This window comes from Cytophaga hutchinsonii ATCC 33406 (genome assembly GCF_000014145.1).
Lineage (GTDB): Bacteria > Bacteroidota > Bacteroidia > Cytophagales > Cytophagaceae > Cytophaga > Cytophaga hutchinsonii.
The window spans coordinates 3,211,103-3,268,773 of sequence record NC_008255.1 but is presented as its reverse complement, the minus strand read 5'-3'; the positions used below and the strand labels follow the sequence as shown (position 1 = coordinate 3,268,773).

47 protein-coding genes (2 of these 47 running past the window's edge) are annotated in these 57,671 nt (G+C 39.6%); 20 read left to right on the top strand and 27 right to left on the bottom strand.

Features of this window, described 5'->3' with window-relative positions; all coding sequences use genetic code 11:
- From CHU_RS13910 to CHU_RS13890, 5 genes are all read right to left on the bottom strand, one after another.
- On the bottom strand, positions 1 to 2,308 hold the 5' portion of the coding sequence (locus CHU_RS13910) for an efflux RND transporter permease subunit (protein WP_011586218.1). The gene continues 860 nt to the left of window position 1, outside the view; 2,308 of the gene's 3,168 nt are visible here — the first part of the coding sequence; the start codon lies at positions 2,306 to 2,308; the stop codon falls past the left edge of the window.
- A gap of 49 nt (positions 2,309 to 2,357) precedes the next feature.
- Entirely contained in the window at positions 2,358 to 3,479 is a 1,122-nt protein-coding gene (locus CHU_RS13905) for an efflux RND transporter periplasmic adaptor subunit (protein ID WP_011586217.1), read from the bottom strand.
- Between the two features lie 391 nt (positions 3,480 to 3,870).
- Complete coding sequence (locus CHU_RS13900) at positions 3,871 to 4,113, bottom strand: hypothetical protein (RefSeq protein ID WP_072355968.1); 243 nt, start codon at positions 4,111 to 4,113, stop codon at positions 3,871 to 3,873.
- Between the two features lies 1 nt (position 4,114).
- A complete protein-coding gene (locus CHU_RS13895) occupies positions 4,115 to 4,546 on the bottom strand; it encodes an META domain-containing protein (protein ID WP_011586215.1) in 432 nt (143 codons plus the stop codon).
- On the bottom strand, positions 4,527 to 5,156 hold the full coding sequence (locus CHU_RS13890; RefSeq protein ID WP_011586214.1) for a hypothetical protein: 630 nt from the start codon (positions 5,154 to 5,156) through the stop codon (positions 4,527 to 4,529). Before CHU_RS13890 ends, CHU_RS13895 begins: the two co-directional genes overlap by 20 nt.
- A 274-nt stretch (positions 5,157 to 5,430) precedes the next feature.
- Between CHU_RS13890 and CHU_RS13885 the strand changes: the two genes are divergently transcribed.
- Positions 5,431 to 8,199, top strand: coding sequence for a phosphoenolpyruvate carboxylase (locus CHU_RS13885; RefSeq protein WP_011586213.1), 2,769 nt, complete (start codon positions 5,431 to 5,433; stop codon positions 8,197 to 8,199).
- Between the two features lie 306 nt (positions 8,200 to 8,505).
- Positions 8,506 to 8,841, top strand: a complete 336-nt coding sequence (locus tag CHU_RS13880) for a translation initiation factor (protein WP_011586212.1) — start codon at positions 8,506 to 8,508, stop codon at positions 8,839 to 8,841.
- A gap of 117 nt (positions 8,842 to 8,958) precedes the next feature.
- Here CHU_RS13880 and CHU_RS13875 read toward each other — a convergent pair whose 3' ends face one another.
- The gene (locus CHU_RS13875) at positions 8,959 to 10,374 is read right to left on the bottom strand and encodes a GldM family protein (RefSeq protein WP_011586211.1); all 1,416 of its coding nucleotides are present in this window, start codon (positions 10,372 to 10,374) and stop codon (positions 8,959 to 8,961) included.
- A 221-nt stretch (positions 10,375 to 10,595) separates the two neighbouring features.
- The gene (locus tag CHU_RS19305) at positions 10,596 to 13,976 is read right to left on the bottom strand and encodes a glycosyl hydrolase family 8 (protein WP_081428666.1); all 3,381 of its coding nucleotides are present in this window, start codon (positions 13,974 to 13,976) and stop codon (positions 10,596 to 10,598) included.
- 426 nt (positions 13,977 to 14,402) lie between these two features.
- Between CHU_RS19305 and CHU_RS13865 the strand changes: the two genes are divergently transcribed.
- The gene (locus CHU_RS13865) at positions 14,403 to 15,080 is read left to right on the top strand and encodes a hypothetical protein (RefSeq protein ID WP_011586209.1); all 678 of its coding nucleotides are present in this window, start codon (positions 14,403 to 14,405) and stop codon (positions 15,078 to 15,080) included.
- A gap of 141 nt (positions 15,081 to 15,221) precedes the next feature.
- On the opposite strand, the gene CHU_RS13860 is transcribed toward CHU_RS13865, so the two are convergent.
- From CHU_RS13860 to CHU_RS13835, 7 genes are all read right to left on the bottom strand, one after another.
- Entirely contained in the window at positions 15,222 to 17,969 is a 2,748-nt protein-coding gene (locus CHU_RS13860; RefSeq protein ID WP_011586208.1) for a T9SS type A sorting domain-containing protein, read from the bottom strand.
- A 201-nt stretch (positions 17,970 to 18,170) separates the two neighbouring features.
- Positions 18,171 to 18,593 (bottom strand): hypothetical protein, encoded by a 423-nt coding sequence (locus CHU_RS13855; RefSeq protein WP_011586207.1) that lies wholly within the window; start codon positions 18,591 to 18,593, stop codon positions 18,171 to 18,173.
- Between the two features lie 16 nt (positions 18,594 to 18,609).
- A complete protein-coding gene (locus CHU_RS19450; RefSeq protein WP_143144010.1) occupies positions 18,610 to 18,819 on the bottom strand; it encodes a hypothetical protein in 210 nt (69 codons plus the stop codon).
- 54 nt (positions 18,820 to 18,873) lie between these two features.
- Positions 18,874 to 19,452, bottom strand: coding sequence for a hypothetical protein (locus CHU_RS13850; RefSeq protein ID WP_011586205.1), 579 nt, complete (start codon positions 19,450 to 19,452; stop codon positions 18,874 to 18,876).
- Between the two features lie 41 nt (positions 19,453 to 19,493).
- Complete coding sequence (locus CHU_RS13845) at positions 19,494 to 20,270, bottom strand: hypothetical protein (RefSeq protein ID WP_011586204.1); 777 nt, start codon at positions 20,268 to 20,270, stop codon at positions 19,494 to 19,496.
- 67 nt (positions 20,271 to 20,337) lie between these two features.
- Positions 20,338 to 21,090, bottom strand: a complete 753-nt coding sequence (gene kdsB / locus CHU_RS13840; RefSeq protein WP_011586203.1) for a 3-deoxy-manno-octulosonate cytidylyltransferase — start codon at positions 21,088 to 21,090, stop codon at positions 20,338 to 20,340.
- Positions 21,080 to 22,411, bottom strand: coding sequence for an NfeD family protein (locus CHU_RS13835; protein WP_041932404.1), 1,332 nt, complete (start codon positions 22,409 to 22,411; stop codon positions 21,080 to 21,082). The genes kdsB and CHU_RS13835 overlap by 11 nt, the downstream gene beginning before the upstream one ends.
- 117 nt (positions 22,412 to 22,528) lie before the next feature.
- On the opposite strand from CHU_RS13835, the gene CHU_RS13830 reads away from it, so the two are divergent.
- From CHU_RS13830 to ligD, 7 genes are all read left to right on the top strand, one after another.
- The gene (locus CHU_RS13830) at positions 22,529 to 23,338 is read left to right on the top strand and encodes a DUF4905 domain-containing protein (protein ID WP_011586201.1); all 810 of its coding nucleotides are present in this window, start codon (positions 22,529 to 22,531) and stop codon (positions 23,336 to 23,338) included.
- Positions 23,339 to 23,345: 7 nt separating this feature from the next.
- Positions 23,346 to 24,494, top strand: a complete 1,149-nt coding sequence (locus CHU_RS13825; RefSeq protein WP_238379290.1) for a muramidase family protein — start codon at positions 23,346 to 23,348, stop codon at positions 24,492 to 24,494.
- Positions 24,495 to 24,726: 232 nt separating this feature from the next.
- Positions 24,727 to 25,509, top strand: coding sequence for a TIGR02757 family protein (locus CHU_RS13820; protein ID WP_011586199.1), 783 nt, complete (start codon positions 24,727 to 24,729; stop codon positions 25,507 to 25,509).
- A 112-nt stretch (positions 25,510 to 25,621) separates the two neighbouring features.
- The gene (locus CHU_RS13815) at positions 25,622 to 27,070 is read left to right on the top strand and encodes a hypothetical protein (protein WP_011586198.1); all 1,449 of its coding nucleotides are present in this window, start codon (positions 25,622 to 25,624) and stop codon (positions 27,068 to 27,070) included.
- A gap of 181 nt (positions 27,071 to 27,251) precedes the next feature.
- Positions 27,252 to 27,980 (top strand): DUF72 domain-containing protein, encoded by a 729-nt coding sequence (locus tag CHU_RS13810; protein WP_011586197.1) that lies wholly within the window; start codon positions 27,252 to 27,254, stop codon positions 27,978 to 27,980.
- A gap of 2 nt (positions 27,981 to 27,982) precedes the next feature.
- Entirely contained in the window at positions 27,983 to 28,762 is a 780-nt protein-coding gene (locus CHU_RS13805) for a Ku protein (RefSeq protein ID WP_011586196.1), read from the top strand.
- 27 nt (positions 28,763 to 28,789) lie between these two features.
- Positions 28,790 to 31,480: a DNA ligase D gene (ligD, locus tag CHU_RS13800; protein ID WP_011586195.1), complete on the top strand. Its 2,691-nt coding sequence runs from the start codon at positions 28,790 to 28,792 to the stop codon at positions 31,478 to 31,480.
- A gap of 142 nt (positions 31,481 to 31,622) precedes the next feature.
- Here ligD and CHU_RS13795 read toward each other — a convergent pair whose 3' ends face one another.
- The gene (locus CHU_RS13795; protein ID WP_011586194.1) at positions 31,623 to 33,758 is read right to left on the bottom strand and encodes a catalase; all 2,136 of its coding nucleotides are present in this window, start codon (positions 33,756 to 33,758) and stop codon (positions 31,623 to 31,625) included.
- Positions 33,759 to 33,933: 175 nt separating this feature from the next.
- Between CHU_RS13795 and CHU_RS13790 the strand changes: the two genes are divergently transcribed.
- The 3 genes from CHU_RS13790 (at position 33,934) to CHU_RS13780 (ending at position 38,688) form a co-directional block, all read left to right on the top strand.
- On the top strand, positions 33,934 to 35,160 hold the full coding sequence (locus CHU_RS13790) for a DUF763 domain-containing protein (protein WP_011586193.1): 1,227 nt from the start codon (positions 33,934 to 33,936) through the stop codon (positions 35,158 to 35,160).
- A 158-nt stretch (positions 35,161 to 35,318) separates the two neighbouring features.
- Entirely contained in the window at positions 35,319 to 36,407 is a 1,089-nt protein-coding gene (locus tag CHU_RS18965; RefSeq protein WP_011586192.1) for a hypothetical protein, read from the top strand.
- Positions 36,367 to 38,688 carry a hypothetical protein gene (locus CHU_RS13780; RefSeq protein ID WP_011586191.1) on the top strand — a complete coding sequence of 774 codons (2,322 nt, stop codon included), beginning with the start codon at positions 36,367 to 36,369 and terminating at the stop codon, positions 38,686 to 38,688. Before CHU_RS18965 ends, CHU_RS13780 begins: the two co-directional genes overlap by 41 nt.
- A gap of 72 nt (positions 38,689 to 38,760) precedes the next feature.
- On the opposite strand, the gene prfB is transcribed toward CHU_RS13780, so the two are convergent.
- The 6 genes from prfB to CHU_RS13750 form a co-directional block, all read right to left on the bottom strand.
- Positions 38,761 to 39,837, bottom strand: coding sequence for a peptide chain release factor 2 (gene prfB, locus CHU_RS13775; RefSeq protein ID WP_011586190.1), 1,077 nt, complete (start codon positions 39,835 to 39,837; stop codon positions 38,761 to 38,763).
- 85 nt (positions 39,838 to 39,922) lie between these two features.
- Complete coding sequence (locus tag CHU_RS13770; RefSeq protein ID WP_011586189.1) at positions 39,923 to 40,477, bottom strand: cob(I)yrinic acid a,c-diamide adenosyltransferase; 555 nt, start codon at positions 40,475 to 40,477, stop codon at positions 39,923 to 39,925.
- Between the two features lie 19 nt (positions 40,478 to 40,496).
- Positions 40,497 to 43,496 carry a tetratricopeptide repeat protein gene (locus tag CHU_RS13765; protein WP_011586188.1) on the bottom strand — a complete coding sequence of 1,000 codons (3,000 nt, stop codon included), beginning with the start codon at positions 43,494 to 43,496 and terminating at the stop codon, positions 40,497 to 40,499.
- Positions 43,497 to 43,629: 133 nt separating this feature from the next.
- A complete protein-coding gene (gene gatC / locus CHU_RS13760; RefSeq protein ID WP_011586187.1) occupies positions 43,630 to 43,917 on the bottom strand; it encodes an Asp-tRNA(Asn)/Glu-tRNA(Gln) amidotransferase subunit GatC in 288 nt (95 codons plus the stop codon).
- Complete coding sequence (locus CHU_RS13755) at positions 43,914 to 44,675, bottom strand: lysophospholipid acyltransferase family protein (RefSeq protein ID WP_238379289.1); 762 nt, start codon at positions 44,673 to 44,675, stop codon at positions 43,914 to 43,916. The genes gatC and CHU_RS13755 overlap by 4 nt, the downstream gene beginning before the upstream one ends.
- A 114-nt stretch (positions 44,676 to 44,789) precedes the next feature.
- Positions 44,790 to 45,344: an NUDIX domain-containing protein gene (locus tag CHU_RS13750; protein ID WP_041932403.1), complete on the bottom strand. Its 555-nt coding sequence runs from the start codon at positions 45,342 to 45,344 to the stop codon at positions 44,790 to 44,792.
- Between the two features lie 181 nt (positions 45,345 to 45,525).
- Between CHU_RS13750 and CHU_RS13745 the strand changes: the two genes are divergently transcribed.
- The 4 genes from CHU_RS13745 (at position 45,526) to CHU_RS13730 (ending at position 49,385) form a co-directional block, all read left to right on the top strand.
- Positions 45,526 to 46,128, top strand: a complete 603-nt coding sequence (locus CHU_RS13745) for a ribonuclease HII (RefSeq protein ID WP_041932402.1) — start codon at positions 45,526 to 45,528, stop codon at positions 46,126 to 46,128.
- Positions 46,129 to 46,167: 39 nt separating this feature from the next.
- Positions 46,168 to 47,277: a glycine cleavage system aminomethyltransferase GcvT gene (gene gcvT / locus CHU_RS13740; RefSeq protein ID WP_011586182.1), complete on the top strand. Its 1,110-nt coding sequence runs from the start codon at positions 46,168 to 46,170 to the stop codon at positions 47,275 to 47,277.
- Positions 47,278 to 47,404: 127 nt separating this feature from the next.
- Positions 47,405 to 48,109 carry a 2-phosphosulfolactate phosphatase gene (locus tag CHU_RS13735; protein WP_011586181.1) on the top strand — a complete coding sequence of 235 codons (705 nt, stop codon included), beginning with the start codon at positions 47,405 to 47,407 and terminating at the stop codon, positions 48,107 to 48,109.
- A gap of 34 nt (positions 48,110 to 48,143) precedes the next feature.
- The gene (locus tag CHU_RS13730) at positions 48,144 to 49,385 is read left to right on the top strand and encodes an NAD(P)/FAD-dependent oxidoreductase (protein WP_011586180.1); all 1,242 of its coding nucleotides are present in this window, start codon (positions 48,144 to 48,146) and stop codon (positions 49,383 to 49,385) included.
- A gap of 73 nt (positions 49,386 to 49,458) precedes the next feature.
- Here CHU_RS13730 and CHU_RS13725 read toward each other — a convergent pair whose 3' ends face one another.
- Positions 49,459 to 51,231 (bottom strand): thioredoxin domain-containing protein, encoded by a 1,773-nt coding sequence (locus CHU_RS13725; RefSeq protein ID WP_072355970.1) that lies wholly within the window; start codon positions 51,229 to 51,231, stop codon positions 49,459 to 49,461.
- 208 nt (positions 51,232 to 51,439) lie between these two features.
- Positions 51,440 to 51,736, bottom strand: coding sequence for a hypothetical protein (locus tag CHU_RS13720; RefSeq protein ID WP_041932401.1), 297 nt, complete (start codon positions 51,734 to 51,736; stop codon positions 51,440 to 51,442).
- Positions 51,737 to 52,013: 277 nt separating this feature from the next.
- On the opposite strand from CHU_RS13720, the gene CHU_RS13715 reads away from it, so the two are divergent.
- Positions 52,014 to 52,235: a hypothetical protein gene (locus tag CHU_RS13715; RefSeq protein ID WP_011586177.1), complete on the top strand. Its 222-nt coding sequence runs from the start codon at positions 52,014 to 52,016 to the stop codon at positions 52,233 to 52,235.
- 94 nt (positions 52,236 to 52,329) lie between these two features.
- Here the strand turns inward: CHU_RS13715 and CHU_RS13710 are convergent, their stop codons facing one another.
- From CHU_RS13710 to dtd, 4 genes are all read right to left on the bottom strand, one after another.
- Positions 52,330 to 53,508: an SMP-30/gluconolactonase/LRE family protein gene (locus CHU_RS13710; RefSeq protein ID WP_011586176.1), complete on the bottom strand. Its 1,179-nt coding sequence runs from the start codon at positions 53,506 to 53,508 to the stop codon at positions 52,330 to 52,332.
- A 174-nt stretch (positions 53,509 to 53,682) separates the two neighbouring features.
- Positions 53,683 to 54,759, bottom strand: a complete 1,077-nt coding sequence (locus tag CHU_RS13705) for a branched-chain amino acid aminotransferase (RefSeq protein ID WP_011586175.1) — start codon at positions 54,757 to 54,759, stop codon at positions 53,683 to 53,685.
- An 80-nt stretch (positions 54,760 to 54,839) separates the two neighbouring features.
- Positions 54,840 to 55,178 carry a nucleotide pyrophosphohydrolase gene (locus tag CHU_RS13700; RefSeq protein ID WP_011586174.1) on the bottom strand — a complete coding sequence of 113 codons (339 nt, stop codon included), beginning with the start codon at positions 55,176 to 55,178 and terminating at the stop codon, positions 54,840 to 54,842.
- Position 55,179: 1 nt separating this feature from the next.
- Positions 55,180 to 55,632 carry a D-aminoacyl-tRNA deacylase gene (gene dtd / locus CHU_RS13695; RefSeq protein WP_011586173.1) on the bottom strand — a complete coding sequence of 151 codons (453 nt, stop codon included), beginning with the start codon at positions 55,630 to 55,632 and terminating at the stop codon, positions 55,180 to 55,182.
- Positions 55,633 to 55,857: 225 nt separating this feature from the next.
- Here dtd and CHU_RS13690 point away from each other — a divergent pair, with 225 nt between their 5' ends.
- Positions 55,858 to 56,283, top strand: a complete 426-nt coding sequence (locus tag CHU_RS13690) for a hypothetical protein (protein ID WP_238379288.1) — start codon at positions 55,858 to 55,860, stop codon at positions 56,281 to 56,283.
- A 44-nt stretch (positions 56,284 to 56,327) separates the two neighbouring features.
- Positions 56,328 to 57,671 carry the 5' portion of an MGH1-like glycoside hydrolase domain-containing protein gene (locus CHU_RS13685; protein ID WP_011586171.1) on the top strand. Its footprint extends 1,302 nt past the window's final position, so only the first 1,344 of its 2,646 coding nucleotides appear in the window; its start codon is at positions 56,328 to 56,330; the stop codon falls past the right edge of the window.

Below are 57,671 nucleotides of genomic sequence, written 5' to 3'. Positions count from 1 at the left end.
TAAAGAAACGGCCGAATTTGATGAAACCGATGTCGTATGTACTACCGATCATGATAGAGATATTATCCATTGCTGTCTTAATGGAAACACCTTTCTGCATGGCTAGTTTGTTATCAATTTCTAATTCGTATTGCGGGTAATCTGTTCTGTAGAATGTGAACAGGGCAGTTAATTCTTTTCGTTTTTCAAGGTCTTTCATGAACTGCTTGCTCACACCATCTAAACGTTCGTAATCAATATCTGTATTTTTATCCAGTAGTTGCAGACCGATACCACCGGCAGCACCATAACCCGGTACAGCTGGCGGACCGAAGAATTCGATCTTTGCACCCGGAATGTCTTTGGTAAGTTCTTCCAGTTCTTCGGTGATCTCTACAACCGTGTGGTGTCTTTCATTCCATGGCGTTAAGTTGATCAGCAAGGTACCGGAGTTAGAGCCTCTACCTTGTGTTAAGATCTCATAACCTGCAAGGGCAGAAACAGATTGTACGCCGTGCACTTTTTTACACGCTTCCTGTAACTGCCTGCTTACCTCATAGGTTCTTTCAAGTGTTGATCCCGGCGGGGTCTGAAGAACCGCGTAGATCATACCCTGATCTTCGGATGGCACGAAACCGGAAGGAAGAATACGGGTGATACCAAATGTTAACACAGAGAAAGTGATCAGCAAACCGAAGGTTACAGTTTTTCTGTTCGCAATGACGCGCAATAAGCCAACGTATTTGCCTGTCAGTTTTTCAAAGACCCTGTTGAAGCTGTCAATGAATCTGTTCAGCATTGTTTTCTTTCTTGGCTGGCCGTGGGTATTCTTTAAGATCATCGCACACAATACCGGTGTAAGCGTTAAGGCAACAACACCTGAGATAACGATAGAAGATGCCATGGTGATGGCGAACTGTCTGAAGAAGATCCCAACCGGACCGGTCATAAACGCTACCGGTACGAATACTGATGTCATCAATAAGGTAATGGCGATAATGGCGCCACTGATCTCACCCAATACTTCTTTTACAGCTATATAAGGAGAACAATGCTTTTCTTCCATTTTTGCGTGCACGGCTTCTACCACAACAATCGCATCATCCACCACAATACCGATAGCAAGTACAAGGGCAAAGAGCGTAATAAGGTTGATGTTCAGACCAAACAGCTGCATCATAAAGAAGGCACCGATCAACGATACGGGAACGGCCAATACCGGAATGATGGTAGATCTCCAGTCGCCCAGGAAGATGAAAACCACAATTGATACAAGAATAAAGGCATCCCGTAAGGTATGTACTACTTCTTCAGTTGAGGCATCCAGGAATGTTGAAACGTCATAGTTGATTTCGTATTCAATGCCCGGCGGGAAAGACTTTTTAAGTTCTTCCAGTTTTACTTTAAGGTTTTCAATTACCTCTGTTGCATTACTTCCGGCCGCCTGGTTAATTGTAATAGCGGCAGAAGGGAATTCATCTTTATTCGAATAAATATCATAATACTCACTACCCAACTCAACGGTCGCTACATCTTTCAGTCGTAAAACTTCACCTTCCGGTGTAGCCCGGATGATGACATCGTTGTATTGAGATTCTTTATCGTATCGGCCGGGATAGGTTAATACATATTCAATGGCTTCTGATGCTTTACTGTCTGCTCTGCCAATCCTTCCCGGAGAACCAATGATACTTTGTTCATCCAGGGCTTTCATAACTTCATCGGATGAAATATTGTAAGCACGCATCCGATCCGGATTCAGCCAGATACGCATGGAATACTGACGGCTACCAAGGATACGGGCAAGACCTACACCTTCCACACGTTGTAATTCCGAAAGCATGTTGATGTACGTATAGTTGAAGATATACTTCATATCGACTTTAGAAGTATCTCTGCCATACACGTTCACATACATAAGCATGTTTGGCATCAAACGCTGTACAACAATACCTTCAAGCTGTACAAGCGGCGGAAGACGCATCTTCATCTGCTCAATACGGTTCTGTACGTTTACAAGTGCCTGATTGGGATCGGTACCCAGGTTGAATACAATCTGTAAGTTGGCTTCACCTGAACTGGCACCGGTGGTGAACATGTATTTCATGCCCGGCACACCGTTGATGGCCTGTTCTAAAGGAATAAGTACAGAATTTGTAAGTACCGTTGAACTGGCTCCCGGATACGATGCATATACCACAATCATAGGTGGCGCAATATCCGGGAACTGTGATTTAGGGAGCGTTTTGATTGCCAGCAAACCCATGAACATAATCACAAGCGAAATTACAATCGCAAGGGCTGGTCTACGTATAAATTGTTGAAACATGTTATGTCTTAGTTAAATACTTTTAGAATTTACTTATTCAGCATACATACTATTCAGCATAAATACTTAAGTGCTTAATTACATCTTTAGGCTCTTTGAAATCGTAGCTGATCTTGTCATTTTCATTTACAAGACGCAGGCCTTCTAAAAGTATTTTGTCATTTTCCTCAAGGCCGCCTGTTACAATATATAAATTAGGCATCTCAGCGGCGATTGTAATCTCTCTTGATTTAATAACATTCTCTTTGTCTACAACATATACATAACGCGCGTTAAGAATTTCAAATGTTGCTTTCTGAGGAATAAGTAATGCATTTTTATGCGGTACTGTAACAATTACGTTACCTGTTTCACCATGTCTGATCAGTCTGTCCGGATTCTGGAACGTTGCTCTGAAAGCAATGGTACCTGTCTGGTTATTGAAATCTGCTTCAATTGTTTCAACAATACCAACCTGATTGAACATATCGTTGTTAGCCATTTTCAAATTTACTTTCATTGGCTGATTGTTCTTTTGAAGATGTGTTTTGTAATCCAGGTATTCCGCTTCAGGAACGTTGAAATACACCCACATCTGGCTGATATCTGAAAGCGTTGAAAGTAAATCACCTTCATTCAATAAACTTCCTTTTCTTACTTCCAGACGGTTCATGATACCGTCAAAAGGTGCTTTGATCTGTGTGAAGCCTAAATGCGCCTGTGCAAGGGATAATTCTGCTTTCGCTTTTTCATATTTTGCTTTAGCCATCAGCAGCTCATTTTTTGATACCACATTACTATCCGCAAGAGCCTTTGTATTCAAATATTCAACTTCAGCAAAACTCAATTCAGCCTGTGCCTTTTGTTGATCTGCCTGGTAAAGCAACGGAAGGATTTGAAACATTAAGGTTCCCTGTTTTACAAACTTTCCTTCATCAATAAAATAATCCTGCAAATATCCTTTTTCAAGAGCCCTCAATTCAATGTGGCGGATAGCTCGGATCTGACAAACGTATTCTTTTGTTGTTATCGTATCCATTCTCAACGGACTGGTAACGAGTAATTTTGTTTGTTCATGCTTGGCTTCGTGCTTGTTACAGCTTGTTTGAATCGTTACAATTACCAGGCATAAGAGGATTAACGATTTTTCCCGTAGCGCTTTAAATGGGAAAAGAGCGGTTGTTGCGTGCATAATACTGCTACCAGAATTTGGGTTAAAGTTCATTGTAGGGGATATTAAGTTGATATTGATTTAATTTGGGAACCGGTTTAGTAAAACGCGGTGTATATATATAGTATATAGAAGTTTTATTTTCAGAGCGCGCTAGCATGTGTAGTAAAATCAGTTCTTGTTTTGTTTTGTTAAAAATAAATTTGAAAAATGTGGCAAATCTGAATTTAGGGAATTTTTGTTGAAAAAATATTTAATTATTTGATTTATAGTGAAAAAAGATCGTTAAAGGCTCCGTCGGGTTAGATCGGCTCTTTATAAATAATCTGCCTGCAACTCAATATAGGCAAATGGCATAGCCGGTTAACTGAATATAAACGTGCAAAACCGAATGAACAAAGAACAACTTACATTATAAAACAATATCCCACTTTCGTATGTAAACCAGTGGTTTACGTATCATCAGTTCTTTTTTAAACGCATTTGGGCCTTCAATTGTAATATAGGTGTCTGTATGATTACAGCCGGGATCGTTACAGGTAACTTCTCTTGCTGCGACACGCGCATCCCTTGGAATTTCGTCAAAGGTTAATACCCATTCTAAAATTTTACCCGTAATTATTTTATTGTCCGGATCACGCGGGTTAACAAACATGTTAGATTTTTTGTAAGGCAGCAAGCTTTGTTTTGCCCTGGTACAAGATCAATGTCGAATCAGAAACTTTATAGATCGTGGTATTCTGAAGTGTTTGCTTCACTCTGTCTTCCACATCCATATAGGCTCTGTTACAAAACTTTCTGCCGGAAAGAATGGTTCCAAAAAATAAACTGTCGCCATGGATTGAACATTCTGTACGGAACTTATTACAGCCCGTAAAACCGACCACCATCTTATCTGCATCGATTGATAACAGCCCGGCTTTTTTAAATACAAGCGTATCCGATTTTTTAGGATAGAATGCTATAAAAGACCAATTCCCAATCAGGTGTTTCGGAACAGCATCTGAACGGTTCCATCTATAGGAAAAAAAGACGGAACAGGCGAGCACACTGACAAGCAGTACCCATTTAATAGTCGTTATCTTCAAGGCTTTTTTTACTTTTTTCTTTAGGCGTAAACGTACGGTTCCACTTATACGCTTTTACTTTTTCAATGCTTTTTGTGATTGTCTCATGAGCTTCCTGCAGCACTTTTTGCGTGTACAGTTTTACATCTGTTTGTATCATCGGAACTTCCACACGTTCACTTTCTGTACGCATGGTTTTTTTACCATTGGTTGTACCCATGTAGCCCGATTCTGAATTGAGTGTATAATAATGTACCAGACGTTTTACTTTACATTTTAAACCTGTTTCTGAATAATAAAACAGGTAATCAAAAGTCATGTAGCAGTTTGAATACACTGGTTTGTGTGTGTTTTTAAGCATGCCGTGTGTTTTAAGTTTAGAGGTAACACGAACCTTAAAAGAATGCGTTGCGGTATCCACACCTACCATCTTATACTTTTCAAAATAACAGCTGTCAAAAAAACGCTTTGCCAGTATTAACGTGCTGTCCCAGGATACTGCTTTTTTAAACGGCACATCAAAATAATAGCCGTAATCCTTGCCAGTACTGTCCAGCGGAGGAATTGGTTTTTTTGCAACGCTGATAAAAGAAACTCCAAGCAGGCAGAACAGAAGGAAGTAAGATTTCATGAATGTGTTCGTTTGTATTTTAAGAATTCCTAATAGCTGATTTAATATTCTAAAATTACATTTTATTATTGAAACTGTTTTCTTCTTTTAAGACAAAATGGATTCATATAGGCTATTTCCAAGATTAAAGTTAATAATTCACCCCTAAACGAATTTTTTTTGAACAATTTTAATATTTTCGACATAAATATTTTATCTTGTAGTGAAATTCATGGGTTTTAAATCCATTTTTTTAATATTACGCATCAATGCTTGACTATTTAATTACTACCAAATGAGTGCATTAACGGTAACGCAGGACAAATTAGGGAAGACATACCACAACCTAGAATTCCTTTTAAATTGCTTCAAAGAAGTATTGATTGAAAATGGTGAAGAAGAGTTGGCCCGTTACATTCCCTGGATCAACAAGAAGGGTAAGGCTAGTCCGGACACTATAACAGAAAAACACATTCAGGTGTATTCGATTGCCTTTCAGCTGTTAAATATGGCTGAAGAAAATGGTGCTGTTAAGCTGCGCCGCAAGCATGAAAGCGAAAAATCCTTATCAAGCGTAAACGGTTTGTGGGGCAAAAGTCTTTTGATGCTGAAGCAAAAGAAAATTACACCGGAACAGATAGCAGAAGAATTATGTAATGTACGCATTGAACCTGTATTGACGGCACACCCAACGGAAGCCAAACGTACTATTGTCTTAGAACACCACAGACAATTGTATCTGCTTTTTTTACGCTGGGAAGATTCAACGTATACAGAACTTGAAAAAAGTGAGATCAGAAGAGAAATAAAATTAACGCTTGACCGTCTTTGGAGAACAGGGGAGATTTATCTGGAGAAACCGGACCTGAGTTCTGAACGTTCAAATGTACTGCATTATTTAACTACGGTATTCCCGGAAGTAGTATCCATACTGGATCGCAGATTGGGTATGGCCTGGGAACAAATGGGCTTTGATCCGGAGCTTATTATTACCTATACAAAACTTCCTAAAATATCTTTTGGTAACTGGGTAGGCGGCGACCGCGACGGGCACCCGCTGGTAACAAGTGAAGTAACCAGAGAAACGCTTGAACTGTTTCGTCTGAATGCATTTATCTTAATGCACAGACATCTTGAAAAACTGGAAAAGAATTTAAGCTTTACCTGTTTATTTAAAGAAACAATTAAACCGCTTCAGAAACGAATTAATGAATTAGTGGAAGAAACCGGTACACAGGAGTTACTGGAAAAAGAATCCAACAACAGAGAAATTTTCCGTTTCTATATTGAGCTTCTTATCATGAAGCTTCCGCTGGAAGAGAATAAAGGTGATGGCTTACGCCTGAATGAAAAGACGTACAGCTACAATGAATCTCAGAAACTGATTGAAGATCTGGTAATTTTACGTGATGCCTTACTGGCATTCGGGGCAAGAGCCATTGCATACAATGATGTACGCGACATGGTGCGTCTGGTTCAGACATTCGGTTTCCACTTGGCGCATCTGGATATTCGCCAGAACAGTAAGTTCCACGACAATGCGATTTCTCAATTGATGAATGCCGCATCGATGGATGGTGACCGTTTCCTTACACTGAACGAAGAAGAGCGTTGTAAATTTATTAATAAAGAATTGCTTTCTCTCCGTCCGTTCTCATACCCGAATACAACACTTGGGCCTGAAGCGGAAGCGGTAACTTCATGCCTGCGCGTTGTTGCTGAACACGTAGAGAAATACGGAACAAAAGCACTTGGTTCGCTGATTGTAAGTATGACGCGTTCCACGTCCGATTTATTACTGGTGTACTTATTGGCAAGAGAGGCTGGTTTATTAATTAAAACGGAAAAAGGTATTGTTTGTAAACTTCCGGTAGTTCCGTTATTTGAGACCATTGAAGATTTACAGGGAAGCCCGCATATATTAAGCAAATTTTTAGAACACCCGATTACAAAAAACAGTCTGGAGTATCACCGTACGTGTACGGGTGAAAAAGAAAAAGTACAACAGGTAATGATCGGGTATAGTGACAGTAATAAAGACGGCGGTATTCTTGCCAGCCAGTCGAATCTGTCGAATACACAATTGAAACTGGTTGATGTAGGTAAAAAATACGGTGCACGTATCCGTTTCTTCCATGGGAAAGGCGGCTCTATCAGCCGTGGTGCAGGTCCTACGCAATGGTTTATCAAAACGTTGCCGCACAATACCATTCAGGGTGATATGCGTTTGACCGAACAGGGTGAAACGATTTCTCAGAAGTATGCAAATAAAATTAATGCAGCTTTCAACCTTGAATTGCTGGAAGCAGGTACGGCAGGATATACCATTCTGCACAAGTACACCAAACACAAAAAGAACCGTTTCGATAAGCATCTGGATTATTTAGCAGAGAAAAGTAAAGAGTTCTACACGAATTTAATTACGGATAAAAACTTTATTACCTTCTTTGGTCAGGCCACACCGATTGATGTGATCGAACAAAGTAAGATCGGTTCAAGACCCGCCCGTCGTTCAGGCAAACGTACGCTGGCAGATCTTCGCGCCATTCCATGGGTATTCAGCTGGGCACAATCGCGTTTCAATATAACCAGCTGGTATGGCGTAGGGAACGCATTAGAAACGTTCTACAAAGAACAGCCTGAAGAGTTTGAATACCTGAAAAAAATGGCTTCAAGTGATACCATCATCCGGTATATTTTTACAAACGTTGATACCAGTTTGGCAGCAACCGATGAAAAGATTTTCAGAAGTTATGCAACCCTTGTTGAAGACGAGGAGGTTCGTGCAGAGATTCTGGATATGATTGTGAAGGAATACAACAAAACAAAAAAGATGCTTGCGTTGTTGTTTGATAATCCGTTTGAAGTGAGAAGATCGTTCCATCATTATTCAAACGTATTGCGTGCAGAAGCATTGAACGACCTGCACTACGATCAGATTGAACTGCTGAGGAAATGGAGAAAGATGAATACCCAGCCTCAATCTGAAAAGGCGAATAAAATATTAACCGAATTGCTTCTTACCGTGAATGCAATTGCAGGTGCGTTGCGTAATACCGGTTGATACCACCGCAATTCCGGACATAAAAAAAACATCCCGCTTACTAAGCGGGATGTTTTTTTTATGTATATTTTTACTGCTAAATTATGCCGGCATCAAAACTCAATGGTGAGTCGGGTGGTGGTGATATTTAATAGCAGAATTTGAATACGTTGGGCAAGTATGTTGCGGTGCACATGAAGCAATTAAGCTGATCACAAGTGCAGTTAAAAAAACTATCGTATATTTCATTTGTCAATTCAGTTTAGTAAGTCTATTACGCTAAAGTATTAAAAAAAAATAGATACAACAAATTAGAAAAGCGATTAAATGGCAAAAAAGGAGCACAAAGGCAGGTCCGGGGTGGTATATTCAACCAGTGAGGAGTTCAATTATTCGTACGAAGGGGAGACCGAACCGGAAACCTTACCAGCGGATAAGCAGAAGTTAAAAGTTTTGTTAGACAGCAAAGGCCGGGCAGGCAAAACCGTTACGGTTGTTTCCGGATTTGTTGGCCAAACGGCTGATCTGGAAGATCTAGGCAAAAAATTGAAAAATAAGCTGGGCGTAGGTGGTTCTGTAAAAGATGGTGAAGTGCTGATTCAGGGCGATTTCAGAGCACGGCTGGTGCCTTTATTGAATGAGATGGGATATAAGGTAAAGTAATTTTTGAGTTAGAATGGTACAGCAAGCGCTGTTCGCAGAGTTGCGAAGTGCTCTTCGGATAGCATATAAAAAGAGTTTTTTGTTCCATGGTTTCGCTTTCGTTGCTGTTGTTTCGAATTACTCTATTACAATAAACTCAAAAGATACTTCATTTACCGGAGTAAAATCAATCTGTTTGTTTTCAAATGTTTTACGAACCAGATTGGTAGCGGTAATTTTGACTGAATCGTTTGTAAGAAGTTTTTCATAAAGGGATGCGGATAATAAAAAATTTATTTGCTCATCCTTTGCCTTAACTTCTTCCTGACCGATTACTTTTCCATCTCTTAAAATAGTTACCGTAACTGTTCTGGCATAGAAGCGGGCATCTTTGGGAAGGAACGTATAAAAACTTTCATCTGATTTAAGAGATGCTGTTATACGTTGTTTCAGAAGTTGTTTCTTTAGTATTTGATGCGCAGCAACATATCTGCCTGCTCCTGCTATCGTCAATTCCATATGTGGCGTTGGAATGAAACGTACAACAAATATAAAAGAGGCAATAAAGAGCGAATCATTATATATCTTGATTTCTACCTTTTTGTCATCAGGAATAATAGTGATCATTCCTGGGTGCTCTTTTGATATAAGTAGCCGGTTTTTTTCGGGGTTTGAGATTTCAAACCTCGGTGTATAAGCTGCTGCCAGGGCTGGAACGTAAATGGCCATTTCGTTCGCACAATCTTTATATAAAGCATTTACTGAAGGGGTCATAAGCATTACTTCTGCCCGGGTTGTATAATACGTCTGCCCGATCGGGAAGATCAATTCTTTTTCAGCTTGAACAATAATTTTTCCGGACCATTTCTTTTCATACATACCGTCTTTCCAGTATTTGCCCCCTTTATAGGTTGGTTTAAATTTTAATTCAGCGATACCGTTAACTACAGGAAGTTCCTTGTCTTCCACAAATACTTTTACTTTTGAAAGATCAATCCCAAATGACTGTACTTCAATCGTAGCAATATACCAACCGCTTTCTGCTACATACTGCGTAGAAGAATTTACGGTATAACTGATCAGTTGTAACGGGTCTTTATTGGCAGTCTTCAGTCTTTTTCCGGCGTTCGTTAACATATTTTTTTCATTCTGAAGTAATACGAGTAGCAGCAGTTCGCCCGTTTTTTCATCTGAAAATTCCGCCGCGTTAACAGACTGGTTTATACCTGCAGCAAGATCTTTTGATAAAAGAGAATATTCTTTTATAAGACTATCAATGGCAAATAGTACAACTGAATCCTGTTCGGTGCTTGTATAAAATTCAGTACAGATAAACGAAGTATGTTTGTGTATCCGTTCCAATACCGGCCATTGGTCTGAAACATCTTTCGGCATAAAGGAAGAGTGCGCAACAAAGGATATTTCTTTCCAAAGACTGTTTACTTCATTGCTGGCATTGGTGTACAGAAAATGCTGTTGAGTGGGTGTTACAGACGTTTGCTGTGCATAGCAGTTTCCCGCACACAGCAACCATAAAAAAAGAAAGTATTTCATATAAGAATGTTAAAGATATAATAAATTTAATGTGCTCTGTAAAAGATTTTGTAAACTTTACAGATGGCCGTTTATATATGGCAGTGGAAAGATACTAAAAAATCAGAACGGGCTCTTTATGTAATCTTTTTTTTTAAACTAACGCAAGATATTGTGTGAATTTATCAGAGAAAAAAAGCCCATGACTTTAGTCATGGGCTTTTTGGGAAATCATAGATAATTTAGTATTTCAATAACCGGAATGTTTTGCTGTTACCATCATAAGATACTGTTACCAGATACGTACCGATCGGCAGGCCAGAGCCAAGGTAGATTTTCTGATTTGTTTGCAGCGAATAGGATTCCCATACCGTAAGACCGTTCATATCCCTCATGATTAGATGAACCGATGTAGTTGATGCGTATGGAATTTCTACTGTCGTCTGATCAGCAAACGGGTTTGCACCCATTAACAAATCATTCACTTCATTAGAAGCTGCCGGGGCAGCCGGACGTGCAGCGGAAGAAGAAGCAGCAGCGGAAGAACAAACGGAAATGTTTTTGATAAATACATTTACTTCATTATTCGGCTGCCCGTTTAATTTTAATTTATATGCCAGGTAAATAGTACCTGTTGCTGCAGCTGTAATGGTTACTGTTTTAGTTGTGAAAGAAGCAGGAATACTTCCTGAAACAGTAACCGCAGGTTGGTCAAGCGTTGCACCATTCCATGCTTCAGCTGTTGCAAAACCAATTTCAAGACTGGTAACAGGCGTTTGAGCATCGTTTTTAAAGTCAAAAGACACAGTGTAAGATTGTCCGCTTACAACGCTGATTGCTTTGCCTGTTTCAATCGCCCATAGTTCCGGATTACCCCATTGGCGGTGCTTAATATTTAATGCGTCTGCAGTAGAAACTGCTTTTGATCCCATATTCTGATCTGTCCAGCTGTTTCTGACAACCCATTGCGCAGCTACTGGTACCGCTTCGGTTATACAGTCGTTACCAGGGTTTTCAATCGGAGCAGCCGTTACCGTGATAGACACCGCGGCTGAAGTTGTTACTGCACCGGTATTATCGGTTGCTCTTGCTGTGATGGTGTAGCTGCCCGCTGCAACGCCCGTCCAGGTGAACGTGTAGGGAGCAGAAGTATTTACAGAACCTGTTAACAATGTTGAACCGTTGAAGAATTCGACTTTGGCAATAGTACCATCTGCATCCGCTGCATTTGCTGTAAGCGTTACCGAAGCCGGAGCAGTGAAGGCAGCGTTGTTTGTAGGAGCTGTTAATGAAACCGTAGGTGCAGCGTTAGCCGCAGCTGTTACCGTAATAGACACGGTTGCCGAAGTTGTTACTGCACCGGCGTTATCCGTTGCTTTTGCTGTGATCGTATAGTTCCCAGCTGCAACATTTGTCCAGGTGAAGGAATACGGTGCGCTTGCATCTGTACTTAACAACGTTGAACCGTTGAAGAATTCGACTTTGGCAATAGTACCATCTGCATCGGCTGCATTTGCTGTAAGCGTTACCGAAGCCGGAGCAGTGAAGGCAGCATTGTTTGAAGGAGCTGTTAATGAAACCGTAGGAGCAACGTTAGCCGCAGCTGTTACCGTAATAGACACGATTGCCGAAGTTGTTACTGCACCGGTGTTATCCGTTGCTTTTGCTGTGATCGTGTAATTACCCGCTGCAACACCCGTCCAGTTGAAGGAATACGGTGCGCTTGCATCTGTACTTAACAACGTTGAACCGTTGAAGAATTCGACTTTGGCAATAGTACCATCTGCATCCGCTGCATTTGCTGTAAGTGTTACCGAAGCCGGAGCAGTGAAGGCAGCGTTGTTTGAAGGAGCCGTTAACGAAACCGTAGGTGCAGCGTTAGCCGCAGCTGTTACCGTGATAGATACCGCAGCCGAAGTTGTTACTGCACCGGCGTTATCCGTTGCTTTTGCTGTGATGGTGTAGCTGCCCGCTGCAACGCCCGTCCAGGTGAAGGAATACGGTGCGCTTGCATCTGTATTCAATAAGGTAGAACCATTGAAAAATTCAACCTTCGCAATAGTACCGTCTGCATCGGCTGCATTTGCTGTAAGCGTTACCGAAGCCGGAACATTGAAGGCAGCGTTGTTTGAAGGAGCTGTCAATGAAACCGTAGGAGCAGCGTTAGCCGCAGCTGTTACCGTGATAGATACCGCAGCCGAAGTTGTTACTGCACCGGCGTTATCCGTTGCTTTTGCTGTGATGGTGTAATTGCCCGCTGCAACATTCGTCCAGTTGAAGGAATACGGTGCGCTTGCATCTGTATTCAATAAGGTAGAACCATTGAAAAATTCAACCTTCGCAATAGTACCGTCTGCATCGGCTGCATTTGCTGTAAGCGTTACCGAAGCCGGAGCATTGAAGGCAGCGTTGTTTGAAGGAGCCGTTAGCGAAACCGTAGGTGCAGCGTTTACAGGAGGCACTACAGTGCCTGAGCCCGGTAAATAAAAGTTACCTGTTAATAAAAACAGGTAAAGTGTTTTTAATGTCTGGTTAAAATAAGAATTCGCATCGTTGATGCCTTTCAGATCGGAATAGGAATTGTCAAGGTGCGATTGATTTTCGCCTGCCATCGCTGCTGCAGCAAAAGCGCCAACAAATGTTGAGTTGTGGTAGTTACTTACAGCAGAACCGTTCTGGCTGTAACCATCTTTTACATTTTGAGAACCGCCCAGGTTTACGCGAACGAAATCGGAAGATTTTTTAGAATACGTTTTTGCACTTGCATTGCCATACCAAACATAATCTACTGCAATTCTCCATGGTGTGCGGGCTGCATCGTATGAGTAATTTCTTCCGCCGTTTGCATAACCGCCTGCTGCACTTGAATAACTGCCGGATGCTGTACACCAGTCAGACACTAAACCGCCTGCGGCATTATTTACAGACAGGTTATTATTAATAACGACATAACATTTATCGGCTACATTGTTCCAGAAGGTATCATTCATATACGTTGCAAACGTTCTGAAATAACCCGGCGCAAAGTACGAAGGGTTTGTGAGGCTACTGCCGCCAAACTGGTCGCCTGGCTTTAACACATACGATCCGCTTTCTACCTCAAAATTTTTGATGGCAGTGATCAATGCCTTTGCATCATTTTTATAATTGATGGAGCCTGAAGTACTCCACTGATAGTCTGCAACGATAAGGGCCATAGCCGCATCCACTTCAGAGTCAGTAGCACCGTTAGCACCTGCAGTACCCGAACAGCCATTGATTTTCCAGTTCATTACACCGTTTCCGTTACGGTTATCTTTATAATAATTCCAAAGACCGTCAAATAATGTTCTGTCGCCTGAATAAGCAGCTAATAACATCCCGTAAGCGATACCTTCTGATACCGTCTGGCTTCTGTTGTCAAATTTTACTCTGAACCTTCCGTTGGAACAGGCTTCAACATAATTCGTTTTCCAGGTATTGTAGTTATTGATAGCATCCTGGCTATTTTTATTGCCAGGCATGGTACCATACGAGTAGGTTTTGTTTGCCGGGAATGGTTGTGTCTGAGCAACTGTTTGATGACAGACAGTTGTAAACACCAGCGAAACAAAAATAAAAGCGGAGAGTAATCTTTTTTTCATAAATGAGCTTCGGTTAGTTGGGTTCAGGATCATATTCCATTTATTGAAAACAGTGCTGGGGCTGCGTATGTTATTCAATAAATTTTATGTTACTATTACAATAATAAATATTACAATTCAATTATTTAAATAATTTAATGAATATTTTTTATTTGATAAGTCATATTTTTAGAATATTCTGTTTTTTGAATTTTAAGGCGGTTTTCTGGCAAAAGAGCGAGGAAATTATGCTTTGCAGAAATCTGGAGGCACTTTATCAAATTTCAAGTTTGTGCATATATGTAAATACACGTAACTTAAATTCCGGAAAAGAGGGTTAATTTTTATTAAAGACAGCTGATATTTGATTTGAAATTCAGAATTGAATCAATATTGAAAATTAATTTTACGATCATATTTTATATATTCATTTGAAAAATTATACCCATGAGAAAAATAATACGACCAACCTACCCGAAAGAATTTAGTATAGGCTTGCTATTACTTGTTTTTATTATTTCGTGTTTTTTGGCCCAGCAGATTTTCGTTGTTTCCATTCATGACCTGAAAGAAAATACAGATGTGTTTGTAGGGATATTTCTGATTGGTTTGGCTGTGGTAATAATGGTGCTGATTATGTGGGAAGAAATATTATTTCCGATTAAACTGAAAGAAGTACCTGGAGGAATTATATTCAGAAATCGTGTTGCGAAATTGCGCACACAGATATTGATGTATTTGTTTATTCCTGCAATCTTCGGTTTTGTTTATTTTACGTATGAAGTAAATCACCTCCGCTTCCTGCTATGGCTGCTTGCCTGCATGGTTCCTCCGATATTAGATAAAATAGTTTCGGGTATAAAAAATCTACACGATTTTCTTCAGCTTACAGATGATAAAATAGAATACAAAAACAACGAAAAAGAAGGGCATTTCAATACAGCCGATATTCAGCATATTGAGATACTTACCGATGATAAGAGTGAAGCTAAAAAAATGGAGTTGACTTTTAAAGATGGTTCGTCTGTATCTATTGATCTGGATGAAATGGAACTGGATGCCTACTACGATACGATTGATAAATTTGTAGCAAGTCATTATAAGCATTTAGTAAAGCACGCATAAAGCGCAACTTAGATGCTGGAATAAAGACAAATCCCCAACGGTATGCATTATACCGTTGGGGATTTGTCTTTTATAACGAATGACGATAAATAATAAAGCCGGGTAACTTAACGGATTAAGTACACGATTTTAAGGTATCACTTATTCTGTCACACTGATCCGTCTGACTGTTGTTCCTTTGTCTGTATTGATCTTAAGAACAAGAAGTCCTTTCATGTCTGTGCTGATGTGTTCACCGGTATGTACTTCTGTTTGTCCTAAACCATTTACTACCGTTACTTCATACACAACTGTATTTGTACTTTTAATAGAGAAGTTTCCGTTTGTAGGATTCGGGTACACAACTACATCGATTGCTGCAGCACCTTGATTTTGTATGTCTGTAGTAATATCTGTAGCCAGGGTAAGGCTGCTGCAAGGTAAAAGGTATAAGTTTGGACTTGGATTAGCTAATACGCCGGCATTCGGGTCATATACAATTGCACCGGAAGTTGATCCTGTACCTCCATCAAAACTTGCAAAAGGCTCAAGATATACAGCTCTCACAGATCCGAATTGCCCCATTTTGACACTGCCGCCTGCTGAAACATACACATACTGACGGCTGTTTTTTACAGTATATACTGCTCCACCTTTTACCCATACAGCTGCATCGTTAGGAATAACAGCTGCATCCTGCGTTCCTGTTACTATGTATGCATTTGCGGGAATAACCGGATTGCAGCTGAATACATTGATATTTTGTTCTGAGCCTGTGGCAGAGCATCCGTATTGATCATATGCGATTACAGATACTTTTTTAGTTCCCGGAGTTGTGTAGGATACAGATTGCAGACATGAAACAGGTGTTTCAGGTAAAGCTCCATCACCTAAAACCCAGCCGCAACGTACAGAACCACTTGTTTGATTTCTAAGAATAGTTGTTTCTCCTACCAGGATATTATAATTAGTGGTGTACCAATCAGGATTTGCAACATATCCCAGGCTGATATCAAATCCATTATCCGGACTGATTGTTGATGGGCTGGTAGCTACAATACGGATTCTGTAAAGTGCGCCGGGTGTTGGTGCTGCAGGCATGGTACAGGCAATCTGGCCGGTGCTTGCTGAGGATGTTAACGTACCTATATTTGTTGCGTTGGTGAACGCACCTGCAGCATTACTTAATTGAACCAGAAATACATTTCCTGCATTATAGGTTTCTGTTGATGAATAAGTAGCAGTGAATGTATTACCCGCACAATATTTATTGGAAGGAATGGATATTGTAAGACCGGTGCAGGCAGTAAGTGTAAGATTCACGGTAGCTGAAGCAGCGTTGCAGGTTCCTGTCGTAGTTAGTGTAAGTGTCACGCTGCCGTTGGTTCTGTCTGTCTGAGAAGGCGTATACGAGGCCTTTAAATTTGTGGCATCTGTAAATGTACCTCCTGTTGGAGACGACCAGATACCGGTTGTTACTCCTGCGCCGCCCACAGTACCAGTAAGCGGTATGAAATTAATATAGTTACATTTTGTTATAGGTGCGCCGGCATCAACGGTTGGTGTAAGCGTACCGATGGTTACGTTAAGTGCAGTCCAATCTGATGTACAGGATATTTCATTGGATCTTCTGACAGCCACAGAACCGCTAACCGGATTTGCTCCGTAATTCACAGTAATAGCGTTTGTACCAATACCTGAAACAATGGTTGCTCCTGCAGGTACTGACCAGTTATAGGTTGCGCCGGTTACATTAACAACAGTGTACACAACCCCATTCTGATTTTTACATGCTGTAGCCGGGCCTGTAATAGCAGATGTTGCAGCAGGTTTTGTAAGCACAGCTACTAATTCATCAAAGTATACTGTTGTGCCTGTTGAAGTATTGGGTGCGAATTGCAGTGCAAACTGATCTACTCCGGTTACCGTAGCATCCGGCTGTCCGCCGTATACAAATGTCAGAACTTCCCATTGATTCGTTTTGGTAGTGGTACTTGTATAAAAGCTGTGTCTGCCGGCAGGGTAGGCCTGTGTAGCCGTTACAGAAGATTTGTTCAGGAATAATTTAACAGGCAGGCCGCTTACAGGGCTATATACAGCCATTTTAATAACATAATTCCCGTTTTTGTAATTGTCTGCCTGCCCAATGTTTGTGCAGGATGCAACGATCATGTCATTTTGTGCGGCTGCATTACGGATATAACGCGCGCATTTAGTACTGCTGTTTACAAGGCTTGAGGCCGGGTTGGTTACTGTGCTCAGTGTACCATCCATGGAAGTATAGGTTGCATTTCGAACATAGTCAAAATCATCCCACGTGATCAGGTATTCAGATACAAAATTGTCAAAGTATATGGTTTTGCTTGCGGTTGTATTACCGGCAAACTGTATCACTACCTGGTTAACCAAGTCGCCTGCTAAAGCAGCATCTGGGTTTACCAGCCAGGCAAACGTTACTGTTTCCCACTGATTTACTTTAGTAGTTAAGGCAGTGTATTCGCTGTGTCTGCCTGTTGGATACGCCAATTGACTTTGTGTATTGTTGGCAAGTGTAATTTTTACCTCCATGCCGGCATAGGCACTGTACACATCCATTTTGAACACTTTTCTTCTGTCTCTGTAATAATCGCCGTTGCCAACCGTTGCAGCGCCAACAATACCGTCATACTGAATGGTTGAACGTTCGTATTTTCCGCATGTTGCACTGCTGTTAATATAATTAGCAGCCGGGTTTGCAGCATTCTCTGTAAATACACCATCTACATTGGCATAGGTAACGTTACGGTGTGTGTCAAAATCTTCCCATGCCTCTGTGCATTGAGCATTTGAACTGAATGCCTGTACAGATAAAAAGATGATTGATAAAAAAATGAAAATCCTGGTTTTTTCTTTTTTAAAGAGCTGTTTCATACATGTTTTTTATTAGGGTATTGGTCGCAATAAAAATGTATCTCCAGTTGGTTCAAAACTGATAACCCCTGGAAAACATTATAAGTAAATATACCTTTTAATTATATTTTTTCAAGTGTATAAATATAATTAAAATATATGCGGGTTTATACGGAGTTAATTCTAGAATATGTATTCAATGTAGAATAGAATAAGCGCATTTTAAGAAGGCTCAGGCAGTTTACCATAGCTATTTTCATATGTCTTCCCTTTTTTCGGATGCGTAAATTTTAATGCAGACCAGTATGTATCAATACTGATGGCTTTACTTTCAACCAATCCATACGAATAACCGATCTGTATTACTACAGGTAACGTAAGGTCTGTGTTACCTTGTCCTGCTTTGGGCCACGATACCCAAAGCATGCCGGTAGTTTTTAGATGCGGAATGAGTTTGGGAAATATTTTATGAAAATCGGTAGTGTTCTGTACAAAAAAATGTACGTAATCGAATGCTCCGCTCAGCGTTGTCTTACGGTCAAGTTGCGGGTAATCTATTGTCTGGATTACCTTTTCATCTGCATGCAGGAGTATCGACCGCATCCCGTTTTTTACACCCAGTTTTTCAGAAGTTTTTTTAGCCATAATCTATATGACGTTTTTAACATTTATTCCTGATAATAATTCCACGCGTTAAAAGTCCCGATCCAAAAAGTATGGAGCCGGCAATAAATGGAAAACCGGCACTTACCAAGGCTTCCATTTTTGTCGACCATAAAAAGGGAAAACAAAACAGCATTCCAAAAAGTCCTGCAAGCATGGAACAAAGTGCTGTAATGTTCAGTATGATTTTAATAAATTGATCTGTCATGTGCGTATTTGATTTTAATAAATTTGGATACACGTAAAATATATGAATTATTTTTTAACCGGTATAGGGCCAGAAAGTAGCTTTGAAAAGTCTCTCCTCTTTGAATTCAAAAATCAATACGCTGTTTGCATCTCCATGATTGATATATAAACATGTGAATGTTTTTTGCTGATGTTTTATGTTAAGTTTTTGAATGATATTTTCATATCGGTCACCAATGTGGATGCCGCGCACAAATTCTATATCCTTATCCATAATAACCGCATAGTTTATAAAACCCACAGAAGGAGATTTTATATATTGAATAACCGATTGGCCAACATGTATTTCTGTTATGCTATCATTCATTCCCGCTTCATATTCAGATTTCTGCAAGCTTTTATTCAAGGTTACATCTGATGGAAGAAACAGCAGCACGCTATCCAGTGATACAAGCCAATGTTCAAATAGAAAAGGTTTTTCGGCAATTGAATCCCATATTTCAAGGGTGTCAGATGTATGTATGGAAGATGTACCGGTATTCTGCTTTAATGAATCTGTTGAATTAGTTGATTCAACAGATTCACCGGAACCGGAACAAGACGTTAAAAGCAACGAAAGCAGCAAAAACAGAATGGCATTTTTTATACTCATGAACGTAGTTGATTAATCAGGTAAAAGCATCGATAATAGCTTTACAGCTGTCGCCCTGTTTTTTCCGGATTGGTTAAATCAATCCAGAAGATGTGTACACTTTCCCTGTCGTCGGCTGTACCATTGTTGTTTTCGTCAAGCTTAGCAAAGATGTATACCACATCGTTTGCGGGGTCATATTCTGACGCCTGGATAGAATAATTTTCTGGTAAAAGTGCACGTTTATTTTCTCCTTCCAGATCAAAATAATAAAAACGTCTCAAGTCCTGCAGGTTAATCATGCCATCTTTATTGGTATCTTCATCATACGCTGAAACCATATAAAAATTACGTGTAACGGGTTTGTTATTTAATGTATCTTTAGTAAACGCCGGATAATAAATGGTTTTTATCAATACCGGTTTTTCAAAAAGCACCTGTTGTTTCTGAGTGCCTGTATTGAAATGAGAAATATTCACCAGGTTATATCCATATGCAGCTTCAAAGCCCGGTATTAAATGGCTGTTCCAGTTATTACCGCTTTCAATTTCTTCTGAATACCTGTAATGAAAATCTGTTGAACCGATAAAAGGCTTCTGTGTTTTTTTGTTGTAGTTAACTTTAAACAGGGGCGTTAACCGGTGAGCCGGGTGGGCGGTCAACAACACTTTGTAGGGCTGCGTTTGAAATACAGCAGAGTCTTTGGCTAATCCGCTTTTCTCCGGTACGGTTTCTTCATCTGAAATTTCACTGATTGCAAAACCTTTGCTTTCAAGTTTATCGTTGGAACAACTGAACGCAATAAATACGCAGAATAAAAAAAAGGTGTGTTTTGTCATTGTTGAAGAGGATTTTCTTATAGGATATGTTTTCTGCGTTTGGTTTGCCGAGGCAAATTGTTTTTTGTTAGCTGGATGTATGAGTCACTCTCAATAAATCCTCCGGTGTATCAATACCAACAGTCTCTATCGTAGTAACAGCCGTGTGGATCGAATAGCCGCTCTCTAACCATCTCAACTGCTCAAGCGATTCCGCAAGCTCCAGTGCAGACGGTTTTAACTGAGTGATCTGTGCCAATATATCCGGACGGTATGCATACATGCCGATGTGTTTGAAAAACGTATGGTTGGCCAGCCAGTCTTTTTTATCCGCATGCTGACGCAGATACGGAATCGTCTGCCGGCTGAAGTAGATTGCTTCACCGTTTGCATTCACCAATACCTTAGGCGTATTCGGATTGAATAATGTTTCTTCGTCTTCGATTTTTTTAATCAGCGTTGCAAGCTCTACATCCGGCGTTAAAATGCCTGCCAGTGTCCGGATCTGTTCCGGCTGAATAAAAGGTTCGTCACCCTGTACATTGATGATGAAATCAAAAGGCTTATTCAATTTCTGATAGGCTTCAAAACAACGGTCGGTGCCGCTTGGGTGTTCGGGTAGCGTACGTACAACCTTACCGCCAAACCGCAGCACTTCGGCTTCAATGCGGTCGTCGTCGGTAGCAACAAGTACTTCGGTAATTTCAGGTGTGCTGCGCACCTGATCGTACACACATTGGATCATTGTTTTGCCGTTGATCTGTATCAAAGGCTTTCCCGGAAAACGGGTAGAGGCGTAGCGCGCCGGAATGATTGCTACAATAGAGATGTTACTGGACATGAATTTCTTTTACTTTTAACGAGCTGCCAACCTGCTCAATCACTTCAACTGCTTTGTTTGCTTCCACGTATTCACCGCGTGTGTACGCATCATACACATTTCCATCAAGAAGGATTTTTCCACTCGGTCTTAACACGGAATAGCTGGTCCCTTGTTTACCGGTCAATACTTCTGTATGAAAGTTTGACGTGAAGCCATCGCTTGACTGAAATGTATCCTGCAGGCTGATTTTATTGAATAATGCGCTTTTCATGAATCGGTTTCCGGCTGCAAATGCAAGAACAGTACCGGCAGTAAAGGCCGCGAGTACGGTTGCGGAAGTGATGTAAATATCGCTCTCCGGCACAAAGGTAAAATCAAAGGTGTCATTGTTTAGGCCAACCAATATCAGGGATGAAACAATTAGTACCAGGCCTGAAAGTCCCGCAAGGCCAAAGCCCGGTATAACCGTTATTTCGAGGATCAATAAAACAGCGCCTATAAAGAAGATCAGGATCTCCCAGTTTTCGGCCAGGCCATTCAGGTAAGAAGGAATAAAGTATAAAGCAATACCGACGAGTGCTGCAAACAAGGCAACGCCGATACCAGGTGTCTGCAGTTCAAAATAAATACCGCCGATGATCAGCAGCAAGAGCAAACCGCGTAAAGCCGGGTTCATAAAGAAATTAACGATCTGGTCCGTGGTACTTAATTCAAAGTGTGTAATAGCTGCATGATGCAGATGCAGGTATGTATACAATTCTTCCAGCGAATGAATTTCAGCCTCACAATAGCCATTTTTTATAGCTTCTGAGGTTGTAAAGGTGGTAACATTTCCAACCGTTAGGCTATCAGCACCTACTGCTTTACCCACCATGTTTTCAGCAAATACGGGATTACGGTGATTGGTTTCGGCTGTGGTCCGCATCATTGCGCGCATATCCGATTGGTATTTATCCGGGGCAGGCTTACCTTCGCCGTCTACAACTGTTGCTGCACCAATAATGGAACCGGCATCCATGTAAATGGAATCGCAGGCAATTGAAATTAAGGCACCCGCTGAAGCCGCATTTTTGTTTATATATACATACACCGGTTTGGGATATTTTAATAAAGCCATGCGTATTTTATCGGCATCCAGTAATGCACCGCCGTAGGTATCCATATCAAGGATAATATAATCTGCGCTGTCACGCGTTGCCGCCTGTAAACCAAGCTCCACAAAATGTGACATCTGCGGATCAATCTCCTGTCGTATCCGGATCACATATACCTGCTGAGCCAAAGTCTGATACGCATTTAATAAAAGAAACAGTAAAAATAAGAAGTTATTTTTTTTCATATGGAGCGGGTCTTTAAGGAATAGAGGCTGAAACAGGTTCCGGTTCTTTACACTCTAAAACGTTACACTTTACACTTAATTCTCCTACCTTTGACCTAAAATTAGCAAATTATACCTATGTCTTTACATGCACCGACTTTTTCTAAGTTATTTTCAGGCGTAATCTGGAAAATAATTGCCGATAGCGATACCGGAACTGTGTATGTTGAAACCCGTGATGGGGATAAACGCAAGGCTCTGTTTCATGCGTTTGATCTTCAGGCTAAAAAAATGTTGTGGGCAGATGTTTCTATCCTGGATGCATGGTGGAGCAGTTTGAAAATTGCAAATAAAGGAAACCTGCTGGTGGTTAAATTCAACGACCCGGATATGCCCGAGCAGCGTGGTTTTGCAGTGATTGACGGAAAAACGTCGAAACTGCTTTGGGGTAAAGACGATGCTCAGGTTATGCAGGCCGAACCGGATGGAATCATTGTTGCAGAAGGAAAAGAGGAAGATTCTTCGTATCTTAAATTAGATTGGGCAGCAGGTAAAACACTTGGAGCCGTTTCAGTGAAAGAAATGTTCTCTGGTTTTAATAAGAAAGCACAGACTCGATCGTTCGTATTATACCCGTTTCATTTTGAGGAAGAAAATTCTTTTTTCAGCAAAATAAAAGAATACATAGAGATCATCACCGGGCATAAAGCCGTTCGGATGATAGAATATCTGGAGAAGGGGGATAAGGTGCTGATTTCTTATTATATTTACGAAGAAGAAAAGCTGACCAATTTTATACTGGTTGCCGATGAAAAGGGAGCCTTATTGGTGCATGAAAAGTTGAATGCCGGTTTGAAGGGAATAGGCATGGATACGTTCTTCGTTCTGAAAGATCAATTAATTGTAGTTAAAAATAATAATGAATTACAGTCTTATGTTATTAAGTAAAAAAATAGTGAACCGTTTTTTTTTAGTAGTAGCCGTATCATTGTCTTTGCAATCCATTTCACAGGCAAGTGTTTGTGATTCTATTGGTGTTGAAAGAAAAGATGGGAAATTATTTGTACTGCATAGAATTGCCGCTGGCGAAACACTGTATTCACTTTCCAGAAAATACAATGTATCGGTAGATGATATTAAGAAAAATAATCCAACCTGGTCTGAAGGGTTGAAAGTAGGACAGGTATTGTATGTGCCAAGCAATGCGGCTGCGCCAACTAAAGCAACAACAACTGCATCTGCAACAGGCAAAACACACACGGTTGCTGCCGGTGAAACATTGTACAGCATTGCTACGAAATATTCCATTAGTGTAGACGCGCTAAAGAAGGCCAATCCGGGACTTACTAATTCCATCAGCGTTGGTCAGGAACTTAACCTGCCGGGTAAGGCAGGAAGCACTACTACAACCACAACAACGCCAGCAAAACCTGAAACAACCGGAACTACGCAAACAACTTCTGTAGTAAAAGAAACCGTTGAGCACAAGGTAGCAGGAGGAGAAACGTTCTATTCGATTGCAAAAAAATATAATGTAAGTGTTGAAGATATTAAAAAAGCGAACCCGGGTGTCAGTTCACTAAAAGTAGGGCAAACGATTAAAATTTCGAATGCAGAAGTAGCTCAGACAACAACCACTGCTACACCTGTTAAACCTGTAACAGCAACTACTACGACTACCACGGGAACAACAAAACCTGTCACAACTACAACACCGGCAAAACCGGCAAATGTTGAAGCAGATACCATTCAATTACAGCAGGACAAGGCACGTTTGGAAACCATGCAGACACAAACGCCGGCAACAAAACCAACAGTGCCTGCATCTGACTTTAAAAAAATCACTGAAAATGGATTTGCCGATCTGATGGCAGATAACCAGGATACACCTAAATATCTGGCGTATCATAAAACAGCGGCAGTAGGTACCATCATTCAGTTGCTGAATGAATCCAACGGAATTAAAGTATACGTTCGTGTAGTTGGTAAATTAACAGATACAGGTACAGATGGGAAAACCATCATCCGTATTTCTAAAAAAGCATATGAACGTTTGGGCGGAACGGGCTCACGCTTCTCCGCAACATTGATGTACATTCCGTAAGCAGATTAATTCATAAGATTTATAATGAATCCAAATTTTAGTTCGTATGCTGGCTGAAATTTGGATTTTTTTATACCGCACAAATACAATCAAAATGTATTTAAATTAAGTTAAACCGTACGCAAAAGACTAATACGTGATATTCTTGCGCGCTTCAGTGCCATTCCTTTTAAGGAATAGTTTTAGTAACGGAAATACAGGAACCACAGCAGTTAAATAACAGCATTCTTAAATGAATAAATATTCCAGAGATACACTCTACCAGTTATTAGAATCAAAATATAAGGAATATAACACTGTTTCTTTTATTACACTGGACCCGGTTTGTATTCCCCACCGGTTTACAAAACAGGAAGATATTGAGATCATGGGATTTATTGCTGCAGTACTGGCCTGGGGACAGCGTAAAACGATCATCAATAAATGTACGGAACTTATCGAACGCATGGATGGTGCACCACATCAGTTCATTACACAGCATCAGGAAACGGATCTGCAACAGCTCGAAGGATTTGTTCACCGTACGTTTAACGATACCGATCTGCTGTATTTTGTATTTGCGCTGAAAGAATTGTATACGGAATTTACTTCCATGGAAGACGTGTTTCTGAAAGGCATGAATAAAAAATCAGAAAATATTGAAGGCGGATTGATTGCATTCCGTAATTATTTTTTTTCGTTTGACCATCCGCATCGCACACGTAAACATATTTCATCCCCGGAGACAAAATCTGCCTGTAAAAGATTGAATATGTTTTTGAGATGGATGGTACGCAAAGATAAAAAAGGCGTGGACTTTGGTATCTGGACAAAGATACAACCCGCGCAGCTGGTTTGCCCATGTGATGTACACGTAGACCGGATTGCGCGGCAGCTGGGCCTTATCACACGCACACAGGTTGATTGGCAAACCGCTGTTGAACTGACCAATAATCTGAAATCTCTGGATCCAAAAGACCCGGTAAAATATGACTTTGCCTTGTTTGGTATGGGTGTTGTGGAAGGTATGATCTGATTACGTAAATTTTTTATCTGCTTTTTATTAAGAACTATGGAGTTATTGGAGAAATCATGTTTTGAACGCAAAAAATTACACATATCTTTGAAGATTATTTATTTACATTACTATGAAAAAATCTCTTATAATTATTCTGCTTTTTTTGTGTCCATATATCATTGCTTTCTCGCAACGCATTGTAAAATCTGCACTTGATCAATATCCAAGCTATAATGATGCAACGTATAATTTTGGCTATGATTATTCATTTGACCGTACATTCAAACTATCCGATGGTTCTATTATAACGATAAGTACAAATCAGTGCAGTTTATCTGTTAGAAAATGGGGCAAAGAATTACAGGTGCTGGATAAAACAGAAATTGAACAGTCATGTAAACAGGTTATATATCATTCTTTCTTTTTAAATGATAATGTTTATTTATTTGCGTATGAAAAATTAAAAGATGAAGAACGTCTGTATTACTATTATGAAATGTCTTGTGCAGATAAATTATCTATACAGATAAAAAAAAATACTATAAATGAATATGTGTTCTGCAATGAGGCCCAACAGGTATGTATGATCAATGCAGACAGAAACCGTATCCGCAAAATAGACATAGTATCATTTCAATCAGAAACGATGCAATTACCTGTTCAGAATACCGGATCAAAAATATTTTTTCATGATGTGAAAGATGGCTACACTGTATTTACATATAAAACAGAAAATACTGCAAAATCAAAAGAACCTTCTAATAGTATTCTTGAGACGTTTATTTTTGAATGCCGTACGTTTAAGATAAATAAAATGTCCATTGATTTTTTGCTTGATAAAAACAAATCCATCAATTATGAAATTGCTGTAAAGAACGATTCCATTTATTTTATTACTTATTCTAATGAAGAAGAACATCTGACTCTGAAGTATAAAATTCTTGGTTATGACTTTAGTGAAAATAAATCCTTTCTCGAAAAGAGCGCTTCCGTGACATTTATTAAGAAGTTTTATCACAGAAGTTTGTCAACAATGTTTTTTAGCGTTGATCCTAATACAGGTAATCTTATTTTAGTACTAAACAGGTATCAGGAACTGCAACGGACAAAAAATACAATCATGCCAATATCAATAGGCGGTTATGGAGGAATTCCAATCAATGCACATTATAGCCGTTACCATGTTTTTACTGGTTATTATTATAAAATTCAGATGGATTATCCGGTGATCTATATGAATCCGGAAGGCAATGTATTGAATGTAGACTTTATCTATTGGCCAAAGCAGGAAGCAGAAGATCAGACACTGGCTTCGTTTTTTCCTAAAATAATGTTTTCAGATGGCTTGTTGTATATTTTCACAACACAATATAGAATGTCGAAAATGACTTGCTGGATTTATAATATGAATGGAACATTAAAAGAAAAGATTTTATTGTTTGAAAATGATCCGGTAGATTCTGATAATGTAAACAGTTCAACAATTCATTCTATAGGTGATGGCTTGTATGTATTTGCAACCATTCCCAACCGGTTTGGGAAAACAGGTAACTATTATATGTTCAAAGTACATGAATAACTTTTAAGGTGTTCATACATATAAAAGTTACACTTGAATGAGTAGATTTTATGTGTATGAACACCCTTTTTTAAAAAGAATGTAAAACGTATACAATATCATACATATGTAACTTTCTTAATAAATCATGTAATAGCCTGAACACGATTCTATTGTAATTTATGGTATAATAGAAATTTTTATGCGTACTCACATCGGATGTTCGGGATATAATTACAGGGAATGGAAAGGGATGTTCTATCCGGAAGGCTTGCCGCAAAGCAAGTGGCTTGAATACTATTGTCGGCATTATAATACCGTTGAGATAAATGCAAGTTTTTATAGATTTCCGACGGGTAAATCATTGAAAACCTGGTACGACAAAACACCCGCTGATTTTAGATTTTCCCTAAAGGCAAACAATCAGATTACGCATTACAAAAAATTTAACGGTACACAATCCTTGATTTCCGAATTGTATGAGGTTGCAGCAGCAGGATTAAAAGATAAACTCGAATGCATCCTATTTCAATTACCGCCAAGTGTTAAGTATACGCCTGAAATTCTGGAACGAATTGTATCTCAATTAGACCCGGCATTTAAAAATGTACTGGAGTTTCGTGATGCAGGCTGGTGGAATAACGAAGTATATAAAGTTTTACAATCAAAGAATATTGTTTTTTGTACATCCAGCTATCCGGGCTTGCCTGAAGATTTTATAACAACGGCAGATACCGCATATATACGTATGCACGGAAATACGGAATTATATAAATCAAATTATTCTGACAATCAATTACAGCAACTCCGTAACGATCTTATTGATTCAGATGTAAAAGAAGCCTTTGTTTACTTTGATAATACATGGGGCGGTAATGCGATCGCGAATGCAAAAACAATGGAAAAATTAATGCAATTAAAACATACATAGTTATGAAAACAATCTGGACAGGTGCGATCGGGTTTGGTCTGGTAAACATACCCGTAAAATTATTCAGTGCTACACATGAGAGCAGACTTGACCTGGATATGCTGGATAAAAAAGACCATTCCAACATAAAATTCCAGCGTGTGAATGCCAAGACGGGCAAAGAAGTAGCATGGGATAATATTGTTAAAGGATATAAGATAGAAGATGATTACGTGATCCTTGATGAAAAGGATTTTGAAAAAGCGAATGCGAAAAAAACGAAAACAATTGAAATCCTGCAATTCGTTCAGGAAGATGAAATTGATTCCGTGTATTTCGAAACGCCGTATTATATTCAGCCCGACAAATCGGGCACGCGCGCGTATGCCTTGCTGCGTGAAGCATTGATAAAATCAAAGAAAGTAGCAGTAGCAAATTATGTACTTCGGAACAAAGAAGCACTGGCAATCCTGAAACCGGTCGGTAATGTTATTGTATTAAACAAGATCCGTTTTCAGGAAGAAATCTTAGATGCAGATGCACTTGATCTTCCTGCTAAAAGTGCAATCAAAGAAGGTGAAATGAAAATGGCACTTTCACTGATTGATCAGCTGACGGAAACGTTTGATATTTCTAAATACAAAGACACTTATACATCGGAATTGTTGAAGCTGATTAAGGCAAAAGCAAAAGGTACGGTTGTCAAAACAAAATCAGCGGCTTCCAAACCTACTGCAACCAAAGATCTGATGGCACAGTTAAAAGCCAGTCTGCAGCCAACGAAAAGAGCAGCAGCACGATAATTCTGTTTCATTTAATCCCATTTAATTATGGCGCTGGAAACCTATAAAGAGAAACGTAATTTCAAACATACACCTGAACCGGTAGCAAAAAAAAATGCAGCAGGTACGGAATTGAAATTTGTGATACAGCGGCATGCCGCTTCACATCTGCATTATGATTTCAGGCTTGAAATGGAAGGTGTATTAAAAAGCTGGGCCGTTCCGAAAGGTCCTTCATTAAACCCTTCAGACAAAAGACTGGCGATGATGGTAGAGGATCATCCCTTTGCATACCGTACATTTCATGGCGTAATTCCGGAAGGAAATTATGGTGCCGGTATTGTAGAGATCTGGGATGAAGGCACGTATCATGCCATCGGAAATGAAGATCGTAAAACCGGTGAAAAAGAATTATTGGCCGATCTTAAAAAAGGAAACCTGAAATTTGTACTGCATGGTAAAAAACTCAAAGGTGAATTTGCCCTGGTTAAAATAAAAAATAATAATTCATCCAAAGACAATGCCTGGCTGCTGATCAAACACAAAGATGCGTATGCAACAGAAGATGCTTACAGCAGCGAAGATTATGTTCCGGCAAATTCTAAAATTGTAAAAAAAACGGCTGCTTCTAAAAAACCGGCAACACCTGTTTCAAAAAAATCGGCTATTAAAATGGTAGATGATAAACCTGCAACAGATAAAAAAAAAGTACAGTCCGCTCCGGCACAAAAAATAAAACAAGGTAAAGACCCGATGCCGCATGAGGTGAAACCCATGCTGGCAAAATTAAAAGACGCACCATTTGATTCACCGGAATGGATTTTTGAAATCAAGTGGGATGGCTATCGGGCCATTGCAGAAATTGATCAGGGTAAGGTAGAATTGTATTCCAGAAATCTGATTTCCTTTACTAAGAAATATAAACCAATTGTTGAGTCACTTCAGTCATTCGGACACAATGTTGTGCTGGATGGAGAGGTTATTGTATTAAATGCAGACGGCACATCAAGTTTCCAGATGCTGCAGCAGTACGATGAAACTCCAAGTCCGGATCTATGTTACTGTGTTTTTGATATTCTGTTTCTGGATGGCCGGGACCTGCGGGATTTACCCTTGCTTGAGCGCAAAGCAATACTTAAAAAGGTAATACCTGATCTTCCCAATCTGAAATATAGTGACCACGTTGAAAAGGAAGGCATCCGTTTTTTTGAACTTGCAAAGAAAAATAAACTGGAAGGGATCATGGCTAAAAGAGCCGATAGTATTTACCGCCTTGGCTCAAGGTCTGACCAATGGATCAAACTTAAAATCGTAAAATCACAGGAAGCAATTATCTGTGGTTTTACGGCCCCGAGAAACTCACGGAAAGATTTTGGCGCATTGATTTTGGGTGCCTATGAAAATGGACGACTGGTATATATCGGCCATACGGGCGGAGGCTTTACAATGGCGTTACTGGCTTCCACATTAAAATTGATGAAACCGCTGATTCAGAAAGAATCTCCGTTTGATGTGAAAATAAAAACAAATGAAAAAGTAACCTGGATAAAACCTAAGCTGGTATGTGCAATTGCTTTTTCAGAATGGACAAGCGATGGACATATGCGGCAACCAATTTTTCAGGGTATGCGCATTGATAAAAAAGTCAGTGAAGTGACACGGGAATTGCCTACGGTTATAAACGTACCACAAGACAATGCTATGGAAGTAACGCGTAACATAAAACAAACAGCGGCAAAAACAAGCACGAAAAAAACGGCTCATAAAAAAGCAGCCTCAAAAAAAACAACCACTAATAAAAAGACAACGGATGTTGCAGCTGCTGAAAATTCAAAGGCCGGCGAATTTAAAATCGATGGACAGGTTTTAAAAATTTCAAACCGTTCAAAAGTTTATTGGCCGGAAGATGGTTATACAAAAGGCGACCTGATTGATTATTATATGCAGGCAGCAGATTATATACTGCCTTATTTAAAAGATCGTCCGGAGTCGTTAAACCGGCATCCGAATGGAATTGACGGCTCAAGCTTTTTTCAAAAAGATATGGGAGACACATTGCCGGACTGGATCGAAGCTAAAGAAATTTTTTCTGAATCAAACAGCAAGGATATTAACTACGTGCTATGCCAGAATAAAGCAACATTGATTTACATGGCAAATCTTGGCTGTATTGAAATCAATCCGTGGAACTCACGTGTTAAAAAAATTGAGTATCCGGATTTTATTGTGATTGATCTTGACCCAAGTGATAACAATACGTTTGATGAAGTTATTGAGACTGCGTTAGTAGTTAAAAAGATTCTGGATAAAGGAGGGATAGATGCGTATTGTAAAACATCTGGGGCTACCGGACTGCATATTTATATTCCGTTGGGCGCAAAATATACGTATGAACAGGGAAAGAATTTTGCACATATTATCGCGCAGCTTACCAATAATGAATTGCCGGAACTAACCAGTCTGGTACGGAATCCGAAAGAACGCAAAAAGCAGATTTATGTAGATTATTTGCAGAACCGCGGCGGACAAACACTTGCTGCGCCTTACAGTGTAAGGCCTAAGCCTGGGGCGACCGTTTCAACACCGCTGGAATGGAAGGAAGTTAAAAAAGGATTACATCCATCCACATTTACCATTAAAACTATTTTCAAACGTCTGGAGAAAAAAGGAGATTTGTTTAAAGGTGTATTAGGAAAAGGTATTGATATGGAGAAATGTTTGAAAAAACTGGGGGCGTAGATAATTATGAATTATGAATTATGTTCGTTTAAGGCATTCTTTAGACGAAAGTGTTTTCATCGTATAAATCCGGATAGTACATTATCAGCAAAATAAAAAAGCTGCAGGACCAACCTGCAGCTTTTTATAAGTAAGAATATATTTACACCGCTTCTTCGCGTTCCCAGAAACGATGTTTGCCAAGTGCTTTAACAAATGCCGTTGTGTCTTTATTCAGAACAATTCCTTCATCTGCATTTTTTCCGGCCTCCATAATCGCTTGTACAGATTGAATTACTAAAGCACCTTCGTCTTCGCCACCAATTACTTTACAATGTTTGTATGTATCGGTGATAAATTCAGCTACTTCTTTTATACCTTTTAATTGTTTAATTCCTTTCCCTGCAGGAATAAAAACAGCATCAAATAATACCGAAGCAGCAATCAATAAACTTTGATCCACTTTTATTTTTTTACCTTCTTCTGTTTTGATAAATCCAAGGTGAGGCGCAATGATCTTCACTACAGCACCTTTTCTTTCCAACGCATTTTTATAACTCACCACAGACGCACCACTTACCTCATCTGCACATAAAAAGGCAATCTGTTTTGTTGCAATAGAAGGGGTAACCGTTGGATTTCTCAATATGGTAAGTGCATCAGAAGATTTTGTTACCTGCTCTGCTTTTTTAGGCTCATGCTTTTCAAAATCATCATCTGCGCCCACACCATGATTCATAGGAAATGCAGGAGCAGGAACTGCGATACCAAGTCCGGCAGCTACTTTCGTTGCCAGTGTTTTGTCAATCTGAGAAAGCAAACCAACCATGCGTACGCGGATTGCTTCTGTTTCAACTTTGCCCAGTTCAAAGCGAAGTGCTTTAATAATATGCCCTTTCTCTACTTCTGTCTGGCTGTTAAAGAATAGGGTAGCCTGGCTGAAATGGTCCGAGAAACTTTCACTGCGTTCCCGAACTTTCTTTGCATCAATACGTTCGTTGAAGCTGGTGAAACCACCTTCAGCCATCTTTGCCTGGAAGGGGCAGCCGCCGCCCAATGAATTCGGGTGATAACTTACACGTCCGGTATTAATTTCCTGGCGCATGTGGCCATCGCGTTGATTGTTATGAGTAGGAGCAACACTGCGGTTAATCGGAATCTCATGAAAATTGGGACTGCCGAGGCGGGATAATTGTGTGTCCGTATAAGAGAACAATCTTCCCTGCAGTAATGGATCGTTTGTAAAATCAATGCCCGGTACCAAATGTCCGGGATGGAAAGCCACCTGTTCTGTTTCAGCAAAGAAATTATCCGGATTCCGGTTCAGTACCATTGTTCCTATAATGGTAACCGGCACTTCCTCTTCAGGCACAAGCTTGGTAGGATCCAGCAGGTCAAATGCAAATTTGTGTTCATCCGCTTCCGGAATCAATTGCACACCCAATTCCCATTCCGGAAAATTGCCGCTTTCGATTGCTTCCCACAAATCCTGACGGTGAAAATCACAATTCTTACCGGAAATTTTTTGTGCTTCATCCCATACTACACTATGCGTACCTTGTTTCGGTTTCCAGTGGAATTTTACAAAATGAGATTCATTATTCTTATTTATAAATCGGAACGTATGTACCCCAAAACCTTCCATCATCCTTAAACTGCGTGGAATTGCACGGTCAGACATGACCCACATGATCATGTGCATGGATTCGGGCATCAGTGAAATAAAATCCCAGAAAGTATCGTGCGCAGAAGCTGCCTGCGGCATTTCATGATGCGGTTCCGGTTTTACAGCATGGATCAGGTCGGGAAATTTTGCTGCATCCTGAATAAAAAAGACGGGCATGTTATTTCCTACAAGATCATAATTTCCTTCCGCTGTATAAAATTTAACAGAAAATCCACGTACATCGCGCGCGAGATCTGTAGAGCCTCTGGAACCAGCAACTGTAGAGAATCTTACGAAGACAGGTGTTTTGATTGATGGATCCTGCAAAAAGCCGGCTTTGGTATATTGCGCCATCGATTCGTGCACCTGGAAATAGCCATGTGCCGCAGATCCACGCGCATGTACGATGCGTTCAGGAATACGTTCGTGATCAAAATGTGTAATTTTTTCTCTTAAAATAAAATCTTCCAGTAAAGAAGGCCCACGCTCTCCGGCTTTTAATGAATTATTATCATCATTAATTTTCAATCCCTGATCCGTTGTCATAAATTGATCGGTGGCATCCGATGTGTTTTTTTGGAGATCCTGAAATTTAGGATCTGTACCTTCTGTCTTTGAAGTAGGCTTTTTCATAATAGCTAGTTGTTGTAAGATGTTTACAGAAGTTACAAAATGTTTTCGCTGATTTTAAATTTGCCGGTAAAAATCTTCCGGAATATCAAGTACAACACATATTATAAGTAACAGTATGTAAAAAAATAAGTAAGTAATGTAACAAACACAAAGTAAAATTTGTTATTATACCAACATGCCAAAATTGTATTTTAACCAAGCTACCCGTTACGCCGACCTGCCTTTGCATTATGGGAAAGTACCTCCGTGGCTTGCCCAGCGTATGACCTTGCTGGGCGGTGCGATCGTTGAATCAATTGTGCTTGAATATGGAAAGTCTGCCGTATTGACCAGGCTGAGTGATCCGTTCTGGTTTCAGGCATTTGGCTGTGCGCTTGGTATGGACTGGCATTCTTCCGGCATTACTACTTCTGTAATGGGTTCCCTGAAAGCAGCAGTCAATCCCAAATTCAACGATCTGGGAATTTACATTTGCGGAGGGAAAGGAAAACATTCCCGTAAAACCCCGGAAGAATTATTGTTGCTTGCAGACCGCACCGGATTGAACGGTACAGAACTGGTGCGATCAAGCAAATTGTCTGCAAAGGTTGATAACACAGCTATACAGGATGGCTTTCAGTTATACCTGCATAATTTTATTGTAACGGATGAAGGCGAGTGGGCGGTGGTGCAGCAAGGCATGAATGATGCGAACGGCATGGCACGCCGCTATCACTGGCACTCGGATAAAGTTGTTTCGTTTGTAGAAAATCCACACACATTTATATACGGAAAAAATCAGGGAGCGATTTTAAACCTGGCTGATACGGAAGCTGCTTCGGCAAAGACTGGTATTTTAGACCTTGTAAAAGAAAAACCTTCGCTGATTTTACCGGAAATAAAAAAGATCATTATGCCGCGCCACCACGAAGTGCGTGCATCCGATGTAAATTTAAAACGTCTCGGAAGTGTACTTGCATTGGCTCACCAAAGTGATCTGCGCAATTTTGAATCGCTGTTATTGCTTGAAGGTGTGGGACCACGCACTATCCAATCGCTTGCGCTGGTAAGTGAAGTGATCCATGGTACGCCTTCGCGGTTCAGTGATCCGGCGCGTTTTTCGTTTGCTCATGGCGGTAAGGACGGACATCCGTTCCCGGTTCCTACAAAGGTGTACGATGAAACAATTTCTATTCTTCAAACGTCTATTGAAAAAGCAAAGCTGGGAAATTCGGATAAACATCAGGCGATCAAAAATCTGACACTGGCTGCACAACAAATGGAAAAAGGTTTTGAACCCGACTCCACGGCCTTTGACCGCGTGATTGCGAAGGAGCGGGCAGAATCCTATAAGTATGGTGGGAGAACAGTTTTTGGCAAAGCCAAACCACCCAAAGATGATGGGCAGCTGAATCTTTTTTAAGCCCAATATACGGATCGGTTTTAACAGAAGTAACTTCCGGATTCTGAAAAAATATTTTTGAATCACATAAATTTAATAGGTTAAATTTATGCTACATTTATCTCATAAAAAACAGTATCCATTAGTGCATACTGCCACACGGTTCGCATTTTAGTTATATGAGTTTTAAGTATATACTTTTACTGCTGGTAACGGCAAGCTGTATCTCTTCCTGTACGGATAAGGTACATACTACACATGTTGACAGAGCCTTTTACTTCTGGCAAAATACCTCTTACAGATTGCAGTCTAAGGAAGCGGAATGTTTGTATAAAGATTCTGTTCAGAAATTATACGTAAAATTTTTTGAAGTAGAAGCAGATGAAAATCTGGGCAACATTCCCGTTGCAAAGTCGGAGCTGCATATAAATGCTTATGACTTTATATATGGGCCGGATTCAATCTACAACAACACGGTTATAAATTTAATGATTGTTCCTGTGATCTATATCCGTAATACTATTTTTGTGCAGGCAAACAGGAAAGACTTAGATACACTTGCAGATAATATTGTATTTCTTACAAATAAAATTTTCAAAGAAAGATATACAGGCATAACAAAAACATTTTCAGAAATTCAGATTGATTGTGACTGGACGCCGTCTACAAAGGAAAATTATTTTTACCTGTTAACACGGATTAAAACACTTTCCGAGAAATCAATTTCTGTTACGCTGCGTTTGTATCCCTATAAATACCCGGATAAAATGGGCATACCGCCGGCTGATAAAGCAATGCTGATGTGTTATAATTTAAATAATCCGTTGAGTAAGGAAAGTGAAAATACAATTCTCGAAACAGAGGAACTTAAAAAGTATTTAAAAAATGTAAAGAAATATCCGCTGCATCTGGATGTTGCTTTGCCGGTATTCAGCTGGATGCATATCTATAAGAATAATGTCTTTTCCGGATTTATACAAACTTCTAAAAGTGCTGGTTTAAAGGATATAGTAAAAGAAATAAAACCACACTGGTATGTTGTACAAAAAGATTTTCTTACGGAAGACAATATACTGTTGAAGGCAGGTGATAAACTTAAATTGGAAGAGATCACGGCTGAAAGTATTCATACTTCTATTGCTGCTATTCAGCAGCATGTTCCCTTGACCGACACCACAACTGTTTCGCTGTTTCATTTAAACCCTCATACTGTAACCAATTATTCGCATGAAGAGATTACTTCTTTTTATTCTGATTTTACTAAGTAATAGCAGAAGCATTTTTGCCTGTGGATTTTACCCGTATGGGGAAGAAGTACGTTTCAGTATGTACAGTCCGGATTTCCCTTTATTAAAGGAATTTCAGCTGTTTATCTATTCATCGGATTCGTTTAGGTCTTATTCCGAAAAAAATATAGATACAACGGCATTTGATGAGAATGTTATTTTGTGGCGAAAAACATATAAGAATATTATTTCGCTGGAATCAGTCCATGAAGCGGTGTATAAATTAGAGAAAAAAGATTTCCAGTCTTCTTCTCCCAATTCGTTTGTACGCTTGCTGATTCAGACAAAAGATACGGCTGCAATGAGTTATTTATTTTTTGCAAAAAAGTGCAGCGGACTAAATGAAAAAATCAGCGATCCGTGGGAGCGTAATGAATATGCCGTCATTCCGGTTCGAAACAAGCTCATGCAGGAAGCATTGAGACGAAGCACAACCAATATCCGGGATGACCTTAAAAAACGATATCTGTTTCTTGCGATGCGTTTGGCATATTACAATACACAACATGATGCCGTACGGAAAATATATGAAGGCAATTTCGCCGGACAGAAAGAAAGAGATATTATCGATTACTGGAGTATGTATTTTTATTGCCTTACGGAAAAAGATCCGGTGAAGGTAAATTATTATGCAGCACAGGTTTTTGCTTTTGCACCTGATAAACGTTTTATGGCACAGCAGCAATACAACGATAGTGTGCAGGTTTCGGATGTGATAAAGCTTGCTGAAAACAAACAGGAGCAGGCCGCTGTTTGGCTGCTGGCAGCAGTCAGGAATCCATATAAGTGTTTGCCTTATCTGAAAAAAATATATGCAGTAGATCCTTCATCCAAAGCATTGGTTTTTCTATTGCTGCGTGAAGTCAATAAACTGGAAGACTGGATTTATACGCCATACTACACAGAGTTCACACCTTCAATATCAGCATATAATTCGGAAGAAAATGAGTTTGATGCTGTTTACAAAGAACGTATCCGTAAAGACCGGTTGTATGCAAATGAAGTATATGCGTTCACAAAACAAATATCTGCGGCCAAGGTGTATTACCCGGCCGTATGGGAAAGTATACAGGTATATCTGAATATTATGAATCTGGATTACCGCCGTGCATTAACGGATGTTGAAGCTTTGTTAAAACAAAAACAAACGGACCCGTTTGTTACTGATCGCCTGAACATGCTTAAAACATTCTGTGAAGTTGCCGTGCAGCCAAAAGGCAATGCGTTGTTATCTGCATTTTCGAAAGCTGAGCTTATGAAGCAATATACACAGAGCAATTACAAGTTTATCTTTGCGGTTTCAAAAGAACTTGAGTTTAGAAATAATGCTCCGGATGCAGCCGCACTGCTCTCAACGGTCAATCTGTCAGAAATAACCGAACAGGAAGATGGCTGGAGGAAAACAATTTTCTGGCGCACAAGAAAAGGTTCGTATATGGTATATGGAGATTTCTATAACGATTATTTCGATTACCTGGATTTTCAATATACACCTGATCAGGTTAAAAGTGTTATTGCACGTGTGAAGCAGGAGAAAGGCACGGATGCTTACAGTGCATGGGCATACAAGCGTTTACATAAAGACCTGGATCTTTTGTATGATCTTACAGGAACAAAGTATATGCGTAAGAATAATCTTCAGGCGGCGTTACAGTATTTTGAAAAAGTGAATGATTCCATCTGGGAAAATGAACGTTACCGTTATCTCGATTCCAATCCTTTTTATACTGATTTTTATACTGAACATGAAGGATCCGTAGGAGATACCATAACATATACAAAACCGCAGCTTGTTAAAACCTTGCTCACATATTTAAAACGGGCGAATGACCCTGCTAACAAAGACCGTGATTACTACTACTTTCTGGCCGGCAACTGTTATTTGAATATGACTTGCTATGGAAATTCATGGATGATGAAGCGGTATACGTTGTCATCAAGTACGTATAACCGTACAGGTTATAACGACAGGGATTTTATACAGCCGGAATATGCAAAGCAGTATTATCTGAAAGCGAAGCAATACAGTAAGACTAAAAAATTTGCAGCGCTTTGTTTGCGTATGGCTGGGCGTTGTGAGAAATATAACTTACAGGTGTTGTATGAACAGAAGAAACGCTACGATGCGAGTAGAAGTTATGAAGACCAGATCTTCAAGGCAAATAAATATTACCGGCAGCTTAAAAAAGAATATCCGGATGATTACGATGAATTGCTCAGCAATTGCGAATCGTTTACACCGTATTTTGCAGCAAGGAGATAACACCTGTAAATAATAAAAAAGACCCGTACACATGCGGGTCTTTTTTATTATTTACAGGTGTTTGCTGATGCATTATTTCATCAGCAAATATGCTTTGATGTATTCGTTCAGATCTCCCGCAAGCACGTTGTCAACGTCTGTGCGTTCAACGCCTGTACGCACATCTTTAATAAGTTTGTACGGAAACAATACATAGTTTCGGATCTGGGAGCCAAAGTCGATTTTCTTTTTTGTTCCTTCCACTGCCGCTTTAGCCTCGTTGCGTTTGTCTATCTCAATCTGATATAAACGGGACTTTAATAATTTTAAGGCTTTATCTTTATTCTGGATCTGAGAACGTTCCTGCTGGCATTCGATGATCAAACCGGATGGTTTGTGTTTCAACCGGACGGCCGTTTCAACCTTGTTTACATTTTGTCCGCCGGCACCGCCTGCTCTGAAGGTATCCCATTCCACATCGCCCATGTTGATCTCAATGTTGATGGTTTCATCTACTTCCGGATATACATACACCGAAGCAAAGGATGTTTGTCTTTTACCATCTGCATTGAACGGAGAGTCACGTACCAAACGGTGCACGCCAATCTCTGATTTTAAATTTCCGTAAGCAAACTGGCCTTCGATTCCTAACGAAGCAAATTTGATCCCTGCAACTTCACCCGGCTGGTTTACAATTTCACGTACGGTATACCCGTTTTTTTCACCCCACATGATGTACATCCGCATCAGCATGTCTGCCCAGTCGTTGCTTTCCGTTCCGCCTGCGCCAGGGTTTATTTCAAGTACTGCGCTCAGCTGATCTTCTTCCGCGCTCAGCATTTTTTTGAATTCAAGTTCTTCCAGTACTTTAGCAACAGCTGCGAATTCAGCATCCATTTCTTTGTCGTCAATGTCGCCTGCCTGGTAAAATTCATTCAATGCTTCAAGGTCGCCTAATTTTGTAAGCAATGCATCGTATGGATCTGTCCATACTTTTTTATTTTTTATACTTCTAAGAATTTTTTCAGCTTCTTTTGAGTCATCCCAAAATGTAGGCGCCAGCGATAATTCCTGCTCTGCTTTTATTTCGTCCATTTTAGAATCATAGCCAAGATATCCCCGTAATGCAAGAATACTCGCTTTTAATTCCTTTAGTTGGTCGTTAGTCATGTATGTATTGATATGAATGGAACTGTAAATATAGTAAAAAGCTTAATGCAAAAGGCTCACAGCCTAAAGCTTTTGGCATTTGGCTTTACGCCTTTTCAGGTATCCAGAACACTTCATCTGCTCCAAAATCCTGTGCCAGCTTACGCGATACAACAAACAGGTAATCCGATAAACGGTTCAGGAACGGAAGGATGACCGGGTGTACAGGATCTTTTTCATTCAAAAGAACAACCTGGCGTTCGGCACGCCTGCATACGGTTCTGCAGAGATGTGCCATGGCAACGGACCGGTGTCCTCCGGGCAATACAAAGTATTTTTGTTCGGGCAGCACCGCCTGCATGGCATCAATCGCCTCTTCCAGCTGTTGTATATGAGCTTCTGTCAGATCAGGTGCATATAATTGCTGCTTGTCGGGCTCTGTCGCTAAGGACGCGCCCAATTCAAATATTTTATACTGAACAGTTTTAAGAAGCGCTTTCTGATCGGAGTCGTTCGGCAATTCTTCAATCAGTAAACCAATGCAGCTGTTTAATTCATCTGTAGTACCATACGCTTCAATGCGGATGTGATGCTTGGGTACTCGCGTTCCGCCGAGCAACGAGGTTTTGCCTTTATCTCCGCCTTTTGTATAGATCTTCATACGAATAAACAGTAACAGATTATTGATTTACCGGTGCAGAATAAAATTGATTTTTAATCGATGTTATTTCAGCAGTTGTTAAACTGCTTTCAATATTTTGTAATTCATCGCCGGCCGTTTTATACAAACCAAGTTTAATACATGCATTGATATAAGCCAGACTTAAGGGTTTAGAATACTGAATGACTTTTTTCGCTTCCACTAATTTTTCTACCGCTTCAATTTCACCTACGGTTGCAGCAAGATAGTCTGCATAATCAATCTGTACCAACGGATCATATCCAATCAGGGATATCGCTTTTTTATAGTAAGGCAGCGCCTTCAGGCTATCCGGACTGTTTTGCAGTACACGTGCCGTATAATAATCAATGTAGCCAAGATTTTTGGGTAATAGGGAAGTAGACGTTAGTTCTTTTTTCAATGCATCCCATTGTTTCAGGCCTGCAAGTATTTTTAAATACTGCAGGTTTGCCTGTGCAAGCACTGCTGCCGGTAGATTTTCCGGTGTGCTTAATGTATTCCATGCCGACATAGCCGCTATGTAATCCATGCGTGCGTTCAGTTGTTCAACGGTATTTAATTCCAATAATAATATCTGTACGGGATCTTTAATTGTGTTTTTGAATGCAGCAGCTTCTGTTGCTGTAAGCGCATGATAATGCAGTGCCTGTACTTTTTGTCTGGCGCTTAAGGTATCATACGTAGAAACGGAAGGCTTTGCCAACGATGCGCGCAAGGTGCGTGCCATATTTGCTACACCCGGCATAAGACTTGCTGATAAGGCTTGCAGTGTTTCCGTTACCTCAGATGGATTTCCTGCTTCTAATGCCGCTAAACATTTATAGGCGACCATGCGCTGATCCGGATGCGTGATCAATTTGCGGTAAGTCTCATATGCTTCCTGATTCAAACCGGCCTTTAGCTGCCAGTTAGCAAGTGTAATCAGATAGGTTGGTGTCGGTTCTTTTTCGGTTATTTCTTTTAGCAACGCCATTGCTTCAACGATGCTTGTTTGCGAATAATATACATGAATGGCTTTTGCATACAGCAGATTAGATGCATAAAATGCATTGGCTTCATATTTACTGTAACGGCTTAATGTGTGGTCAAGTAAGGTGTCTTTTTCAGCTAATGAATTAAACGCTAAATTATATAAGGCTGTGAATTGTTCTGCTGTTAACAGCGTATCTGTTAACATATTTCCGGAAAGAATGTTGTCTTCGATCTTTTTGCCAAGCATGGTTGTGATCGCAATCTTATTGGCAATATACGTAGGAGAGTGCGCTGTATTTGTTTGATTTAAGATGGCCGCACATTCTTCCAGTTTTCCCTTGGCACCAAAGTACGCCAGTAAATTTGCCGCGGGAATATCATCATCGGTATACTTTGCAGCTTTGTTGAAGAAGTACGCCGCCGAATCTGATTCGCTGAAAATGCGGTAGATATAACCAAGATTGTTTAAGAGATGCGGATCGTTTGGATAATCTTTCAAACCATCCTGAATCATAAACATAGCCGGAAACAACTGATTGTTGTTGATATAAAAATTGCTGAGCGCGGTGTACGCAAACGGACTTGTATTTTTATTTAATGCATTTTCATAATACTTAAATGCCAGTTCTTTTTCAGCCTGCTGTTCGTAATACGTAGCAAGTGTGTACGAACTGCGTTGATTCTGAAATTCATTTGTATAAGCTTCTTTATAAAATGAAACAGCGAGTTCATCCTGTCCGGTATATAAATACACATCGGCGATTGAATTGTAGTAAGCAGCTTTTGAACTGCTGAAAACAAAACGGTTTGTTGAAAACAAAAAATACAATACGATCACCCAGCCCATGCCGCGCGCTACAAAAAACGGTACCTGATAGGTGATGTAAAACTGTTTGTAAACTTCTTCTTTGTTTTTATATTTTGTCCAGAAGTTGGCAAGTACATAAACGAAAATTCCCAGCCCCATGCCGATCTGAATGTATAAGGCAGAAAGTTCAAGCGTAGTAATTAAGGCATCGTTTGCTGTTGCATATCCAAAAGAAATGGTACTGAATGTTATAATGCCCAGTGTCAGATACAGAATGGCTCCAAGCGGGTTGAACGGTAACATACTGTTTACACTTTCTTTTTTTTCAAACATCCAGATTCCAAGCACTGCAGAGATTGCAAGTACAGCGAATGGCTGAAGCAATACAATGCCCATATCTTTAATGAAAGCCGGCTGGTAATAAACCAGATATAAATTGATCAGGTACAGGGTTCCGATCAGAATGAAATTCCAGATGGAATTCCCTTTTTTGAAATCCGATTTACCATAGGATGTGATCATCACTAAAAACTGTAAAAAGTCATATCCAACAATAAACATGAAGATGATGCAGATAATGATAGGAACAACAAGTGAATAGTTCGCTACATATAATAATGGGGCAGATACATCGCTTGTGAAAATTATGGCAAGTACAATCAATGCCATGGATGCAGTTAATGCACCCAGGCGTAAAAAGAAATTTGTGTTTTTTCCGAAGGCATTGAAATAATATGTTAAGCCGCCAAACAGAATAATGATCAAAGCAGTAGGAGCTTTGCTATGTATACCGAAAATTCCGATCAGTTCGGTATGCATGCCAACGGCAAAAAATAAAAACAATGTCATGCCGGCCAGATACAGCCAGAGATCCACATAGCTGATAATGGTTAAGAAACAGACAAAAGCGATTAAGACACAAGCTAAATAGGTGTAGGAAATCCATGGATGTATGGTTACTCCGCCTGATACATATCTTTTTTGTAATAAGAATTGTGTGCTTTCCTGAGAAATGTCAAACTGGTTTACATTGAATACTTCTAAGCCAAGCGTAATATTTCTCCACTCACCGGTTGTATTCCACCCGATCGTATATAAGTCTCCGTACACATACGAGATGCAAACGGCAGCAATGCCTGAAAGGAATAAAATTAAAAGGGCTACGTAGAGCGCTCTGTATGAGCTTTTCCACTGTAGCCAGAAGAATAAATCGTTCATATTAGTTATTAGTTTCTAGTTGCTAGTTTCCAGACAAGAAAAACTATCAACCATTATATTTTCAATGATTCTTATGATATGTATGTTGTTTATCTTGTCTGGAATCTAGTAACTAATTACTAGTACCTGGTAACTATGAGAGGAATTTAGGAACTCTGAAATAATCTGAATCTTTTTTAGGCGCATTTTTTAATGCCTCTTCGTGGCTGATGGTTACTTTGTCGATGTCTTCACGCAGCACATTCAATTCATGACTCATGTGAATCAAGGGCTCTACATTATCAGTATTCACTTCATTTAATTTATCGATCCAGGATAAAATTTTATTGAAGTCTGTTGAAAATGCTTCCAGTGATTTATCATCAAACTCAAGACGCGCCAGGTGCGCAATCTTTCCAATTGTTTTAGTATCTAAACTCATACCTTTTCTTTTTCGTTATATATTTCCGGAAAATGTTTTCTTAATTCGTCAGCAATTACCTGCTTGGTTTTTTCTTTCAGCCATGTCACATCATCCATGGTTAAACCAGTTGTTTCAATAGGTTCATGAACAACTGTTTTCATGAGCCTTCTGCGCGGTACGTAGTTACCATCGTCTGGAAGAATAAGCCAGTTATTTACAATCGTCATAGGCACGATCGCCACTTGTTTTTCAATGGCTATTCTGAACGCACCATCTTTAAACTCCATTAATACAGGCGCATGGTTTTTAGAAATAGTTCCTTCGGGAAAAATAGCCAGGTTGTACCCCAGGTCTATTTTCTGCATGGATTGAACAATTGTATCGTATTTGCTTTTTGAACTTTTACGGTCAACGGAAACATATAGATTACGGAACATGTAACCGAAGAACGGCACTTTACCCAACGACGATTTTCCAATAAATACATTGTATCCCGGTAAGGCATAGCACATGGTTGGGATATCCAGGTAGGAGGCATGGTTGGCGCAATAGATATATTGTTTTTTCTTATTCACTTTAAAACGCCATTCCACTTTGGTGGGAAGAAAACAAAACATAAACACGGTGTGCGCCCAGATCTTATTCAGGAAATGTCCGTACTTTTTCCACGACTCCCGCTGAACTGAGATACAAAAAGGGATATACAGGCAGGAGAATACAATAACAAAGGTGGTCCACACCCATACCATGTATATTTTTTCAATTACTTTTTTCATTTCTATAGTTTCTAGCTGCTAGTTCCTAGCTGCTAGACAAATCTTTGTAAGACGTTTGGTCCTTTTCTCTAATGTAAATTTAATGAGCATTTATTTTAGTCTGGAAACTATTATCTAGTAACTGGAAACTATCATAAAAGCTTTCAACAAACCGGCAATACTTAAGCTATCGGTAATTTCACCCCTCATAACCATAGCAACGGCATCTTTCAAAGATACTCTTTTTATGATTAATTGTTCGGTGTCTTCCGGGTTGCTTGGGCCGGGTGTCAGATCTGTTGCAAGAAACAGGAATCCTTCTTCATCTGTCACCGAATTAGAGGTATGAATCCGTCCCAGCTCGCTCCAGGTAGCAGCATGTAAGCCTGTTTCTTCTTCCAGCTCGCGTTTTGCCGTTTCCAGAGGCGCTTCATTCATTGGTCCGCCGCCTTCCGGAATTTCCCAGGAATATTCGTTCAGGGTATATCTGAACTGCCCCACCAGATAGGTATATCCTTCTGAATCAACAGGGACGATACCTATTGCCTTGTTTTTAAAAGAAACTACCCCATATATACCGGGTGCCCCGTTGGGTTTTAAAACATCTTCTTCCCGCACCGCAATCCATGGGTTATCATAAATCGGGCGGGACCGGATCGTTTTCCACGGGTTTTCAAATTCGGTCGACATAAGATTGTATAGAATATCTTGCAAATTACGAACTTAACGGCACTTGGGAAAGCCCTTCCGCTACTAAAAATAGCTGTAATACAAGAAATGGAAGCAGGAGGCAATGCTTTTTTTGCACATAGTGCTTTCAGTCACTTTTTTCATTTAGGCTTTAATGTAATACCTTATTATCTTTGTGGATATGTCGCTTTTATCATTTCATTCTGAAGGAAAAATTGAAGCCGGTCTGGACGAGGCGGGCAGAGGTTGCATGGCTGGTCCGGTCGTTGCTGCAGCTGTTATTCTTCCACCCAATTACAAGCATTCATTGTTGAATGATTCTAAAAAGTTAACCATAAAACAGCGCGAATTGCTGCGTCAGGATATCATCCGCGATGCACTTGATTATCACGTAGCGGAAGTTTCCCATACCGTTATTGATCAGATCAATATTTTAAACGCTACCATGAAAGCCATGCACAAGGCAGTAAAAGGCTTAAAGAAACAGCAACCAAATTTACTTCTTATTGACGGCAACCGATTCAAACAATACACCGGCATTGAACATGTATGTATTGTGCAGGGAGATGGACTTTATTTATCTATAGCTGCAGCTTCCGTATTAGCTAAAACGCACCGTGATTCCCTTATGGAAAGACTTGCCAAAGAGCATCCTGAATACGGTTGGGATGTAAATGCCGGATACGCTACAGAAAAGCACAGGCTTGCCATGGAGACACATGGGCTTACTCCTTACCACAGAACGTCCTTCCATTTCAAACCAAAACAATTAGATCTTTTTTAAGATTTAATCAGCAATAAAAAAATATTATTTTCATTACCCATGAGCGAAACAGCTGAAGTTATTAAATCTATTCCTTTACAGGATGTACACGTTGCCTTAGGTGCAAAGATGGTGCCATTTGCCGGTTATATGATGCCCGTGCGTTATTCTTCTGATATTGAAGAACACATGGCGGTGCGCAATGCGGCCGGAATGTTTGATGTTTCGCATATGGGTGAGTTTACATTAAAAGGCCCGAAGGCATTGGAAGTAATTCAGCGCATTACTACAAACGATGCATCTGTACTGCCTATTGGCAAAGTGCAGTACACAGCTTTAACTAACCCCAAAGGTGGTATCATAGATGATTTGCTGGTATATCACATCGGCGAAGAGTCCTATTACATTGTTGTCAACGCATCGAATATTGAAAAAGATAAAGCGTGGTTTTTAAAAAATCTAGCTGCTGAAGGCGCGGATTTTCAGGATATTTCTGAAAACACCTGTCTGTTTGCCGTACAGGGGCCAAAAGCGCATGAAGTACTGGCTCAGTTAACCACTTATCCGGTTGCCGGTATGGAATATTATAGCTGCGCGCATATGGAGCTTGCAGGCCACAAGGATGTATTGGTTGCAACAACGGGTTATACAGGTGCCGGCGGGTTTGAAGTATATGTATCGAATGACATCGCAAAAGATGTCTGGACGAAACTTATGCAGGCCGGAGAAGCAGTAGGCATGAAGCCTGTAGGCCTTGGTGCACGCGATACCCTGCGCCTGGAAATGGGGTATTGTTTATATGGTAATGACATTACAGATGAGACTACGCCATTGGAAGCAGGTTTAGGCTGGATCACCAAGTTTACAAAAACATTCACAGGTTCAGATATTTTACAGGAACAGAAAAAAAACGGTGTAGCACGTCAGCTGGTAGGCTTTGAAATGATTGAGCGTGGAATACCGCGCGGTCATTATGAATTGGCCGATGCAGCAGGAAATAAAATCGGTGAAGTCACATCAGGCACACAATCACCGTGTTTAGGAAAAGGAATCGGTATGGGCTATGTTGAAAAGAAATATGCTGCAGCAGGTACAGAACTATTCGTAAATATTAGAGGTAAATTAATTAAAGCACAAGTTGTTAAGTTTCCGTTTTTACCTAAAAAATAAAAACTACAGATTTCAAACAGATTTACCAATTAGTTTGTTCCGCTAAAGATTTGCGCAGCACTCTAAAAATCTGATTGACTTTATTCGCCCATAACCAGAACAGTACAATCGGTAATAAATACATTCAATGAAGAAAATAGATGTTTGTTTATCACCCGAAATGGTGCATTTACATAAGACAGAGGGGAAAGTTGTTGTTGTAATAGATATCCTGCGCGCTACATCCTGCATGACTACTGCGCTGGCAAACGGCATAGCAAGTATTACGGCAGTAGCTACATTAGATGAATGCCTTGCGTTAGGAAAAGAAGGTTGCTTAACAGCGGCAGAACGGGATGGTAAAAAAGTAGAAGGATTTGATTTTGGGAATTCCCCATTCAGTTATCAGGACCCGGCATTAAAAGGAAAAAGTATTGTTGTAACAACCACCAACGGTACACAGGCAATTGTAAAATCGGCAGGTGCGAAAGAAATACTTGTAGGTTCATTTTTGAACTTTACATCCATTGTTAATTATTTACGCAGTCAGCCAAACGATGTGTTGATGCATTGTGCAGGATGGAAAGGCAAAATGAATTTAGAAGATACGCTGTTTGCAGGTGCTGTTGTAGATGCATTAAAAGGCGATTTTTCTCACGATGAAGATTCTGTGTTAACAGCCTTGAATCTGTTTTATACAGCAAAAAATGATATGATGGGTTTTTTATTAAACTCCTCGCACGTAAGAAGGCTGCAGGGATTGGGTATTATAAAAGATATTGAATTCTGCTTAACCAAAGATGTGTATGACGTGCTTCCTATCATGCGTGATGGAAAGTTAGTTGCCCAATAATTTTATCAGATATTTTATTTAGAACTCAAATTCAATGCAACGGGAAAAAGTTGATGTGTTGGTAATAGGAGCAGGGCCTGCAGGAACTGTTGCTGCTTCGTTAGTTAATAAAAGTGGTTTCAAGGTGAAAATTGTTGAGAAGCAAAAGTTTCCGCGCTTTGTTATTGGAGAAAGTTTATTGCCAAGATGTATGGAGCATCTGGATGAAGCGGGTTTCCTGGATGCCGTGAAGGCACAAGGATTTCAGCAAAAATTCGGAGCAAAGTTTGTACGCGGAAAAGAAATTGCTGACTTTAATTTCTCGGATCAGTTCTCTAATGGATGGAACTGGACCTGGCAGGTACCGCGTGGGAATTTTGATAAAACCCTTGCCGATGAAGCTGCCAGACAAGGTGTTGATGTAGAATATGAAGTTGGTGTTACAGATATTAAGTTTTTTGGTACGGATTCCGTTACTACAATAGAAGATATTAACGGCAACAAAAGAGAAATAGAAGCACGGTTTATTATTGATGCAAGCGGCTACGGACGTGTAATACCACGTATGTTTGGTTTGGACAAACCATCAGGATTTGAATCCAGAAGAACATTATTCACGCACATTAAAGATGTAAAACGTCCGGTTGCTGCAGAAATGGAAGGCAATAGAATTACAGCCGTAGTGCATAAACCAAAAGTATGGATCTGGGTAATTCCTTTTTCAAATGGTAATACATCTGTTGGTTTTGTAGGCGAGCCTTCTTATTTCGATGAATACACGGGTACACCCGAAGAAAGAATGCGTGCCATGATTGCGAATGAAGGACATATAGCAGAACGTTTCAAAAGTGAAGAATTTTTATTTGAACCAAGAACCATTGAAGGGTATGCAATCTCTGCAAGTAAATTATATGGTGATGGTTTTGTGCTGACTGGAAATGCAACCGAATTCCTGGATCCGATATTTTCTTCCGGAGCTACTTTTGCTATGGAGTCAGGTTCAAAAGGCGGGAAGCTGGCTGTTCAATTCCTGAAAGGCGAAGAAGTAAACTGGGAAAAAGATTTTGTAGAACACATGATGCAGGGTATCGATACATTCCGTTCGTTTGTAACAGGCTGGTACGATGGAACACTGCATGCTGTATTCTTCGCGAAGAACCCGGATCCGGATCACAAACGTATGATCTGTTCTGTACTTGCAGGTTACGTATGGGATAAAAATAATCCTTTTGTAAAAAAACACAATACAATTCTGAAAACCTTAGCTAAGGTCATTCAGATGGGTGAAGAGGCATAAGCTACTTCAATAAGAAATTTAAATAAAAAAACGCTGCCGATGACGCAGCGTTTTTTTATTTAATTCAAATAGATTACTTCGTGCTGAACGCACGCCTGTATATAAATTTTTCAAATCCGTCTTTTGAAAACATAGGCGAACTGCAATAGCTGGCGGTACACGCAACAATAAAATTTTTATCAAACGAATCAAACAATTCGTATTTATCAGACGGGATCGTTGTTGACGTATAGATCGTATTGTCAAAATAAAACGCTGGAAAGGAAAGCGAACTGTTGAGGAAATCTGTTTTCAGCTCCGTTCCGTTTTTAATCATTAATACGGCTTTAAGCGGTTCGGTATTTAATTCTTCGTATGCACTGAGTATACCGGGTTCTGTAGACATTGTTTTCACAAGATTTTCATTGGTTAAGAAACCAAAGATCGTTTGTGCCAGTATTTTGTATTTGGGTTCATTAAAAACATGCGAACAATAATTTAAGAGACGGCATGCTTCAATATTTTCAGTAATATTATAACTGCCTTTAATCGGACTGTTTCCGATAAAGGAAATCATATATCCCTTTTTTGAATAAAAGGTTCCGGCTACTTCCTGTATGATCCGTAACGCCTCAGATTTGTAGGCAGCGTCTTGTGTGGCACGATACAGCAGCAAAGCGGATTTAACTATTGCTATATTATCTTTCAGCGAAATACTATTTGTGTAATTGCTTCCGTGCGCATAGGCATTGTTGGTTTTGTTGTTTTTTTTGATAAAATCAAAACAACGTACCGCTTTTTCAAGGTAGGTATTATTGCCTGTTGCTGCTGATAAAATAATGCAGGCTTCAATCATTTCCGCATTATCGCTGGTGTAGCTGTTTTTATCAATTGCTGGAATACCTTTTTTGATGCGGTCAGCATTGTTTAATTTAAAATACTCGGTCGCTTTTTCTCCGGGTGTTACATCTGCATCCTGAGAATTATAAAAACCACCTTTTGGATCATCTAAAAAACGTTGTACGTATTTTGCAGCAGATTCAGCATGGCTTAATGCATCCGCATCGTTAAAGCGTTTGTAATACCAGCAATACATTTTTATATAACGTGCCTGAATGGATAACAATTTTTCATAATGCAGGTGATTCCAGTCACTGTGTGTAGAATACTGGAATACACCACCCCAAACATTATCATTGAGGCCGGCAGAATTTACAACGCTGTTGTAAAGCCATTTAGTTAAGATTGAATCGTTTTCGCTGTGGTTGAAAGCATATTCAAACGTTTCAAAATCAATGTATTTTTGCGCATAATTAAATCCGCCGCCCTCAATATCCAGCGAACTGTAAAATTTCTTTTTTAAGGTGTTCAACGCCTGTTGTGTGGATGAATCGCTTGCGACCGCAGGCTCTATCTGCACTGAATCCGTAGGCATGGGTGTTGGATTCTTTACCAGTTTTTTTAACAGCGCAATAAATCTGTCTGAGGAAATAAAACCGGCTTCTTTCAGCAGCTCATTACCATCTGCATCAAACACAATGGTTGCCGGCCAGCCGTACGCAGCATATAAACTTGTCAGATCCTGGCGCTCGTCGTGATCTTCCTTGCAGGCAATATAACTTTTATTAAGAAGCTCCAGCACAAAAGGGTCTGTATACGTTTGTTCTTCCATTACATGACACCAGTGACACCAGTTGGCACCTAAATGCAGCAATACAAGCTTGTGTTCTTTTTTTGCCTTATTAAAAATTGCCGCATCGAAATGCTGCCACTCAGGAACGTTTTCTTTCTTTTTTTCATGCACCAGAAAAAAATAGGCGATTACAGCTCCTAATAATAAAATCGGGATGATAAGTTTCTTAACCATAGTACCTATACGTAAACATCTGAATAAACGGTTTTGAAGGATGAATTGTATAATATTAAAATAATAATCAGGAAGTGTTACAGCTTATGCGTTTAAAGTTACATAAGTATAAGAAAAGAAGTAATGCAGATTAACAAAAGTAAGCAGCATAAATAACTGCAAAAAAAAGTAATACGGTCAATATGCTGTACATTGACCGTATTGATAATTATTTCGGCAAGTCGAAATATTTTATAGAAAAAACCATTTCGTTCTTTTGGTTTTTAAATGCAATCAACGTTTTGTTGAAATCATTTTTACCATTTAATACATTTACTTTGTCTTTTATCTTGTTTGGATTTGAGTAATCAAAATTTTCACAGATCAGATCATCCACACAGATAACAATAGTGCTGTAATCAATTTCAGCCTGATTATTTTTTGCAAAGGCACTTTTACAAGCGTCAGAACCTAGATAGGTATCCATCAATGCATATAAATTTTTGTATTCAGATGGTGTAAGCATAGGGTGTATTAATTTTGTAAGGGGGTGCAAACATAATCAAAAAAAAGGCCAATTGAATTCTTCATAGTATTTTTTTAATACAAGCCAATCACTACGCCATAATACATAAGGTATTACAAGTGATGGAATTTATTATTCGAAACGTAGTATATTATTTTTTTTCTTAATTATTCAGATATCAAAACTCCATTTATTTTTTTTCGTTAGTTAAAATTAATTCAGTTCCTGTACGATGTTTTTTTTAGTGTATGCTTAGTCAACGTTAATTTTATATCTTATGCTGTTTGTGCCGAATTTAGATCCTGTTAACAAAGATTTTATTTTACATTCCTGTAAACTCAAATCAGAAAAAATCAGAAATCAAATTGATGAAGTGATCGGTATCATGTATACCATTCAATATGATTCGGGCGAATGGTACAGAAAGATGTGTGATCTCAGCAACAATGTATATTATTACGAAGACTCCTATAAACGAGTAGTAGAAAAAAAGAGCTAAAAATAAGTTGGCTTTACATAGCCATATAAAAAAACTCAGCAGAAAGTAGATTCATGTACCTTCTGCTGAGTTTTTTTAATAATACATTGTTTTTTTATTGCAATACAATACGTTGTGTAATGATATTCTGATCGGAAATGCATTTCAGCAGGTATATGCCACGCGGCATGTCTTCAACCTGTATCGTATTTTCATTTCCCGCCAGATCGATGGATTTAATTAAGCTGCCCGCTGCATTAATAAATTCAATACGTGCAGCTGTTCCTTCAATATTTTTTAATTGAATGGATTCTTTTGCAGGGTTGGGATAAGCAAGATATTGTTCAACACGTGTTGTGTTTTGAACACTTGTTGAAAGAGCGGGAACAAATTTCTGAACATTGTCTCTGTCTGAATCGGAAACAAAAACAGAACCGTTCTTATCTACACATATGCCATATAAAGATGAGAACTGTCCATTTCCTGACCCTTGTGAGCCCCATGATTGTATATAAACACCTTCAGATGTCAATTTTTGTATCCTGCGATTTCCCAATTCTGCTACATATAAATCGCCATTAGCATCAATATCAATTGCAATTGGTTGTTTGAATAAACCTTCTGTAGTTCCTAATCCTCCTATGGTTTTAATATAAACACCCGTATTCGTAAACTTTTGAATTCGGTTGTTGTTTACATCTGCAACATAAACATTTCCGCTTGCATCAATTGTTAAATCAAAGTTGCCATTAAAAGAACCGGCACCAGTTCCATAACTTCCCCACTTCAATAAAAACGTACCATTACTGGAGAATTTTTGAACTCTGAAATTATTTACATCACATACAAAGATATTATTATCAGCATCAACAAACATTCCCTGGTTCTCATTGAATTGCCCTTCTTGTTTTCCGGAAGATCCAAATTTGCTTATGAACACACCTGTATTTGTGTATTTTTTTACTACGCTTGCGCCCGCATCAGAAACTAAAATATTGCCATCATTATCTACACAAAGATTGTTAACCCTTTTAAACTGATTATCACCTGTGCCCTCCGTTCCCCAAGAGGTAATGTATGTACCTGTATTTGAAAATTTTTGAATTCTGAAATTTCGCCAATCTGCAACATATACATTTCCGTCTGCATCAACATCCAGGGCACCAATATCATCAAATTTCCCTGCAGCAGAACCTGTTCCTCCCCATTTAGTAGAATAAGTATATGTTTGTGCAGATAAATCTGTTGCTAAAAAAAAGAATAACAGTGTAAGAAAGGTACAAAAACGTTTCATAATTATATATTTAAAATTTTATTTTATAATAATAAATATAGTTTTTTTTAATTGAATTGTTAGCAGAAAAAGCCTGCAAAAGTATAGATCATATGAAATGAAATGTATTTAATAAAAAAAACGCTGTTTAATGAATAAACAGCGTTTCTACATTCTTCAACGTATGCCGCAGAATTATTTTTTAATTCTGTGTACCCAGTTGTATTTATCTTCACCAATGCCGTTTTTAAGATCAACAATGGTTTGGTTTAATTTATTTGACAGTGTTCTGCCTGCAACCGGCGGCAGCACCATGTCTTTGCCGTTGTGGTGAATTTCAGCAATCTGTGTGATTGTTGCGGCTGTACCTGTACCAAATGCATCCTGTAAGGTTCCATTATTGAAAGCAGTAATAACTTCTTCTACACTCACTCTTCTTTCTTCCACCTTTACACCCCAGTCTTTTGCAATGGTCAGGATTGTATCGCGTGTGATACCGGGAAGGATAGAGCCATCTAATGACGGCGTGATCAATACATCATTGATCACGAACATTAAGTTCATCGTTCCGGATTCTTCAAAGTATTTATGTTCTTTGCTGTCTGTCCAAAGGATCTGCTGATAGCCTTTATCTGCTGCTAATTTTGCAGGCAATAAAGAAGCTGCATAATTACCGCCTGTTTTAGCTGCACCGATACCGCCCGGAGATGCACGAACGAAATCTGATTCGATGATAACCTTTACAGTACCTTTGTAGTAACCTGCAACCGGACATGTAAAGATCATGAATTTATAGGCAGAAGATGGTTTAACGCCAATGAACGGATCGTTTGCAAAGATGAATGGTCTTAAATATAACGAACATCCTTCCTGATTCGGAATCCAGTCCTGATCAAGCTTTACCAGGGCATCAATAGCATCATAAAAATATTCAGCAGGAATTTCCGGAATGCATAAACGGCGGTTTGAATTGTTCATGCGCTCTAAGTGCTTCTCTGGTCTGAATACAAGCAAGTCACCATTCGGTGCCCGGAATGCTTTCATGCCTTCGAATACTGTTTGTCCGTAGTGCAGCGAGCTACATGCCGGGCTTACAGAAATATTCTGAAAGGGAATAATTTTTGGATCTACCCATTCGCCTTTTTTATAATCAACCACAAACATGTGATCCGAGTTGACCGTTCCAAATTCCAAGTTCGAAAAATCTGTTTCAGATAGTCTTGAATGTTGTGTACGTTCAATCGGGAAGTTTACGGCTTTAGAAGCACTCATCGGTTTTGATTTTTAGTTAAGTGTATAAAATTAGCTATTTAACAATTGTTAGTCAAACGCTGACAGGCTTTTTACAAACTTTAATTTTCTCCCTTTGAGAGCTTATCGTTATTCTTATGCCTGTCCTTATCGCGATTTGTCTTTTTTGTCATGTTTTCTTGCATCGCCTTTTCAAGGTCAATACCTGTTTGGTTGGCAATACAGGTAAGCACAAACAGCACATCAGCCAGTTCATCGGCCAGGTTTTTATCCTTATCGGATTGCTTAAAAGATTGCTCTCCGTAGGTACGGGCCATAATGCGCGCCACTTCACCAACTTCTTCAACCAGCAATGCTGTATTGGTTAATTCATTGAAATAACGTACACCGTGTTCTTTAATCCATTGATCTACATTTGATTGTAACTCGTTCAGGGTCATATTACTGTTTGTTTTTTGAATCAATTAGTATGGTTACCGGGCCATCGTTGATCAAGGCTACCTGCATGTCTGCCCCGAAGATACCGGTTTTGATTTTTTGATTGAGCTGCATCTCACAGGCAGCAATAAACTGTTCATATAAAGGAATTGCCTGCTCCGGCCTGGCAGCTTCAATAAAAGAAGGCCGGTTTCCTTTTTTTGTACTGGCAAATAGGGTAAACTGGCTGACAACCAGAAGCTCACCATTTATTTCAGAAAGTGACCGGTTCATTTTACCTGCTTCATCTGAAAAAATTCTCAACGAACATATTTTTGCTGAAAGCCATTCTACATCAAGTTCTTCATCTGTATGCGTGATACCCAATAAAACCAGCAAACCTGCTGCAATAGAAGCATGTTCTTTATCCGCTATTTCTACCGAAGCTTTTCTTACACGTTGTATAACCGCAATCATTTTTTTACGTATGAACAGATTGAATTTAATAATACGTTTTGAATAATCCGGATAAATATTCCGCTATTTAAAACGTAGTAGCCAGCACAGATAGAATATTATGCGAATTACTGCAAGCAAGTTACTTGATAAGTACCTCTCTAAACAAATATTTTTTTAACTTAGCTACTCTAAACAATGTTTGAGTTTCGTCCCTTGAAATTTCTATTCCCGATAATTTATTATTTGTGCAGCATAATCCTATGTTATGCACAAGATGTAACAATACTGAATTACAACGAAGGTGGTATTCCTAAAGTTGAGTTCTATCAGTTAGAGGGAGATTCCTTAGTTCCATTAACGCACCTGAAGCACGCAGAAGTTACTACTGTAGTTGTAAAAGTAGTTGGAGGGATGGAGCGTGTATTGCACAATCAGATTCTTTCAAGTAAAGAAGCGCTTATTGAAAAATCAGAAGAAGGGCGAAATACATATTTAGTTATACCCATCAGCACAGAAGATTGCGAACTTGTGCTGGATGTAAAACTTATGGAAATATATTATTATGTAACCCTTGAACAGCAGGGAAAGCGTAAAGTGAAAAAAATAAACCAAACGTATCAGCCGCGTACCTATATGGTAGGGTTTGAAATCGTTGATGTAATAGACTAAATTTAAGTACCAATTATATAGAAGCGCTAAGCGCAAGCAGCAGAATGTCTAAGTATAAAACAGCAGAACACAATCGATTAAAGACAAGTAAAGAAAATAATCCCTGGAAAAACTGGGGGCCTTTTTTAACTGAACGTCAATGGGGAACTGTACGCGAAGATTATAGCGAAGATGGTTCTGCTTGGGAACATACCACGCACGACATGGCCCGCAGTTACACCTACCGCTGGGGCGAAGAGGGGATTGCCGGTATCTCCGACAATAAATCCTTGCTGTGTTTTTCTGTAGCCTTGTGGAATGGCAAAGACCCGATCCTGAAAGAACGTTTGTTCGGTATGACTGGAAATCAGGGGAATCATGGAGAAGATGTGAAAGAACTGTACTATTATCTGGACAGTACGCCTACACATTCGTACATGAAGATGCTGTACAAATATCCACAGGCTGAATTTCCCTATCAAAAACTGATCGACGGAAACCAACGTTCGCGCCACGATCCGGAATATGAATTGATTGATACCGGTGTTTTTGATGAGGATAAATATTTTGATGTCTTTGTTGAATATGCAAAGGGAGATATGGAAGATATCCTTATCAAGATCAGCGTAGTGAACCGTGGTCCGGTAGAGGCTGAAATCACCGTACTTCCGACCTTATGGTTCAGAAACATCTGGACATGGGGCTATGATTTTGCCAAACCTAAAATGGCCGCTAAAAAAGACGGGTCAATAAAAATTGAACACGACTTTATCGGCGAACGTAATTTTTATTCCGATCAGGCAGATCGTTTATTGTTTTGTGAAAACGAATCGAACAACAAACGCTTATACAATAAAGCCAACAAATACAGCTATTGCAAAGATGGTATCAATGATTACGTTGTCAACGATAATCAGAATGCGGTGAACATGCTGCAGCGAGAAGGAACCAAGGCTTCTTCTATGTATAAGCTGAAAGTGAAACCAGGTGAAACGAAAGTAGTACGTACCAGGCTTACAGATAAAACATTAAAAAAACCATTTGAAGATTTTGACCAGATCTTTGAAAAACGCCTGCACGAAGCAAATGAATTTTATAACGAAGTTCAGGATGGCGTAAAGGATGAAGAGCTGCGTTTGATCCAGCGTCAGGGCTATGCAGGTATGATGTGGTGTAAACAGTTCTTCTATTTCAATGTGCAGCAATGGCTGGATGGAGATCCGGTACGTAAAGGCCTGGTCCCTGAAAGCAGAAAGAAAGGACGTAACAGTCATTGGGAACATTTGAATAATTCCAATGTGATTTCGATGCCGGATAAATGGGAGTACCCGTGGTATGCGGCTTGGGATCTTGCGTTCCACTGTATTCCGATTGCACAGATCGACCCGGATTTTGCAAAAAGACAATTA

What these genes read in the sequence shown, in the direction of transcription:
- CHU_RS13875 (WP_011586211.1), bottom strand. Translation starts at nt 10,374, where the DNA reads ATGAAATACTTTCTTTTTTTATGGTTGCTGTGTGCGGGAAACTGCTAT.
- CHU_RS13755 (WP_238379289.1), bottom strand. Translation starts at nt 44,675, where the DNA reads ATGAAAAAAGTAATTGAAAAAATATACATGGTATGGGTGTGGACCACC.
- gatC (WP_011586187.1), bottom strand. Translation starts at nt 43,917, where the DNA reads ATGAGTTTAGATACTAAAACAATTGGAAAGATTGCGCACCTGGCGCGT.
- CHU_RS13890 (WP_011586214.1), bottom strand. Translation starts at nt 5,156, where the DNA reads ATGAAATCTTACTTCCTTCTGTTCTGCCTGCTTGGAGTTTCTTTTATC.
- CHU_RS13830 (WP_011586201.1), top strand. Translation starts at nt 22,529, where the DNA reads ATGTCTTTACATGCACCGACTTTTTCTAAGTTATTTTCAGGCGTAATC.
- CHU_RS13850 (WP_011586205.1), bottom strand. Translation starts at nt 19,452, where the DNA reads ATGAGTATAAAAAATGCCATTCTGTTTTTGCTGCTTTCGTTGCTTTTA.
- CHU_RS13700 (WP_011586174.1), bottom strand. Translation starts at nt 55,178, where the DNA reads ATGACCCTGAACGAGTTACAATCAAATGTAGATCAATGGATTAAAGAA.
- CHU_RS19305 (WP_081428666.1), bottom strand. Translation starts at nt 13,976, where the DNA reads ATGAAAAAAAGATTACTCTCCGCTTTTATTTTTGTTTCGCTGGTGTTT.
- CHU_RS13810 (WP_011586197.1), top strand. Translation starts at nt 27,252, where the DNA reads ATGCGTACTCACATCGGATGTTCGGGATATAATTACAGGGAATGGAAA.
- CHU_RS13745 (WP_041932402.1), top strand. Translation starts at nt 45,526, where the DNA reads ATGTCGCTTTTATCATTTCATTCTGAAGGAAAAATTGAAGCCGGTCTG.
- CHU_RS13835 (WP_041932404.1), bottom strand. Translation starts at nt 22,411, where the DNA reads ATGAAAAAAAATAACTTCTTATTTTTACTGTTTCTTTTATTAAATGCG.
- prfB (WP_011586190.1), bottom strand. Translation starts at nt 39,837, where the DNA reads ATGACTAACGACCAACTAAAGGAATTAAAAGCGAGTATTCTTGCATTA.
- CHU_RS13770 (WP_011586189.1), bottom strand. Translation starts at nt 40,477, where the DNA reads ATGAAGATCTATACAAAAGGCGGAGATAAAGGCAAAACCTCGTTGCTC.
- CHU_RS13765 (WP_011586188.1), bottom strand. Translation starts at nt 43,496, where the DNA reads ATGAACGATTTATTCTTCTGGCTACAGTGGAAAAGCTCATACAGAGCG.
- CHU_RS13905 (WP_011586217.1), bottom strand. Translation starts at nt 3,479, where the DNA reads ATGCACGCAACAACCGCTCTTTTCCCATTTAAAGCGCTACGGGAAAAA.
- CHU_RS13730 (WP_011586180.1), top strand. Translation starts at nt 48,144, where the DNA reads ATGCAACGGGAAAAAGTTGATGTGTTGGTAATAGGAGCAGGGCCTGCA.
- CHU_RS13805 (WP_011586196.1), top strand. Translation starts at nt 27,983, where the DNA reads ATGAAAACAATCTGGACAGGTGCGATCGGGTTTGGTCTGGTAAACATA.
- CHU_RS13735 (WP_011586181.1), top strand. Translation starts at nt 47,405, where the DNA reads ATGAAGAAAATAGATGTTTGTTTATCACCCGAAATGGTGCATTTACAT.
- CHU_RS13750 (WP_041932403.1), bottom strand. Translation starts at nt 45,344, where the DNA reads ATGTCGACCGAATTTGAAAACCCGTGGAAAACGATCCGGTCCCGCCCG.
- CHU_RS13845 (WP_011586204.1), bottom strand. Translation starts at nt 20,270, where the DNA reads ATGACAAAACACACCTTTTTTTTATTCTGCGTATTTATTGCGTTCAGT.
- CHU_RS13720 (WP_041932401.1), bottom strand. Translation starts at nt 51,736, where the DNA reads ATGCTTACACCATCTGAATACAAAAATTTATATGCATTGATGGATACC.
- CHU_RS13885 (WP_011586213.1), top strand. Translation starts at nt 5,431, where the DNA reads ATGAGTGCATTAACGGTAACGCAGGACAAATTAGGGAAGACATACCAC.
- CHU_RS18965 (WP_011586192.1), top strand. Translation starts at nt 35,319, where the DNA reads ATGAGTTTTAAGTATATACTTTTACTGCTGGTAACGGCAAGCTGTATC.
- CHU_RS13865 (WP_011586209.1), top strand. Translation starts at nt 14,403, where the DNA reads ATGAGAAAAATAATACGACCAACCTACCCGAAAGAATTTAGTATAGGC.
- kdsB (WP_011586203.1), bottom strand. Translation starts at nt 21,090, where the DNA reads ATGTCCAGTAACATCTCTATTGTAGCAATCATTCCGGCGCGCTACGCC.
- CHU_RS13880 (WP_011586212.1), top strand. Translation starts at nt 8,506, where the DNA reads ATGGCAAAAAAGGAGCACAAAGGCAGGTCCGGGGTGGTATATTCAACC.
- CHU_RS13710 (WP_011586176.1), bottom strand. Translation starts at nt 53,508, where the DNA reads ATGAAACGTTTTTGTACCTTTCTTACACTGTTATTCTTTTTTTTAGCA.
- CHU_RS13790 (WP_011586193.1), top strand. Translation starts at nt 33,934, where the DNA reads ATGCCAAAATTGTATTTTAACCAAGCTACCCGTTACGCCGACCTGCCT.
- CHU_RS13900 (WP_072355968.1), bottom strand. Translation starts at nt 4,113, where the DNA reads ATGTTTGTTAACCCGCGTGATCCGGACAATAAAATAATTACGGGTAAA.
- dtd (WP_011586173.1), bottom strand. Translation starts at nt 55,632, where the DNA reads ATGATTGCGGTTATACAACGTGTAAGAAAAGCTTCGGTAGAAATAGCG.
- CHU_RS13725 (WP_072355970.1), bottom strand. Translation starts at nt 51,231, where the DNA reads ATGGTTAAGAAACTTATCATCCCGATTTTATTATTAGGAGCTGTAATC.
- CHU_RS13715 (WP_011586177.1), top strand. Translation starts at nt 52,014, where the DNA reads ATGCTGTTTGTGCCGAATTTAGATCCTGTTAACAAAGATTTTATTTTA.
- CHU_RS13855 (WP_011586207.1), bottom strand. Translation starts at nt 18,593, where the DNA reads ATGGCTAAAAAAACTTCTGAAAAACTGGGTGTAAAAAACGGGATGCGG.
- CHU_RS13815 (WP_011586198.1), top strand. Translation starts at nt 25,622, where the DNA reads ATGAAAAAATCTCTTATAATTATTCTGCTTTTTTTGTGTCCATATATC.
- CHU_RS13795 (WP_011586194.1), bottom strand. Translation starts at nt 33,758, where the DNA reads ATGAAAAAGCCTACTTCAAAGACAGAAGGTACAGATCCTAAATTTCAG.
- CHU_RS13860 (WP_011586208.1), bottom strand. Translation starts at nt 17,969, where the DNA reads ATGAAACAGCTCTTTAAAAAAGAAAAAACCAGGATTTTCATTTTTTTA.
- CHU_RS13820 (WP_011586199.1), top strand. Translation starts at nt 24,727, where the DNA reads ATGAATAAATATTCCAGAGATACACTCTACCAGTTATTAGAATCAAAA.
- gcvT (WP_011586182.1), top strand. Translation starts at nt 46,168, where the DNA reads ATGAGCGAAACAGCTGAAGTTATTAAATCTATTCCTTTACAGGATGTA.
- CHU_RS19450 (WP_143144010.1), bottom strand. Translation starts at nt 18,819, where the DNA reads ATGACAGATCAATTTATTAAAATCATACTGAACATTACAGCACTTTGT.
- CHU_RS13705 (WP_011586175.1), bottom strand. Translation starts at nt 54,759, where the DNA reads ATGAGTGCTTCTAAAGCCGTAAACTTCCCGATTGAACGTACACAACAT.
- ligD (WP_011586195.1), top strand. Translation starts at nt 28,790, where the DNA reads ATGGCGCTGGAAACCTATAAAGAGAAACGTAATTTCAAACATACACCT.
- CHU_RS13780 (WP_011586191.1), top strand. Translation starts at nt 36,367, where the DNA reads ATGAAGAGATTACTTCTTTTTATTCTGATTTTACTAAGTAATAGCAGA.